Genomic DNA, 57,671 nt, shown 5'->3' with positions numbered 1-57,671 from the left:
AAACAGGCCGGTGTCGAGGATCTCATCACCGGAAACGTCGGAATGGTTGGTCTCGACGATCTTGGCGTCGGCGTTGAGCGCGCGGATGATCTGGCGCGCGGCTTTGGTACGCTCGGGGCCAGCGTCATCCACTTTGTTGAGGATCACCACATCGGCAAACTCGATCTGCTCCACCAGCAGATTCACAAGCGTGCGGTCGTCCTCTTCGCCCAGGGTCTCGCCCCGGTCAGAGAGGAAATCATGGCTGGAGTAATCCTCCAGCAGGTTCACGGCGTCGACCACGGTGACCATGGTGTCGAGGCGGGAAACGTCCGACAGGCTCTGACCGTGCTCATCGCGGAAATCGAAGGTGGCGGCGACGGGGAGCGGCTCGGAAATGCCGGTGGATTCGATCAGCAGATAATCAAAGCGTTTTTCTTCCGACAGGCGGCGCACTTCGTCGAGTAGGTCATCGCGGAGGGTGCAGCAGATGCAGCCGTTGGACATTTCGACAAGGGTCTCATCGGTGCGGCTGAGCTCGGTATCGGCGCGCACGAGATCGGCGTCAATGTTCACTTCGGACATGTCGTTGACGATCACGGCAACGCGGCGTCCGTCGCGGTTGTTCAGGACACGGTTGAGCAAAGTGGTTTTCCCGGCTCCGAGAAAACCGGAGAGGACGGTGACGGGCAGGCGGGTGTCTGGCATGGGGAACTCCGGGCGTGCTGGATGTGTTATAACATAACATCCTCATATCCGCATTCCGACACCGGGTTCAAGAGAAGAGGGGCGGCTGCGTTGCGCACCGCCCCTCTTTTGTCTTGTTACGCGGCAAGCCTTGCGTTGCGCCGCTGTGTGTTCGACCAGAGCCGGTAGGCTTCGAGCAGACCAAGCGGCAGGAAGTGCACCAGGGCCGGACCAACGCCACCCCAGTTGTGCAGCGCAGCCCAGTGCAGCAGGGTCAGCACGGCAGCGGCGTAGACAAAGCGCAGGAGGGTCTTCCACCGCGGGCCCATCTTGCGCACCCAGCCATCCGTGGAAGTCACGGCGAGCGGCACAAAGATGAAAAATGCCAGCCAGCCGGTCCAGATGTAAAGCTTGGAAATCTCACCGGCGGTGAAGGCCACCATGCCTTCGTCGATCAAGTAGAGCACCGTATGCGCGAGCGCGTAGAAAAAGGCGGCCACACCCAGATAGCGGCGACGTTTCATCAGCCAACGCGGTCCGCGCCAGCCTTTGAAGAGCATGGTCAACGGCGTGATCATCATGGAAATGATCATGAACCGGGCGGCAAATTCACCGGTGGGGTGCAAAAGCTCGTGCACAACCTTCGGATCACCGGAGGTGAGGCCGAGGGCCATGGGAATGGCGGGCAGGCTGAGAAGCAGCCAGAATGTGTAAGGATGGTCCCAAATGGATTTCAGGGTGGACATGTCAAAGGCTCCGTTTTCTGCCCTTACTACGCAGGGGCGCGGCGGTTCCGTCGCGCCCCCGGCAAAAAAGAGCAAAAAAATCCGAGCCTATTCGCCGTAGGGCACCCAGATGTTTTTGACCTGTGTCGCGTGGCGCAGGAAATGTTCGCCTTCGGCTTCTGGCGCGGTCCAGTCCCAGGCGCGGCCGTAATCGGTGAAGACGCGCTTGAGGTTGCCGGTGGAGAGGGTTTCGACGGTTTTCGAAAGCGCCTCCGAGCCAAAGGCCCAGAGCGTGTCCACCCCGTTGTGCTTGGCTAGTTCGGAGGCGAGGGAGGCCGCATCGCCGGTGACGATGTTGAGCACACCTGCGGGGAGATCGGAGGTCTCCAGCACCTGATAAAAGTCCAGCGCCGAGAGCGGATGCGGCTCGGAGGCCACGGCGATGACGCGGTTGCCTGTGGCGATGAGCGGGGCGGTGGCGGAAATCAGGCCCAGAAGCGGCGCTTCGGGTGGGCAGATCACGCCTGCAATGCCGATGGCCTCAGGTACGGCGAGGGCCAGCCCGCGCATGGGGGGCATGTGCACCGTGCCTTCGACCTTGTCGGCCCAAGCGCCGTAGCTGAACAGGCGCGCAACAGAGGCCGTGACCTCGGCGCGGGCCTTGTCTGCCTTGACCCCGGTTTGTGCGCGGATGCGCTCGGCGAATTCCTCGGCCCGGATCGAGAGGTTCTCGGCCATGTAATAGAGGATCTGCGCGCGGTTGTGCTGGGTCTTGCCGCCCCAGCTTGCGGCCCCTTTGGCGGCCTCGACGGCGTTGCGGATGTCCTTGCGGTTCGCCTCGCCCACTTCGCCCAGGATCTCGCCTTTCGCGCCAATCACGGGCCGGGCATGGCCGCCGTCGGGGCGCGCTTGCTTGCCGCCGATGTAGAATTTCGGCGTGCGGTCGACGCTTTCAAAGGCAAAGCCCTTGGATTTGGCGGGGGCGCTTTCCTTGCGCAGCGGGGCTTTGGCAAAGGCGCGGGGTTTGAGGTAGTCAAAACAGCCCTCGCGCCCGCCTTCGCGGCCAAAACCGCTTTCCTTGACGCCGCCAAACCCCACGCCGGCGTCCATCACATTGGTGCAGTTCACCCAGATGATGCCCGCCTGAACCTTTGCTGCGAGATCGAGCGCGAGATTGACGTTTTCGCTCCAGATGCTGGCGGCGAGGCCGTAGCGGGAGTGATTGGCCAGCTGGATCGCCTCATCCGGCGTGCGGAAAGTCATCGACACGGCGACCGGGCCAAAGATTTCTTCGGTGGCAGCGGCGGCGGTCATGGGGACGTTTTGCAACACGGTCGGCGGGTAGAATGTGCCGCTTTCGGGCATATCCGCTTCTGATTGGATGAGCGTGGCCCCGGCGGCGACGGCGGCGTCCACCATGCCGGCGATGCGGTCGCGCTGGCCCGCGTCGATGACGGCGCTCATGTCGATGGTCTTGTCGAGCGAGGTTCCGATGCGCAGGGTTTTCATGCGTTTGGTCAGCCGAGCGTGGAAGTCCTCGGCCACACCTTCCTGAACGATCAGACGGGAGCCCGCGCAGCAGACTTGCCCCTGATTGAACCAGATCGCATCTACGACGCCTTCGACAGCGGCATCAAGATCGGCATCTTCGCAGACGATGAAGGGGGATTTGCCGCCGAGTTCCAGCGTCAGGCTCTTGCCGCTGCCCGCCGTGGCTTCGCGGATTTTGCGCCCCACTTCAGTGGAGCCGGTGAAGGCGACCTTGTCGATGTCCTTATGGGCGGCGATGAGCGCGCCGGTCTCGCCGTCGCCGGTGACGATGTTCAAAACGCCTTCGGGCAGGCCCGCTTGCTTCGCCAATTCCGCAAAGAGCAAGGCGGTGAGCGGGGTGTTTTCGGCGGGTTTCAGGATGACAGTGTTGCCGAGCGCCAATGCGGGCGCAACTTTCCACGCCAGCATGAGGAAAGGGAAGTTCCACGGGATCACCTGACCGATGACGCCGACGGGATCCATGCCCGGGAACTGGCTTTCCTGAAGCTGCGCCCAACCGGCGTGATGATAGAAGTGCCGCGCGGCGAGGGGGATGTCGATGTCGCGGGTTTCGCGGATCGGCTTGCCATTGTCGAGCGCCTCGACCACCGCAAGCATACGCGCGTTGCGCTGGATCATGCGGGCGAGGGCGTAGAGTTTGAGTGCGCGTTCGTGGCCGGGCAGGGCGGCCCAGGCTTTTTGCGCTTTGCGCGCGGCGGCGACGGCGCTGTCCACGTCCTTTGCGGTGCCTTGGGTCACGGTGGCGAGACGCGCGCCCGTGGCGGGCTCGGCGGTGTCAAAGCCTTTGGCCGGGTCGGTGAACCCGCCGCCGATGAAATGGCCAAAACTGCCGTCATGAGAGGCCAGCCATGCGCGGGCGCTCTTGTCGTCTTCTTTGCTCGGGGCGTAGTCCATGCTGTCGAAAAAGCTCGCGACTGTCATTTGGTTATCCGATCGGGTGGCGGTGGGCGGCAGAGTAGGCGCCGGTCACGCGGTGTTCGAGTTGCCGTTCGATGTCTCCCAAAAGGGACGAGGCACCGATGCGGAAGAGGTCGGGCTGGAGCCAGGCGTGGCCCAGTTCCTCTTTCATCAGGGTGAAATAGGTCAGCACATCTTTGGCTTTGGACACGCCCCCGGCGGGTTTGTAGCCCACGCGCGTGCCGGTCATCGCCTCATAGTCGCGAATGGCGCGGACCATGGTGAGCGAGACGGGCAGGGTGGCGTTGACGCTTTCCTTGCCAGTGGAAGTCTTGATGAAATCCGCGCCCGCCATCATGCAGACCATGCTGGCCTTTGCGACATTGCGCAGGGTTTTCAGATCGCCGGTGGCGAGGATCGCCTTGACGTGGGCATCGCCGCAGGCGGCGCGGAAATCGCGCATTTCGTCATAAAGCGCCTGCCAGTTGCCGGTGAGCACATGTTCGCGGGTGATGACGATGTCGATCTCTTCCGCGCCATCTTTGACCGAAGCTTCGATCTCTTTGAGTTTGGTCGCATGGGGCGACAGGCCCGCCGGGAAGCCGGTCGAGACGGCGGCAACGGGAATACCGGTGCCTTTGAGCGCATCGACGGCCGTTGCGACAAAACGGTGATAGACACAGATCGCGCCGGTGGTGATGGTCTTGTCCGCCATGCCAAGCGCGGCGAGGATGTCCGGGCGGACGGGCTGGATCGCCTTGGCACAGAGCCGCCGCACGCGCCCTTCGGTGTCATCGCCGTTGAGGGTGGTCAGGTCGATGCAGGTGACAGCCTTGAGCAGCCATGCGCTTTGAGCGTCACCTTTGACCGCGCGGCGGCCGGGAAGCTGCGAGGCGCGGCGTTCGGAGGCGGAGGTGTTCACGCGCATCGCTTCGATCAGCGACAGGTCCAGCGGCAGACCGGCGTTGCGGGCGTGCGCCTCGGTGGCCTGTAAGGGGGCGGGTTGGGACATGGCAAAGCCTTTTCGTCACGGGAAAGCGCCCCGAGCGAGTCGGGGTTTTGGTCAGGGTACTCTGAAATGTTAGTTTTGCAACTTGTTTTGTTATTGTTGTGACATTAAGCTTGCGAGTATGAGCCAGAGTGATCCCCGCAGCCCGAAACAAGCCCGCCGTTTGTTGCAGCTTGAGCGCGCCTTGAACGCCGCGGGATCGCTGCATATTCGCGATGCGGCGGCGCTGCTGGAGGTCTCGGAAATGACTGTGCGGCGCGATCTGCGCGAAAACCCGGAGCAGTTTCAGTTTCTGGGTGGTCACATCATGTTGCCCGCCGATGCGCAGCGCCGCGCGCCGTATGAGCTTGCGCAGGCCGGGCAGATTCAGGCCGAGGCGAAACGCGCCGCATGCGCGGCCTGTTTGCCGCTTGTGAAGCCGGGGCAGACGCTGTTTGTCGATTGCGGCACCACCTTGCCGCACCTCATTGGACTGCTGCCGGAGGGAATGGACCTGACGGTGATCTGCTATGCGCTGAACACGGCGGATGCGGTGGCGCGGCGGGCGGATGTGCGGCTGGTGTTGTTGGGCGGCGAGTACCATGCGCCTACCGCGTCGTTTTACCCGGCGGAGGAAGACCGGACGCTGGACGCTTACGCCATCAACCTTGCCTTCCTGTCGGCGGCGGGGGTGGATGCGCGGCTTGGTGTGACCTGCACGACCTTTCCCGAGGCAAAGCTGAAACAGGCAGCCATGTCGCGGGCGCAGCGGCGGATCCTGGTGGCAGATCGGTCAAAAATCGGGCTTGTGCGGGCGGCGCGTTTTGCTGATTTGTCCCGGTTTGACGGGATTGCGACCGAGGATGGTTTGACCACCGAGCCCGAAAAAATGCGCCCTTAGGCTGATCTCATTCCGAGCTGAGATCCTGTGAAGTGACGTTGCGGAAGCCCGGTTCTGAACCGCAAACTTGCGCTGACCTTTGCGCAGGGTTACGTAAACCACAACACGCCTCGGGATTACGTGACTGATTTATATACATTTTAGGAAGCGTTGCGGCGCCGCAACAGGGGAGTTTGCGCGCTGAAATCCCATAGGCGGGGGCTTCGATCCAGAGTATTCATCTTTGATGACATTCAGACCGCATGACAACCATGCGCTGAACGGGGAGAGTGTGGGTGATGGCTTCAGCCTGGACGCGCGTGGCGCGGGTTTTGTGTGCTTTGGGTTTTGGCGTTGCGGCGGGCAGTGCCCAAGCGACGCCGTTCACAACAACGGTTCCCGGCACCTCCATTGTGTTGCCAGCCGAGTATCCCGAAGCGGGCGGTGTTGCGATTGTCCTCGAAGGTCTGAATGGCAACCTGTATTATCAGTTCTCCGATCCCACCGGCGCGTTTCGCGGGTTTCAGAACAGCGGGTCCCCCGCCGCGTTCCGGGGCAACCCGTTCACCATCAACAATCCGATCGGGCTTGATTGCGGCTTTTCCAGCTGTACCGACTATTTCGGCGGCGGCCTTGCGCAGGTGCATATCCGGTTCAGCGCCTATGACGGCGACACCCAGCCAGGCGGTTTCGACAACAACGACATCGACCTGATCCTGAACGGATTCAACGTGGGCAGCTGGTCCGGGCTAACGACGGAGATCACCAACACCGCCGGTACGCAGAGCTTTGGCTTTGCTACGGGTTTTGGCAACAACACCTTCAACACCGGTTGGTTCTCCTCGACCAACCCGGCGCTTTTGTCGAACATCCTGACCACCGGGCAGACGGTGACGCAGGTCTTTGATGATGATCCGAATGACAACTACTGGGATTTCCGGCGCGGGCCGTCGCTGACCAACCCCGCGATTGTCACGGTTGCACCGGGCTATACGCTGGAAAAGACCGCTGATGCATCGAGTTTCACCGCGCCCGGCGAGGTTGTGACCTTTTCTTACGAGGTTGCGAACATCGGGTCTGTGCCGATCCGGCAGCTTTCGGTGTTTGATGACCAGATCGGCGCGGTGACCTGTAATGATACGGTGATCCTCGACCAGCCGAGCGGGGCGCCTGCGCCGGATTCCACCACCTGTACCGCGACCTATACAACGACGCAGGAAGACGTGGATCGCGGGTTTGTCACCAATATCGCGATTGCCGAGGGTGTGCCGGACTTCGGCACGCTTGGCGCGTTGGAAGACGAGGTGACGCTGACCGGCCCGGTGGCGAACCCGGTGCTGTTCTTTGACAAATCCACCACCGCCAGCGATTTCGGCGTGGCGGGCGACACGATCCCTTACAGCTTCCTTGTGCGCAACGATGGCAATGTCACGCTGAGCGATGTGGAGATTGACGACCCGCTCCTGCCGGGTCTGAGCTGCACCGTGCCCGATCTTGCCCCCGGTGACGATTTTACCTGTTCGGGGGATTACACGGTCACGCAAGCCGATGTGGACGCGGTGGCGGCCAACCCGGTTTATACCATCGACAACACGGCCACCGCGACGGCTGAGGCCCCGGATGGCACGCCGCTTTCCGAGAGTGACAGCGAGAGCGTGCCGGGGCAGGTGCCGAGCCTTGATCTGACGCTGGTCAAAACCTCGATCACCGCGAATTACGATGCGGTGGGGGACGTGCTGCAATACGAATTTGTGGTCAGCAACACCGGCGATGTGACCTTGCCGGAACCCGTGATCAGCGACACGCTGACCGGCGGGGCGAGCTGCCCGGCGGGCGGCGTTGCACCCGGTGCGTCCGTGACCTGTACGGCGACCTATACGGTCGATCAGGATGACATTGATGCGGGTGAGGTGCCGAACACCGCGTCGGTCACAGCGACGGTTGGCGCGCTGAGCGCCTCGGACAGCGATGATGCCACCGTGCCTGCCCTGCGCAGCACCGGTCTGACGCTGGACAAGCGTTTGAATGCCGGGTCCGAGACGACTTTCGACGCGGTCGGAGACATTCTTATATATGACTACATTCTGACCAACACCGGGAACGTGACGCTGAACGGGCCGAGCGTGACGGATGACAAGGTCACTGTGACCTGTGCGGCGACGGAAATTGCGCCGGGCGCGTCGGTGACCTGTACTTCTGTGAACTACGTGGTCGATCAGCCGGATCTGGACGCCGGCTCTGTCACCAACATTGCCTCTGCGGCGGCAACGGGCGATGGACCGGCGGCGGAAGCGGTGAGCAGCAACAGCGATACGGTCACGGTTGAAGCGGATCAGAACCCGGCGCTGGACCTGGAGAAAACCGCGCCTGTGGTAGCTGCGGAAGACTTCACCGTGGGCGAGACGGTGACGTATACCTTTGACGTGACCAACACGGGTAACGTGACGCTGACGCAAGCGTTGACCGGGGTGACGCAGATTTCGATCACCGACGACAAGATCGGTACGTTTGCCTGTGCCGCCTTGCCGCTGGCGGTGGGCGGTTCGGTGCAATGTACGGCCAATTATGTTCTGACCTCGGATGATGTTCTGGCTGGCCGCGTGGTGAACACTGCGGAGGCGAGCGCCGGGGCGACGGTTTCTCCCGAGGACAGCGCGCAGATCGCGCCGGTCTTTACCCCTGAGATCACCCTGAGCAAAACCGCGGACACGGCCAGTGTTGCAGCGACAAGCGACAGCATCACCTATCGCTTTACCGTCGAGAACACGGGCGACACGCAGATCCTTTTGCCCGCGCAGCCGATCACCATCAATGACCCGGCGCTGACCGGGCCGGCAGATTGTTCGGCGCAGCCCGCCACGCTGAACCCCGGCGACAGCTTTGACTGTACCGGCACGCGCGTGGGCGTGACGCAAGGCGAGATTGATGCGGGGCAGGTCGACAACACGGCGACCGCCAGCTTCCCCTTCTCCGGGGGCGGGCCGACGGTGACGATCCAGTCGAACTCCAGCAGCGCCAGCGTTCCGGTCGTTGCCAGCCCGGCGATGACCTTCACCAAAAGCGGCCCGGCGCAGTTTGATACGGTGGGTCAGAGCCTGAGCTATGATTTCAGCGTGACGAACACAGGCAACGTGACGCTGCGCAATGTGACGGTGAGCGATCCGCTGATTCCGGCCATGTCCTGTGTGCTTAGCGAGATTGCACCGGGCGCGACGGCCTCTTGCCCGTCTGAGAGCTACACGGTCACCCAGGATGATGTGGATGCGGAGACCATCCCGAACACGGCCACGGCGGTGGCGGTTCCGGCGCAGGGATCGCAGCTGACCCAGACAAGCAGCAGCACGGCGACGATTGACCCGGCGGATGCGGTCAAGGCGCTGGACTTCTCGAAGGACGCAAACCGCAGCAGCTTCGACGCTGTGGGTGACATTATTATATACACGTTTTCTGTCGAAAACACGGGAACGCAGACGCTGACCGCCGTGACGGTCACGGATTCGCTGGATCCGGGCTATTCCTGCCTCATCCCAACACTGGCGCCGGGGGTGACGGACACCTCCTGTACTTACAGTCATACGGTGACACAGGCGGACATTGATGCGGGGCAGGTGGACAACACCGGATCGGTCTCTTCGACCGATCTTGGCCCGATCACCGACACCGAAACTGTCAGCGGCCCGGCGCGGGCCGCCTCCTTCACATTTGACAAACAGGCGGCTGCAACGTTTACCGCCGTGGGCGAGGTGGTCGAGTTCACCTTTGCCGTGACCAACACCGGGAACGTGACGCTGAGCAACGTGGCGGTGAACGATCCGTTTTTTGGCGCGCCTGTCAGCTGCACCATCCCGAGCCTTGCGCCGGGGGTGACGGATGACACGAGTTGCAGCGCCAGCTACACCATCACCCAGCCGGACTTTGACGCGGGCTCGATCACCAACACCGCCAATGTCACCGCAGATGCCCCGGCGGGTGTGGCCGCGCCGACGCCGCAGAGCGATACGGCCGTTGTGACCGGCCCGGCGGAAAGCGCGTCAGTTGCCGTGGACAAGGTTTCGACTGATGGGGCCTATGCGGCCTCGGGCGACACCGAGGTTTATACCTTCACCGTGACCAACACCGGCAATGTCACGTTGAGCGGGCTGACGATCACTGATCCCGACCCCGCGTTCACCTGCTCCTTGCCCGACCTGTTGCCGGGGGCGAGCACGACGCTGTGTGCCGATGGCATAACGGCGCTTTCTGTGACCAAGACGTTCGATCAGGCGGATGTGGACGCGGGCAGCTTTGCCAATACGGTGACTGTCACCGGCGCGTCTGATGTGCTTGGCACGCCGGTCAGTGCAAGCGACACCGAAACCGTCGAAGGCCCGGCGCAGGTACCGTCCATTTCGCTGGCCAAGACCAGCACCTTTGGCGCGACGCTGGAAAGCGTGGGGCAGGTGCTGACCTATGATTTTGTCGTTACCAACACCGGCAACATCACCCTGACATCGGAGATCACCGTCACCGATCCGCTGATCCCGGATGTGGATTGCCCCGTGCTGCCGCTTGGCGGCGTGGCGCCGGGGGATACCTTTACCTGTACCGGTGAATACGAGGTGACGCAGATTGATCTCGACAATGGCGCGGTGAACAACACGGCGCAGGCGGCGGTCACGCAATCGGTGATCCCGCGCAATCCCGGCGATCCGGCGACGGTTACGGTGCAGTCCAACATGGACAGCGAGACCTTCACCGTTGATCAGCAGCCCGCGCTGCGGATTGAAAAGCGCGTGAAATCCACCAGCGCCGCGAGCTTTGACGCGGTGGGCGACACCGTGACGTTTGAATACGTTGTGACCAACATCGGCAATGTGACCACCACCGCGCCGATCACCGTGGACGATGACAAGATCACCGGCACGCTGACCTGTTCCGCCGCGCCGCTGGCCCCGGGTGGTCAGGTGATCTGTGAACAGGACTGGACCGCGACGCAGGACGATATTGACGCAGGTGAAGTGACCAACATCGCCACGGCGGACACGGTGTTTGATGGCAGCCCGGTTGCCAGCGATCCCGATAGCGTGACGATCAACGCGGTGCAGGATCCGTCGCTGGCCATCGTGAAGACCTTTGACAGCACGGATAACCCCGGTTTCTTCACCGTGGGTGACATGCTGAGCTACACCATCGTTGTGACCAACGATGGCAACGTGACGGTGGATGCGCCGATCACGCTGACTGATAACCTTGTCACCCCGGTCTGTCCGGCTGTGCCTGGGGGCGAGATGGCCCCCGGCGATACGCTGACCTGTTCGGCCACGCATTCCGTCACGCAGAATGACATTGATCTGGGCGCGTCCACCAACGTTGTTTTTGCCACCGGCAGCTTTGACGGCAGCCCGGTGCAATCGCCGAGCGATGATGCGATTTACCCGGTGAACGCGCAGCCTGCGCTGACCTTGATGAAAGAGGCGCTGCCCGCGAACCTGCCCTACACGGCAGTGGGTGACGTGATTACCTATCGCTATACGGTCGAGAACACCGGCAACGTGGCGTTGTCGGCGGCGATCACCATCGAAGATGACGTGATGGGCACGCTGGCTTGCCGCGGCGATGCGGCCACGGAAGGCTCCGTGTTTGCTCCCGGTGCCACGCATATTTGTGATTTCCCCTATAGCATTTCGCAGGATGATCTGGACGCCGGTGAGCTGACCAACAACGCGACGGCGAACACGGTTTATGCGCCGTCAGGTCCGGCGACGGATGTGCGCTCGCCCGGTGTTGCCGAGACGATCACCGCCGATCAGAGCGAGCTTTTGACCGTCGACAAGTCCATGACGACAACGCTTTCGGGTGGTGTGGCGCAGGTGGGCGATGTGCTGACCTATGAGATCAGCGCAACCAATGACGGAAACCAGACGCTTTCGGGTGTGGCGCTTTCTGATCCGCTGATCCCGAGTTTGACCTGTACGGTTGGCGGCGTAAGTGCGCCCGCGAATGTGGTGCTCACCCCCGGCGAGGCGCTGCTCTGCACCGGGACATATACCGTCACACAGGCGGATATTGACGCGCAGACTCTGACCAACACGGCCAGCGGCACGGCGACCGATCCGCAGGGTGAAACGATCACGGGCACCGATATGCACGATCAGCCGCTGATCGCGCCGGTCTCGTCTATTCAGGTGGACAAGGCCATTCTGCCCGCGCCGCTTGCCGGTCAGCCCGCCTTTACCGATCCCGGTCAGCCGTTGACCTTTGTGATTACTGTCACCAACACCGGCAATGTCACGCAAGCGAGCACGTTGATCACCGACAGCCTGCCGGTCTCTCCGGTCAATTGTACCGTGGGCGAATTGGAGCCGGGCGAGAGCGACGATAGCTGTGAGTTCACCTATATCGTCACGCAAGACGACATCGACGCGGCCAGCTCTGATGGCTCCACCGTTTATGCCGGTTTTGAAAACGTGGCGACGGGTGTGGCCACACCGTTGAACCCGGCGCTCCCGACGGCGACGGATGATGGCGAAGTCTTTGTGCAGGGGCCGGATCTCGATCCGCGTTTCACGCTGGTCAAGGAATCGACGACCACCGAGATCGACACATGGAATGCGCTGGTCACCTATACCTACACGATTGCCAATATCGGCAATGTGACCCTGACCGAAGAGCCGGTGATCACGGATGACCGCATCGGAACCTTCACCTGTACCGGCATGCCTGCGGGCGGGATTGCGCCCTCTGAATTCTACAGCTGTTCGGCCACGGACCGGGTGGAGCAATCGGACCTCGATGGCGGCGCGATGACCAACACCGCCACCGCCGTGAGCAGCGAAGTGCCCGATCCGGCCAGTGATACGCTGACGATCCCGGCCACGCAGACGCCAGGGATTTCCTTGGCGAAAGAGGCCGATGTCACCGGTGATCTGACCGCCGGGCAGGTGGTGACCTATACTTATACCGCCGTGAACACCGGCAATGTGACCCTGACGGACGTGACCGTTTCGGACATGCACACCTCGGCCAGTGGCACTCAAAGCGTGACCATCGGCGGCGAGGCTTTGTCTTCTGATATCAATGAGATCGGCACGTCGAGCGATGCGGCGGCGGGTAATGGCGTCTGGAGCAGCATGGGGCCGGGCGACACGGTTACCTTTACCTCCAGCTATACCGTCACGCAGGATGATCTCGATGCGCAGGCGGATATCACCAACAGCGCGAGCGTGACCGGCACCGGGCCGGGCAGCAGCGGCGCGGCCACGGACACCGCCGATGAGGTTGTCTCGCCTATCCTTAAGGCCCCGTCGCTTGTGCTGACCAAGGTTGCCGATGATACGGCGCTGAGTGATCCGGTGGTTCTGGGGCAGGAGATTGTTTTTACGATCACGGTCGAAAACGCGGGAAACGTGACGCTGACCGCGCCGGTTCTGACCGACACGCTGACCGATGCCAATGGCGATGCGCTGACCCTGACCAGCCTGCCGAGCTACACCAGCGGCGATGATGGTGACGGGCTTTTGGGCGTGGATGAGGTCTGGAGTTATGAGGCGCGGTTTGCCGTGGATCAGCAGGCTCTGGATGCGGGTGGGGTAGAGAATTCCGTTTCCGCCACCACAAACGACCCGCAAGGCACGCCGGTTCCGGGCACGCTGCCGACGCCGGTTGAAGTGCCGATTGATCAGGCGCCGTCTCTGGCTTTGGTCAAATCTTCGGTACTCGATGATGGCGGCGATGGGCGCGCGGATGAAGGCGATGTGATCACCTATACCTATGTGATCACAAACACGGGCAACGTGTCGTTGTTTGATGCCGGGGTCTCGGAGACGACCTTTGGCGGTACGGGTACAACCCCAGTACCGGCCTATGCGTCTGGCGGCGCGGACCTCAATGGCAATGCGGTGATGGATGTGGCCGTGGGCGGGACCGTGACCTTTACGGCCACCTATGCGCTGACGCAGGACGACATTGACGCGGGCGGTGTGACCAACCAGGCCACGGCCAGCGCCGATGATCCCGAAGGGCAGCCGGTGACGGACCTGTCGGGCACGGCGAATGACAATGACACGCCCACGGAAACCACGATTGGCAATGCGCCGGGGCTGGAGATTGCCAAGAGCGCGGATGATACCGCGCTGAGTGATCCGGTGGTGCTTGGCCAGCTGATCACCTTTGAAATTACTGTAGAAAACACTGGAAACGTGACGCTGAGCGCGCCGGTTTTGACGGATGTTTTGACCGATGCGAATGGCGATGGGCTGACCCTGTCCAGCACGCCGAGCCTGACTTCGGGCGATGATGGCGACGGCGCGTTTGAGGTGGGTGAGACATGGGTGTATGCGGCCAGCTTTGCCGTGGATCAGCAGGCGCTGGACGCGGGCGGGATCGAAAACACGGTTTCTGCCACCGCCACCGATCCGCAGGATCAGGAGGTGACGGACAGCATTGATGCCCCTGTCGAGGTGCCGATTGCGCAGGACCCGAGCCTCGCGCTGCTGAAGACGGCCGTGGTCAATGACGGCGGCGATGGCCGCGTCGAGGCCGGGGACACGATCACTTACACCTATGTGATCACAAACACCGGGAACACGACACTCTTTGATGCCGGGGTTTCGGAGACCACCTTTGGCGGCACGGGCACCGCGCCGGTTCCCGCCTATGCCAGCGGCGGAGCGGACCTTGATGGCAACGCGGTGCTGGATGTGGCCGTTGGCGGCACCATCACCTTCACGGCAACCTATACGTTGACCCAAGAGGATGTGGACGCAGGGCGCGTGAGCAATCAGGCGACAGCCAGCGCCGACGATCCGCTTGGCAATCCCGTCAGCGATCTGAGCGGCACTGCCAATGACAACGATACGCCCACCGAGGCGACGTTCACTGAGCAGCCTGATTTGCAGGTGATCAAGACCGCCGTGGAAAGCCTCAGCACCCCGCCGGTGCCGGGCGATACGGTGAGCTATACGATTACGGTTGAGAACACGGGCACAGTGACGCTCAACCCGCCCGCTTTGACCGACACGCTGACCACCGCGGAAGGCGCGGCGCAAACGCTCAGCCAACTGCCGCTGTTTACAGGTGGCGATACGGACGGCGACGGCTTCCTCGATGTGGATGAGACGTGGAGCTACACGGCTCAGGCGACGGTCACGCAAGAGGCGATTGACGATGGCGGGTTGAGCAACACGGTTCTGGCACAAAGCGCCGGGCCGAATGGCACGCCTGCGTCGGATACCTCTGACGATGGCAGCAACCCGACGGGCGACACGCCCACCGACACGCCGCTGACCCGCGCGCCGGATTTGACGCTTGTCAAAGCCTCCTCGCTTGATCTTGGCGCCGATGGGATTGCTGGTGTGGGCGATGTGATCACCTACACCTACACGGTTGAAAACACAGGCAACGTGACGCTGTTTGACACAGGCGTGAGCGAAACTGGCTTTGCCGGGGCAGGGATCACGCCGGTTCCAGTGCTCTCCTCTGGCGGAGCGGATATCGACGGGGACGGCGACGGCCCGGATATTGCCGTAGGTGCAAGCGCGGTGGTCTTCACCGCGACTTACGCGCTGACGCAGGATGATATTGATGCGGGGCAGGTAGAGAACTCTGCCACCGCCACGGCCAACGGCCCGGATGGCACCCCGGCAAGCGACGTGAGTGGCGCGGATGCCAGCAGCGATGCGCCAACCGAAACGCCGATCCCCACGGCGGGCGGGCTGGAGGTTTTCAAAACCGCCATCACCACCGGCATTCAAAACCCGGCGCAGGCGGGGGATATCGTCACCTTTGTCATCACGGCGGAGAACACCGGCAATGTGACATTGGACGCTGTGACGCTCTCCGAAGACTTCCAGCGCCGCGATGGCACGCCTTTGAGCATCACCCCGGTCTTGACGTCCGGCGATGGCGGCGTGGCGGGCGCGCTTGAGGTGGGCGAGACGTGGGAATACCGCGTGAGCTATGCGCTGACGCAGGAGGATATCGACGCGGGCGGCGTGCAGAACCAAGTGACAGTTGACGCCACCGATCCGCAGGACACTCCGGTTTCGGACGTGTCCGACGACGATGGCACAGGCACCGACGATCCGACGCTTGTCACCGTGGCGGGCGCGCCGGAGGTGGCCGTGGTCAAGGCGCTGAGCAGCGGGCCGAACCCGTTCAGCGCCGTGGGCGATGTGCTGACCTACAGCTTTACCGTGACCAACACCGGCAACATCACGATCACTGAAGCCATCGCGATTGACGATCCGCTGATCGAAACTCAAAGCGCCATCACCTGCGCCGCACCGCCGCTGGCCGTGGGCGCCTCGCTGACATGTACCGGCAGCTATGCGGTCACGCAGGATGATCTGGATGCCGGGGAGGTTGTGAACGTGGCGGATGCCAGCGTGACGCAACCGGTTGTGCCGGAAAATCCCGGCGATGCCACCGAAGTCGAAGCCACCGCCACCAGCAACCCGGTCACCGTGCCGGCCTCGCAGGAGCCTGCGCTGGACATGGCCAAGGCGCTGTCTGCCTCGTCGGCTGGCACCTATGAGGCCGTGGGCGATACGATCAGCTATGACTATACCGTCACCAACAGCGGCAATGTCACGCTGGCCGGGCCGTTTACCGTGGATGATGACCGGATCGGTACGGGCCTGGCCTGTGGCACGGGCCCGCTTGCGCCGGGCGGCAGCGTCACCTGCACCCATGTTTACACCGTTGATCAGGACGATCTGAACGCGGGAGAGGTGACGAATATCGCCACCGGCAACACGGTCTATGACGGCGCGCCCGTTGCGTCGGATCCGGACAGCGTGACGGTTTCGGCGATCCAGACCCCGGACATGAGCATCGTCAAAGAGCTTGTCTCTGCCACGCCGGACATCTTCGACACCGGCACGGTGCTGGCCTACAGCTTTGCCATCACCAACACCGGCAACGTCACCATAGACGCGCCGATCACGGTGGATGACAGCCTGATTGATACGGTCACATGCGATGCCCCGGCGGGCGGTTTGTTTGAACCGGGCGCGAGCCTGAGTTGCACAGCCAGCTACACCATTGTTGCCGGTGACATCGCGCTTGGTTCTGTCATCAACATCGCCACGGCCAATGGCACGTTTGACGGCGCGCCGGTGGTCTCGCCTGCGGATGATGCGATTTACCCGGTTGATGCGCAGCCTGCACTGACGCTGGCCAAGGACAGCGATCCGAGCGACGTGACCTATGCGGCGGCGGGCGATGTGATTACCTACAGCTATACGCTGACCAACAACTCCAACGCGGCGTTTGATCAGGATGTCACGATCACCGACAACCGCTTTGACGCGCCGTTCCTGTGTCGTCCGGCCTCCGAAGGGGTGTTCAATGTGGGGGAGAGCTTCACCTGCATGGCCGATTACACGGTCACGCAGGACGATCTCGACGCCGGTTCCGTGACCAACGAGGCTTTGGCGAACACCGTCTTTGCCCCCGGCACAGCCAATGAGCGCGCCGTTGTGTCGAATCCTGCGACCAAGACGGTGCAGGCCGATCCCGCACCGGCTTTGGCGCTTGAGAAGGTCCTGAGCGATGCGCCTGCCGCAGCGGCGGTTGATGATGTGGTCGAATTCACGCTGACCGCGACGAACAGCGGCAACCAGACGATTTCCGGCGTGACGATTTCCGACCCGATGCTGCCTGTGCTGACCTGTACGGTGGACGGTGTTGCCGCTCCGGCGAATGTCTCGCTGGCACCGGGGGATGCGCTGATCTGCACCGGCACCTATGCGGTGACGCAGGCCGATCTGGATGCGCAGAGCCTGACCAACACCGGCTCCGTGCGCGGCTTTGATCCCTTGGGCGGCGATGTGACCGATGAGGACAGCGCGGAGGTGCCGCTGGCCACGCCCGCGCCCGAACTGACCGTGGTCAAGAGCGTCACCCCGACGCCCGCCACGGGCCAGCCGGTGTTTACGAACGTGGGCGATACGGTTGATTTCCTGATCGCAGTGACGAACACCGGCAATGTCACGGTCGACGACATCACCATCGCCGACGACCTGCCGGTTGTGCCGGCCTCCTGCGATGCTGGCACCCTTGCGCCGGGCGAGACGGATGCGCTTTGCGTGGTGACGTACACCGTCACGCAGGCCGATATCGACGGGCAGGCCGGGGATGGTTTTGGCTCGGTTCTGAACATCGCCACGGCGACGGGGACCAGCGCGACGCCTGATGGCGCTTCGGTGACCGGAACCGGCGAGGAGACCGCGCGCGGCCCGGATGCTGCGCCGGAAGTGGCTCTGGAAAAGACCGCCGATGTGGAAGCGGTAACTGTAGCTGGTGAGACCATCACCTATAGCTATGCGGTGACCAACGTGGGCAACGTCACGCTGACCACGTCGATCTCTGTGACCGACGACAAGATCGACGACGTGTCCTGCCCGGCGTTGCCCGCAGGTGGCCTTGCCCCGAACGGCGTTCTGACCTGTACGGCAGAGTATGTCGTCACGCAGGAAGACGTGGATTCCGGCGCATTGACCAACGTTGCGCGGGCCTTCTCGGATCAGGCGATCCTGCCGGACACCCCCGGCGGCGAGACCGCCACGCTGACGCTGCCGGTCACGGCGGCCCCGGCGCTGGTGTTGGAGAAAATCCCGTCCGAGAGCACGGATGTGACGGTTGGCACGGTGCTGACCTACACCTATCGCGCCAGCAACACCGGGAACCAGACGCTGACGGATGTCAGTGTGTCGGACAATCACACCTCGGCCTCTGGCACGGTGGCGTTGGCCGTTGGCGGCGATCGTCTGGCGACGGATGCCGCGCCCACAGGTGACAGCAGCGATGCGGCTGAGGATGCGGTTTGGGATGTGTTGCGCCCCGGCGATGTGGCGGAGTTCACGGCGACATACACCGTCACCCAAGAGGATATCGACGCGCAGGTGGTGCTGAGCAACACGGCAAGCGTGACCGCTACGGACCCGGATGGCGATACCCTGAGCGATACGGATACGGTTGAGGTGACCGTCGATCCGGCCACCCCGGCCCTGACCGCGGTCAAGGTGCTGGACGATGCCGGTCTGAGCGCGCCGCCGGTGGCGGGCGAGCTGGCCGCGTTTGACATCACGGTCGAGAACACCGGCAACCAGACGCTGGATACTGTGACCCTGATCGAGGTGCTGCGCCGCAACGATGGCACGCCGCTGGCGCTTGATGCCGCGCCGGTTTTGACCGGCGGCGACACCGGCACGCCCGGTGAGATGGCCGTGGGCGAGGTCTGGACCTACCGCGCCAGCTATACGCTGACCCAAGAGGACATCGACGCGGGCGGGATTTCGAATAACGTGATCGCACGCGGCTTGTCTCCGGATGATACGCTGGCGCAGGACACCTCTGGCAGCGGCGCGCCGGGCGGCACAGGCAGCGAGCCTGCGGTTGTTTCCATCCCTGCGATGCCCGGGATTGATGTGGCCAAACGTGTCAGCACCCCGGCGACGGAGGTGGGTGAGACTCTCGGCTTCACCATCTCGATCACCAACACCGGCAATGTCACCCTCACGGATGTGGCGGTGAGTGAAGAGACCCTGAGCCGCTTTGATGCGACTGAAATAACCCCTGCACCGATCCCGGTGTTCACGGGTGCGGATATGGGCTCTGGCCTTGGCACGCTCCTGCCCGGTGAGACGGCGACATACCTTGTGAGCCACACGCTGACGCAGGAAGACGTGGATGCGGGTGGTCTGTCGAATACGGCCGTCGCCATCGGCACCCCGCCGGTGGGCAGCCCGTTGACCGACAGCGTGGAGACCCCGGCAGAGCAGGAAATCCCGGCGGAGCCGTCAATTGCGCTGTTGAAGGATCTTGGCGCGGAGGCCCCGGCGAGCTTTGACACGGTGGCAACGGAGATCCCCTATCTCTTTACCGTGACCAACACCGGCAATGTCACGCTATACGGTGCGATCACCATCGACGACCCGCTCTTGAGCGAAGCAGGTGTCACCCCGGTCTGTGAGGCTGTGCCGGACACGGGGCTGACCCCGGGTGCTGCGCTGACTTGTACCGCCACGCTGAGCGTGACACAGGAGGACATTGACGCAGGCCAGATCACCAACACGGCGACGGCCAGCCTGGATGAACAAACATCCGAGCCGTCCGAGATCACCATCACCGCAGCGCAAATGCCGGAACTTACGCTGGATAAGATCGCGCCGGATATGCCGGCGGCAGCGTTTGTGACCGGGGCCGTGGTGGAGTACAGCTTTGTCACCACCAACACCGGCAACGTGACAGTGACCGAGCCGATCGAGATCGTGGATACGCTGATCGCGCCTGCAGACCTGATTTGCGAGACGTTCCCAGAGGCGGGCCTCGCTCCCGGCGGCACCTATACCTGCACCGGCAGCTATACGGTCACGGCGACAGACGTGGACCTCGGCAGTGTGACCAACGTGGCCTATGCCACCGACGGCACCACCACCTCGCCGCTGGATGATGCGCTTGTGCCGAACGAAGGGGTGCCCTCGCTGTCGGTTGAGAAGGTTGCGGGCGTGACCGAGTTCAGCGCCGTGGGCGATGTGATCCCCTACACCTTTATCGTGACCAACACCGGCACCCGTGCCTTTGCGCAGCCGGTTGTGGTGAATGATACCCTGACCGGGCCTGTGACCTGCTTTACCCCAAGCACGGGCAACCCGGATTTCATTCCGGGCGAGACGGCGACCTGCACGGCGCAGATCACCGTCACCCAAGACGATCTGGACCGGGGCTTTGTGGTGAACGAGGCTTATGCCGAAACCACCTTTGGCGCGGATGACACAACCGTCCTGTCGCCGCCCGATCTGGTGCGGGTTGATGGCGCTCTGACGCCTGCCTTGACGCTCGCCAAGAGCGCCGCGCCGCTGCCCGTGAGCGGGGCAGGGCATGTGCTGACCTTTACCGTCACCGCCTCGAACACCGGCAACCAGACGCTGAGCAACGTGGTTGTGCGCGATCCGCTGATCGACGGGTTTGCCTGCGCGGCGGACACGCTCGCGCCCGGCGGACAGCTGATCTGCGAAGGCGATTACACCGTCACGCAGGCCGATCTGGACAGCGGGGCGCTGGTCAACGTGGCCACAGGCCGCGCGGTTGATCCGCAAGGCGATGGCGTCAGCGATGAGGTCATCCTGCCCGTGACCCTGCCGACCCCCGCGCCGGGCCTCAGCCTGACCAAGACCGCCACACCGTCGCCCTTTGGTGCGGTAGGCAGCGCCTTGACCTATCTCTTTGCGGTGGAAAACACCGGCAATGTGACGCTGACTGGTCTGACCGTGACGGACCCGCTGGTGCCGGGCTTTGCCTGCACAATTGCGAGCCTTGCGCCGGGCGCGACAGATTTGACCTGTAGCCTGACCACCGAAGTCACGCAGGAGATGGTTGACGATGGCGCGCAGGAAAACACCGCGAGCGTGACGGGCTTTGCCCCGGATGGCTCCGGCATTTCGGACAGTGACAGCATCACCACCGCTGGCCCTGCGCAATTGTCCTCTCTGGAGGCGACCAAGGTGCTGCTGCCGGGAACTGTTTCCGTGGCGGGGGCGCCTGTGCGCTTCTCGCTTAGCGTGGCGAACACCGGCAATGTGACGCTGGACACTGTCGTGATCAGCGACGTGATGACAGATGGCTCTGGCACGCCGGTCAGCCTTGATGCGCCCTTTGCTCTGGTCTCGGGTGATGATGGCAATGGTCTGCTGGATGTGGGTGAGACATGGATTTACACCGCCGAGCGCACCCTGACGCAGGATGATCTGAACGCCGGTGGTCTGAGCAATCAGGTGACCGTCACCGCCACTGATCCGGCGGGCGCGCCTGTCTCGGATATCTCTGACGATGGTGATGATACGGACGGCAACCGCTCCGACGATCCCACGGTCTTTGCGCCCGCCACCGCGCCTGCGGTGACGGTGATCAAGAGCGTGATCCAGAGCGGCGCGATGCCGGGTGATACGGTGATCTTCGAGATCGTCGCAACCAACACCGGCAACCTTGATCTGACTGGTATCACGGTCACGGATGCGCTGACCCGCGCAGATGGCACCGAGCTGACCGCCGAGGTCACACCGGTGGCGCTGCCCATGACGCTTTCGCCCGGGGATCAGGCGATCTGGCGGGTGAGCCATGTGCTGACGCAGGATGATGTGGACGCGGGCGGCTTGCGCAACACCGCTCTGGTACGCGGCACGGCGGCGGACGACAGCCCGGTGAATGACCTCTCGGCGGATGATGATTACGCCGATGGCAACACCAGCGACGATCCGACCGAAGCGCTGATCGCGCCGAGGCCCGCCTTTGAAGTCATCAAGACGCTCACGTCTATTGGCGCGGCGGCGGGTGAGCCTGTCTCGTTCGAAATCGCCGTGACCAACACCGGCACCGTGACGCTCAGCGGCATTTCCGTCGGCGACGAGATGACCGATCTGGCGGGCAACGACCCCCGGACCCTGACGGCGGTTTATGTAGGTTCCGATGGCACGCCGCCGTCCTCCGAAGGCACGTTGCGCCCCGGTGAGACGGCCACCTATAGCGCCACCGGTATCCTGACCCAGGACGACATGGACGCGGGCGGGGTTCTGAACAGTGCGATTGCCACGGCCACGACGCCGCAGGGCGGTACGCTGGTGGATGTGTCGGACGACGATGGCATCGGTTTTGACGATGCGACGGCGGGCTCCGTTGTTCCGCTGCCCTCCTTCGATCTGACGAAAGAGGCGACGCGCCCTGAATTGCTGTTCCCGACGGTCGAGCAGGTGACGTTCACCTTCACCGCCACGAATACCGGCAACGTTACGCAGGGCGGTATTCAGATCAACGATGATCTGGACGCTTTCCTCGCCCCGGCTGTGCTGTTGTCTGATACCTATCCGATGGAGATCACGGTCGCGGGCTTTGGCGCTGACGCCGGGCCAAACGCCGGGTTTGACGGCAGCGGCGATACTGCTCTGATCGCAGGTGATGCTGTACTGTCGCCGGGTGAGACCGGGGTTGTGACCCTGACGGTTGTCTATTCCACCGCGCCGGGCCAGCCGGGTGCGCCGAACACGGCGGGCATCACCTCCGAGGACATGCCGGAGCCGACCGACGCGCAGGTGACGGTTGAGACCACGGATACCGATGGCGACGGCATTCCCGACTATCTCGAACCGGGCGACCGGGACAATGACGGCGTGCCGGACTGGAACGATTATGACCCGACGGGCTATCTCTATTGCGAGGAAGACGGGCGCATTCTGACTGGCGGGCTTGTCACCGTCAGTGGCGGCGGCGACAGCCAGACCGGGATTGGCACCACAGGCGCGATCACCGTCGTGCAGGATGGCTCGCTGGGCTACTACCAGTTCCACGTCACCGCGCCGGGCACCTATACGGTGACCTTTACCGATCCCAGCGCAGGCACGCCGTCCACCACGCGCAGCCCCGGCGGGCCGCTGGACGTGACCTCGCTGCTGCCGGAAAACCCGGCGGCGCTTGGCTCGCCCGAGCAGGGCAACACCGGCGTTCTGGCGGACTTCTCGGAGGCGGCGAACCCCTTTACCCAGACCTTCGTGATCGAGGCCGGTGATCCGTTCGTGATCAACGTCAACATCCCCTACATGGGTTGTAACGGGGTGAACGATGTGGTCGCGACCAAAACCGCCGATCGCCGCACCGCGGTGTTTGGCGAGACGGTCAACTACACGCTCACCTTCCGCAATGACACGCTGAACAACTACGTGGACGCCCGCGTGGTGGACGTTCTGCCTGCGGGTATTGTCTATACGCCGGGTAGCGCCACGGTGAACGGTGTTGCGCAAGAGCCGATTGTGCAGGGCGGGCGGCTTTACTGGACCACGGACCTGCCAGCGGGGGATACGCTGACCGTGACCTTCGCCGCGCGTGTTACCCGCACCGGCAGCTTTGGCGAGCGGGTCAACAAGACATGGCTCGAACACAACAGCGGGCGGATCCTGTCCAATGTGGCCACGGCCAGCGTTTCGGTCGAGCCGGAGCATGTCTTTGACTGCTCGGACGTGATCGGCAAGGTTTTCCATGACCGCAATGGCAATGGCTATCAGGACGGGCCGGGCAGCCTGCCCGAGCCGATTTACCGCGACGATGTTCTGCCCAGCGGCAAGGGCGGCAAGCTCGCGCCGGAGCCCATGCGCCCTGACACCACAGAGCCGGGTATGCCGCATGTGCGTCTTGTCACGCCGGATGGCACGATCATCACAACCGATGAGTTTGGCCGCTACAGCGTGCCCTGTGCCGCGCTGCCGCGCGACATCGGCTCGAACTTCCAGCTGAAGCTCGATACGCGCAGCCTCCCCACGGGCTATCGCGTCACCACTGAAAACCCGCGCAATATTCGGGTGACCGCCGGTAAGATGGCGCGCCTGAACTTTGGCGTGCAACTGGGCAAGCTGGTGCGCATCGATCTGACCCATCAGGCGTTCCAGACCGGTCAGGCCGCGCCGCTTCCGGCGCTGGATCAGGCCATTGACGGGCTGGTGAAACAGATCGCCAAGAAGCCTTCTTTCCTGCGGCTGAGTTATACGCTGGCCCCCGGCGAGAGTGCCGGACAGGCGCGGGCGCGTCTGCGGGCGCTGGAGAAACAGATCCGCCGCGCATGGCGCGGACGCGGCACCTATCGGCTTGAAATTGAACGCCATGTGGTTCGTGCGGGGCGCTGAGTGATGAGGAACGTTGGTATGAACAAGATCTATCGCACTGCCGCCACCGCATTGGCGCTGACGGTCCTTGCGGGCCACGCCCCGGCGCAGAACGTCGTGGCCACGGGCACCGGCTTTGTCATCTCGGTCGATGCGGGCGACGGACCGGCGCAGGTTTCCGAAGACTTCACCGGGGTGGCGGCCCCGGCGCCTTCCACCACTGCGCCGCAGCCGGTGGATTGGCTCTTGGCCGCTTCTGACATTGCCGTCACCTTTGACGGGCTGGATGTGAAACGGCGTTTGGATGCCATCGTTCTGACAGTGGGGCCGATCTCCGAAGGTCAGAGCATCCGGGTGCAGAGCCAGCTCAACTACCCGGCGTTTGTCCAGCGCGGCGAGTTTCGCATTCTCGACCTCGGCGCGCGCGGCGGGCCGCGTACCGTGGCCGTGGTGCCGGTTGATCCCAATGGCGTGGCCGCTTTTGCCGTGCCCGAGGGCGCCGCCGATCTGATCCTGACCCACCGGGTTTATGACGCGCGCGGGCGTTATGACGAAACCGCGCCGATTCCGCTGCGCGCCGATGAGGGCGGATTTGCCCGGTTTGGCGATCTGGCGGTGGAAGAGGGGACAACAACGCTCGCCCGTGCTCGTATTCCGGTGCATGGCGGCGCGGTCACCGTGCGCGGGGACAATGTTCCGGGTGGGGCCGAGGTGCGTACGCTCGGCGAAAGCCTGCGCCCCGACACTTCCGGCAGCTTTGTCATTCAGCGCATTCTGCCGCCGGGCGATCATCCGGTTCAGGTGCAGGTGGATGGCGTCGCGCAAGCGCTGCATCTGGAGCGGGACATTACCGTGCCCGCCAACGAATGGTTCTATACCGGCACCGTCGATCTGACCTTTGGCCGCCGGTTCGGCAATCCCAAGGACGCCAATGGCGCGGACCTGTCCGAGACCTACTCCCACGGCCGCATCGCCGCCTATGCCAAGGGCAAGGTGCGCGGGGGGTGGACGATCACCGCATCGGTGGACACGAACGAGACTGATCTTGATGAAATCTTTGACGATTTCGACAAGAAGGACCCATACAGCACGCTGCTGCGCATGAGCCGCGAGAGCGCTTATCCGACCTATGGCGACGACAGCACCATCGAGGACGATACGCTGACGGACGGCAAGTTCTATCTCAAGGCGGAGCGCGATGGCAGCCATCTGCTGTGGGGCAACTTCAAGTCCTCGATTGGCGGGACATATTACCTGCGCAATGAGCGTGAACTTTATGGGTTTCAGGGCGTTTATCGCAGCCCCGCGCAAACCGCCCACGGCGAATCCCGCGTCTCGCTGGAAGCTTTTGCCGCCACGCCCGACAGCCTGCCGGGGCGCGAGGTGTTCCGGGGCACCGGTGGCTCTGTCTATTTCCTGCAGAACGCGGACCTTGCCATCGGTTCCGAGACTGTCACAGTTCAATTGCGCGACAAAGACACAGGCCGTGTGGTTTCGACCAGCACGTTGGTCGAAGGGCGCGACTATACGATCAACTACACCCAAGGCTCTGTTGTCCTGAACGCCCCGCTCACCGGCTCTACCGGCGGCGGCACGGTGATCACCAATCCCGGCGGCGAATATGATGTGAACCTTGTGGTGCAATACGAATACACCCCCGCCGCAGGGCAGGTGGATGGCACCAACATGGGCGCGCGGGCCGAGGTTTGGGTGAATGATTTCATCCGGCTCGGGGCAACGCGCTCTGTTGAGCGCACGGGCTTTGCCGATCAAACCGCGACGGGCGTTGACATGCGCCTGCGCTATTCGGAAAACACGTTCCTTGATCTGGAAAAGGCCCGAACCGAAGGGCCCGGCTTTGGCTCGTCTTATTCGTCAAACGGCGGTTTGGTGGTTTCTACCTCGCCGGGGGCCAATGGCACGGGCGAGGCATGGATGGCGCGCGGGCGCGTGGATTTTGCCGACGTGGGCCTTGGGGTCGACGGCAATATCGCCGCTTATTACGAGCGCCGCGATGCAGGTTTTTCGACGCTGGACTATCAGATCACCGATGACGAAGAGCTTTGGGGTGTGTCGGCCGAAATCGCGCCCAGCGAAGCCGTTTCGCTGCGGCTCTATTATGACGACTACCACGACGCCACCGGCAAAGCTGTGCGCGAGGGCGGGCTGGAGCTGGACCTTGTCCTGACGCCCACCACCACGCTCAGCTTTGGTGTTGAACATGTGGACATCGAGAACCCCGCCGCGCTGCCCGAAGACACTGGTCAGCGTACCGATGTGGCGGCGCGCCTGACATTTGAGCCGCGCGAGGACCTGAGCTGGTATCTCTACGGCCAAGCCACCGTGAACCGCTCGGGCGGGTTGGAAAAGAACGACCGCGCCGGGATCGGCGTCCGCTATCGTTTCTCCAACAACTGGACGTTTGAGGGCGAAGTGTCCGGCGGCACCAAAGGCGCGGGCGGCGCGTTGCTCTTTACCCGGCAGGGGGAGGGGACGGATAATTTCTATCTCGGCTATCGGCTTGATCCGGGCCGTGATTTCAGCGGTGTGACGCTAAACGGTCAGGACAAAGGCACCTTTGTCATCGGTGGGCGGCGTCAGGTGAATGACGATCTGACCTACTTTGGCGAGAACACCTATGACCTCTTTGGCCGCCACCACGCGCTGACCAGCGCGTATGGGGTCGAATACCGCGCGACCGAACAGACCGTCCTGTTTGGCGCGCTGGAAGTGGGCCGCGTGACGGACAGTGCCAATGGCGACGATTATGACCGCAACGGCATTTCCGTCGGCATCCGCCATGACAACGGCGCGGGGCTTCAGGCCAAGGCGCGGCTGGAATACCGCGTGGATGAGGGCACGCTGTCAGGCACGGACCGCGATCTTGAATCGCTGCTCTTTGCGGCCAGTGCCAGCTACAAGATCAACGATGAGCAGCGCCTGCTGTTCAATCTCGATTACTCTGACATCGACGCCAACAACGCATCCCTGCAGTCGGGCACCTATATCGAAGCGACGCTCGGCTATGCCGTCCGTCCGATCCTGAACGATCGCTTTAACCTCTTGTTCCAATACCGTTATCTCTACGACAGCATCGGGCAGGAGATTGACGGCACGGACTTCAAAGGCCCGCGTCAGGAAAGCCATGTGGTCAGCGTTGATGCGGAATATGACCTGAACGAACAATGGTCCATCGGCGGCAAGCTCGGCGGGCGCTGGAGCCGCAGCAGCCCGTCGGACACCGTGGCCTTTGCCCGCAATGACGCGTGGCTGGCGGTTATGAATGCGCGCTGGCACGTGGTGCACAACTGGGATCTTCTGCTCGAGGCGCGGCACCTTGAGGCCAAACAGGCGGGGATTTCTGAGACCTCCGCCGTGGGTACGGTTTACCGTCATTTCGGCAACAACTTCAAAGTGGGTCTCGGCTACAACTTCGGCAGTTTCTCCGACGATCTGACGGACCTGACCTATGACGACAAGGGCGCCTTCATCAACCTGATTGCAAAGTTCTGAGGGGTGGGGGCTTTGTGATCAGCGCTGAAACCGGATCGCGGTGACCTCGGCGATGAAAAAGGGGAAATAGGCGTCGGTTCCGATGAGGTTCCCGGCCTCGACGCGGGTCGGGAGGTTGAAGCCGTCGAAGTCACGAAACTCTGACAAATCGCCGCCAAAGGGTTGAACGCGGTATTCGGTCTCCGGGTTGGCGTTGCTCCAGCGTGGCAGCACGACGCGGACCGGGCGGCCTGCATCATCGAGCGTGACATCGACTGTCTGGCGCAGCCCGTTGCGCTCCAGGATCAGCCGCGCGGTGGTCTCGTCCACCGCCTGCCAGGTCACACCTGGCCCCGGCAGAACGGCGGCGGGCGTCCAGAAAACCGCCTCTGCAACGTAGCGGCCAAAGCCGGATCGCGTATGGTCCTCGGTGCCGCCCACGCGCGCAACCGGAATGAGCCCGCCAAGCCAGAACCGCGTCCAGCTTGCGCTGTCCGAGCCGGAAATCCGCATGACGCCGGACCCGCCGGACATTTTCCAGACGAAGCCTTCGGGCGCGGCCAGAACCTGCTCCGCTGTCATCGGCATGTAGTTGGGCGCGTCTTTGTCGCCCATTCCGAATTGCCCGCGCATGGAAATCTCGGCAACGCGGTGGAGGGGCGTGCCTTCCTTGATCGCAAAGAGAAAGAAGCGTCTGGCCGGGTCCGGCAGATCCTCGACCATCGTTTTCGTGAAAACCGGTGGCTGTGCGGCGCGCAAGGCCAGAAGCCTGTCCGCCTCTGCCCGATCCGCCCGATGATCCATCCAGCGCCACAGGGAAAGCCCGGTCAGGATCAGCAGGATCAGGAGGACAAGCAGCAGAAGGGCCGTTTTCATGGCGGTTCATCCCATCACATCAGGCAGCCTATCGGTACTCCCGATCCGAGATGTGATCGTTGATCCAGATCACGCGCTTTCCGGCTAGGCCGCCCTGAGATCAAACGCTCTCTCTGTGGCCCGGTCAAATCGCACCAGCCGATTGGGCGGCACTTCTGCCCAGTGATCGCAAGCCCCGTCCAGCGGCTCGGAGGCGACCACCAGCCCGCCATCCGCAAACCCGCGCGAGACATAGAGCGTTGGGCAGCGGCCATCGCTGGCATAGCGGAAGCAAAAGAGGCTTTGGCCGTCCGAAAACACGCAGGTCTGGCGGAAAAACGGCGGTACGCCAATGGCTTCGGCCGTGTCCGTGAGCAGTGAAATCACATCCCGGCAGGCCCGCCCGGGATGCTCCGCCAGACCCGCATTCAAAAGCAGAAGAAACAGAAGTTCCGAATCCGTGCTCCCCCGCCGAAGCGCATAAAGCTCATCCGGCAAAAGCGCCTCAAGCCGCCGCCGCAGCGCCATGAATGAGCCGGTCTGCCCGTTGTGCATGAAGCTCCACGGGCCATGCGTGAAAGGATGGCAATTGGCGCGCGCGGTCTCGCCTTCGGTCGAGGCGCGCACATGGGCAAGGAAGAGCGGCGCGGAGATATGCCGGCAGAGGCTGAGCAGGTTGCTGTCCGACCAGGCTGGCAGAATGTCCTTGTACAAACCCGGCTCCGGGTGCGCGCCGTACCACGCAATGCCAAAACCGTCGCCATTGACCGACAGCTTGGCCTCCTGCGCTTCCTGGCTTTGTGCGATGAGAGAATGGCTCGGCGCGATGATGACATCAGACAGCGCGCGCGGCGGACCGAGGTAGGCGGCAAGACGGCACATCAGTTGCGCCGTGTCAGCCGGTCATGCATCTCGGAAATCATCCGGCTGCCGGTTTTCTCGAACAGGCAGGGGATAATCGCATGCACCAGCGCGGCCCCGCCTGCGAGCAACAACCGCACGGCGAACCAGCCGGCAAACCGCATGTGCTGGAAATAGGTCTCGTCCACGGACTGCGGGTGATCGACAAAGATGCGCTGGAACGTGCGGGGCATGGGGGTCTCCTGTTTGCGTTGGATGAAAAATACCCCGCTTTGGGTCAGCATACGTCCCAAAGTGCAATTGCTTTTTCTACTATTTGTGGAAATAATCCCAAGTATGAGCGTCAGTTTGGATGAAATAGACCGCAAGATCCTGAGACTCCTGCAGCAGGACGCGTCACAGAGTGTCGATGCATTGGCCGAACGGGTGCATCTGTCGCGCAATGCCTGCTGGCGTCGGGTCAAGCGGCTGGAGGCTGATGGCATCCTGCAAAAGCGCGTCGCGATCATTGATCCGGCTGCGGTGGATCTTGGTTTGCAGGTCATCGTTCTGATCCGCACCAATGATCACAGTGCAACCTGGCTCAAGGCGTTCCGCAGGGCGGTGCGCAACATGCCGGAGATCACCGCGGCGCAGCGCATGACCGGCGAGTTGGATTACGTCTTGCGTGTTCGGGTCGCTGATGTGCCTGCCTACGATCGCTTTTACCAACGCCTGATCGACAAGGTCCAAATCGCCGATGTCTCTGCGAGCTTTGTCATGGAAGACATCAAGGAGACGACGGCGCTGCCGATTTGAGGCCGTCGACTTCAAGGCCCGTCTGGCAAGCCTTCTGGCGCAACGGCTGACCCTTGCGGTGGTCCTGTTTGCGCCGAACGACGCGATAATCAGTCAAGCTGACCAGTGCCGTGAAGCGCCCTGATTGGCCTCGTGTGGCTTTCTCGATCCGTGTTCAGCGGTGGACTTGAGCCAAAGACAAGGCTCAACCCGCCGCAGAAACGCGCATCCCACCGCCCTATTGCCTTGGTTTTGGGCAAAAAACGAGAAGTTTGCAGAAATTGTTGACTCGTTCCCTCGATTCTCGCATTCTTTATAGCGATACAAGTGTTCTGATATACGAAACGCAACAGACGGAGGAAACGATGATCAACAGAACCATTCTGGCCAGTCTGGCCGTGGCAACAGGCCTCGCACTGCCATCGGCAGGATTTGCCGAAAGCCCGACCATCAAGGCGATCGAAGAACGCGGCACCATGCTGTGCTCGGGTCACAACGGCAGCTATTTCGGGTTTGTCGAAGTAAACGACAAGAACGAATGGAAAGGTCTCGACATCGACCTGTGCCGGGCCATGACCACCGCCATTCTGGGTGATCCGGACAAATCGCAGATCGTGCCGCTGAGCTGGGCGCAGCGGTTCCCGGCGCTGCAATCGGGCGATGTGGACATCATCATCAAGGCCACAGGCTGGACCATGGGCCGCGATACCGAGCTTGGCCTGCAATTCTCGATCCCCTATTTCTTTGGCGGCGCACAGTTCATGGCGCATGGCGATCTGGGCATCACCGAAGCCAAGGATCTCGAAGGCGGCACCATCTGTGTCGAAGCCGGCACCACGATCGAACGCATCGCGGCCAACTACCTCAAGAGCATCGACGTCGAGCACACCATGGTGAGCTATGAAAAGGCGTCCGAGCTTCGCGCGGCCTATCTCGCCAACCGATGTGACAGCTTTGTGGCCTGGGGGCCGTTCCTGGCTGTGCTGCGCGCGACGGAGCTGGAAAACCCCGATTCCCATGTGATCCTGAACGATCAACTGTCGAACGAGCCGATCTCCGCAGCCATGCGCCAGGGGGACGAAGATTTTGTCGACTTCACCAACTGGATGCTGGCGGCGCTGCTGATTGCAGAAGAAGAGGGCATCACCTCGCAGAACGTTGCGGACATGGCGGCCAACCCGCCCAACCCGAAAATCGCCCGTTTGCTGGGTGTTGAGCCGGGCATGGGCGAACGTCTTGGCCTGCGCGACACCTGGGCGCGGGAAATGATTGCGGAAGTGGGCAACTACGCCGAGATCTACCACCGCAACCTGGGCGAAGAGAGCCCCTACAAGCTGGAACGCGGGCTCAACAATCTCTGGAGCCATGGCGGCGTGCTCTACGCTCCGCAACTCGACTAAGTTCCCTCCTCCCCTACGGGGCTGCCATTTCGGCGGCCCCCTTTTTATTCTCGGATAGTGTAGAGCCATGGACGCAACCGAACTCAAGGCGCGCGCCAAGCGCCGCAAATTGATCACGCAAGCGATGATCCTGCTGGTGACAGCTGTCGTGATCATTGGGGCCGTGCAGAGCGCGCGGGTCAATCTGACTGCGCTGGGGATTACCTCTGGTTTCGATTTTCTGGAGCGGTCGACCGGCTGGTCCTATTCCTTCTCCCTGATCGACCGGGACATCAATGACAGCTATGCCCGCACGCTGACCATCGGTTTCATGAACACGGTCTTTGTCGGGTTCACCGCGATTATCATCGCCACGATCTGTGGTTTCCTGATCGGCACCTTCCGCGATGCCCGCAATCCGGCGTTGAAGACGGCGGCGACAATCTACACACAGATTTTCCGCAATATCCCGCTGATCCTGCAGGGCATATTTTGGTACGCCATTGTAATTCACCTGCCCGGACCGAGACAGGCAATGTCCTTGGCCGATGGGGTGTTCCTGTCCAATCGCGGGCTGATGTTGCCGGTGTTGAACGTGTCGCTGACCGTCGCGCTGGGAATGGTGCTGATCCTCATCGGTGCCGTGTTCCTACTGAAAAAGGCGCGGATCGGCTTGGCGCAATCGGTGATTGCCTGGGTCGGCTTGCTGGTCTTTTTGATCCTTGGCGTTTGGGGGTTGTTTGTGCCCACGGGCGAAGGCGTGTTTTCCTGGCCTGCGCTGAAAGGTCTGCGTTTTGTCGGCGGCGTCACGGTCTCGCCCGAGCTTTTGGTGATGATCATCGCCATCGTGCTCTACGGCTCTGCCTATATCGCCGAAGTGGTGCGGGGTGGGCTGGCCGAAGTGCCCAAAGGGCTGATTGAGGCGGGCGAGGCACTGGGCCTGAACAACCGGGCTATCTGGTCCCGGATCAAGATGCCCATGGCCCTGCGCACGATCATTCCACCGCTGGGCAACCAATGGATCTTCATCATGAAGGCCACCACCATCGGCGTTGCCATCGGGTTTTCGGACCTGTTCTACATCGTCTCCACCTCGATCACGCAATCGGGTCAGACACTGGAGCTGATCGCGATCCTGATGGGCGGGTTCCTGTTGGTGAACTTCTCGATCGCTCAATTCGTCAACTGGCTGAACGACAGCCTGAAGCTGAAGGCGCACTGATATGGCGAGCATGACTTTCGCGAACTTTGACTGGGGCCGGTTCAAACGCCGCTCCTTTGCCACGCCGCTCGACAGCGGGATCACGGTGGTGGTTTATCTGGTGCTGGTCTGGCTGCTGTGGCAGGCGCTGAGCTGGGCCTTGTTCAATGCGGTCTGGACCGCTGACGGCGTGGATCAATGCGGCAAGGACGGCGCATGCTGGTCCGTCATCCACGCGCGGCACCGGCTTATCCTGTTTGGTCTATATCCTTATGAAGAGCATTGGCGCTCGACGCTGGCCTGCCTTGCGATCATCGCCACGGTGGTGATCTCGTGTTTCCCGCAGACATGGCAGCCAAAGCGGCTCGCGGTCATCTGGATCGTCGGTTTTGCCACCTATTACCTGTTAATGGAGGGCAGCCTGCTGGGGCTGACCCAAGTCACGACGGACCAATGGGGCGGGCTCGCCCTGACCCTGTTCCTGTTTTCCAGCGTGGTTCTGATCGGCATGCCGATGGGGCTGGGGCTGGCGTTGATGCGGCGCTCGGAGATGCCTGTGGTGCGCGGCTTCGCGTCTTTGGTGATTGACCTGATCCGCTCGCTGCCGCTGTTGACGACTTTGTTTACGGCGGCGGTGGTGATCCCGATCCTGCTTCCCACATGGCTTGAGGGCGACAAGATCTGGCGGGTGATCCTGGCCTTTGGGCTGTTCTTTGCCTGTTATCAGGCCGAAGTGCTGCGCGGCGGGTTTCAGGCCATTCCCAAAGGCCAGTTTGAGGCAGGCAAGGCGCTGGGGCTGACCTATTGGCAAATCCTTGGCCGCATCGTGCTGCCGCAAGTGTTCCGCCACGCGTTGCCTTCGACGGTGAACAATGTGGTTGTGACCTTCAAGGAAACCGCGATCGTGATCATCATCGGCTTTTTCGATGTGCTGGCCTCGGCCAACGCCGCTTTTGGCACGGCGGAATGGGCCCCTTATTACATCGAAGTGCTGGCCTTTGTGTCGCTGATCTACTGGGTTTTCCTGTTCAGCCTTGGCCAATACGGCGAGTATCTGAAAAAGCGCATGAAAGTCGCGCAGCGTTAAAAAACCGCCATGACGGCAAAGAAAAGGGGGCCCCGGCGGCCCCCTTTTTGGTTTTCTGGAACAGGGCGGATCCCCCGTCAGAGCTTGTTCACCGGCAGTTTCAGCATTTGGTTGCCGTCGTCATCCTCTGGCACATCGCCTGCGCGCATATTGACCTGCAAAGACGGCAGGATCAGCTGCGGCATGGACAATTGCGCGTCGCGTTCCGTGCGGAACCGGATGAAGTCTTCGCGGCTTGTACCGCCACCCACATGGATGTTCCCGGTTTTCTGTTCTGCCACGGTGGACTCCCACGCCAGAGGTCGCCCATTGGGGCAATAGTCGTGGCAAATGAAAAGGCGGGTTTCATCGGGCAGCGACAGGACCTTCTGGATGGAATCGTAAAGCATGCCCGCATCGCCGCCGGGAAAATCCGCGCGGGCCGATCCGCCATCGGGCATGAACAGCGTATCCCCGACAAAGGCCGCATCGCCGATCACATGCACCATGCAGGCAGGCGTGTGGCCGGGCGTATGCAGCGCAAAACCCGGCAGGCCGCCCACCTGATAACAATCGCCATCTGCAAACAGCCTGTCGAACTGCGATCCGTCGCGCTGAAATTCCGTACCTTCGTTGAACACTTTGCCAAAGGTGTCCTGAACGATGCGCACATCCTCGCCAATGCCGATGCGCCCGCCGAGCCGCTCCTGCATATAGGGCGCGGCCGAAAGGTGGTCGGCATGAACATGGGTTTCGATGATCCAGTCCAGAGACAGGTCCCGGCTTCGGATGAAGGTGATGATCTGATCGGCACTGTCATAGGTCAGACGCCCCGCAGCCTGATCAAACTCCATCACCGGATCGATCACCGCGCAGGCTGTTCTGGCGGGATCGCGCACCACATAGCTGATGGTGCTTGATTGCGGATCGAAAAAGCCGGTGACTTCGGGCTTGGCGGACAGATCGACGAGGGGCGTGGACATCAAGGCCTCCGCTAGTCGAGCGTGACCGCGCCTTGCGGCGTATCAAGCTCAAAGGCAAGCGCCGCCGGGCCTTCGGAAATCTCGGCCAGATGCGCGATATTCAGCGTCTCGAACATGCCGCGCAGGCGGTCGGGATCGGGGCTGGTGATCTGCACCTTTGTCAGGGTGATACCCAGATCCTGCTGGCCGGTGGAGGGGTGCGGGCCGGGGGACCATTCGATAAAGGCCGGCAGCAGCCCGCCTTCGGGCAGATGGCCATCGGCGGGCACGGTCAGCCGCCAGGTCCGCTCGCCGCGTTGAAACAGGACCACTTCGCCCAGATCCACCGGACTTGCGGCAATCACCCCGTCAAGATCGTCCGTGTTGACCACCCAGCACAGCGCGCGCGGGCGGTCCGCGATCCGCGCCCGTGTTGCCGGATCATCCAGCGTGAACCAACGGACACGGCCCGGATCGGGCGCATCCGGGTCCACCGCGATCAGTTCCAGAAAGCTTTCATTGCCCGCTTGCATAACGCAGTTGTGCGTGCTCATCGCATCGTGTTTGGAGCCGCGCGGCACGTCGACACCAAGCGCCTCCCTGAGCGCAGCAACGCCTTGGTCGAGAGTATCGGCACCGATGGCGAAATGATCGATCTTGTTGTTCATCTTGGGTCCTTATGGGTCAAGTAGAGGAAGCGCGGCGGCAAGGTCGGCTTTCAGGGAAGCCGGATCTTCCAGCCCGATATTGAAACGCACCAGACGCCCCGGCTCGGTCCACGGCTTGGCGCTGCGCAGGGGGATCACCGGCAGGGCGAGGCTTTCATAGCCGCCCCAGCTGACGCCGATGCCAAAGTGATGAAGACTGTCGACGAAACGGCGAACCGCATCGTCGCTGGTGGTGTGGAAGATCACGCCGAACAGCCCGGCAGCACCGGAAAAATCACGCGCCCAGTGTTCGTGGCCGGGGCAGGAGGGCAGGGCGGGGTGCAGCACGCGTTTGACCTGCGGCTGATCGGCAAGCCAGTGCGCCATCTCGCGCCCGGCGCGGTCAATCGCTTCGAGCCGCAGCTTCAGCGTACGCAGCCCGCGCAGGGCAAGCAGCACTTCCTGTCCGCCGGTTTTGTCGCCGATCTGCATCACGGTTTTACGGATGCGCGTGCCAATCTCCTTGGCCGAAGCGGTGACACCCAGCATGCAATCGGAATGGCCGGAGACGTATTTACTGCCTGAATAGACCACCACATCCACGCCCAGTGTCAGCGGCTGGACAAACATCGGTGCGCCCCAGGTGTTGTCGAGCACGGTCGGGACATTTGCCGCCCGTGCCACGTTACAAATGGCGCGAATATCGGGCATCTCAAAGGTGCCGGAGCCGGGGGTTTCGAAAACGATCGCAGCGGTGGTTTCGGTGATCAGCCCCGCAATCCGGCCGCCGATCATCGGATCGAAATAATCAACCGTGACGCCCTGCCGGGTCAGCAAGCCATCACAGAAGGCGCGGGTGTTGCCATAGACATTGTCGGCCACCAGAATATGAGAGCCCGGGGCGGTCAGCGCCATCAGCGTGGTGCTGATCGCCGCCACACCAGAGGAAGTCAGCGTCACCATTTCGGTGCGCTCAAGTTTGGCGAGGAGTGCCTCAAGCTTGTAGACTGCGGCGTTGCCGTATCGGCCATAATACAAAGTACCCGGCGCATAGCGGGCATCGCGCGCCGATTCGAATTCGGCGAGCGTGTCGAACACCATGGTAGAGCTGAGTTCGAGCGGCATATTGACATGACGGCCCTCGGTGCGGTCGGGACGCCCGTCCTGAACCAGAGTATCGGCAAAGTTGATGGAGGAATCGTGCACTTTAATGTCCTTTATGGCCATCAACAGGATGACAGCCCCTTTTGCTTGTGTCAATATTCGGCAAACGTGTATCATATAACGGAACATAAAACGTGAGCACTGGCTCGACACACAAACCCACCGCAAGCCACTGGGGCGCGGGGATCGCAGAGATCGACGGCAACAACAGGCTGGTGGCGGTGCATCCGCATCCGGCTGATCCGAACCCTTCACAGATCAACGGCAACATCGCCTCAAGCCTGAATGGCCGGGCACGGGTGCTGCGCCCGGCTGTGCGCCGCGGCTGGCTTGACGGCAGCGGCGGAACTCGCGGGCGCGACACGTTTGTCGAACTGGACTGGGACGACGCGCTGGATCTTGTGGCAAACGAGCTCACGCGGGTGCGACAGACTTATGGCAACGAAGCGATTTTCGCCGGTTCCTATGGCTGGTCGAGCGCCGGGCGGTTTCACCACGCTCAAAGCCAGCTCAAGCGGTTCCTGAACACCCAGGGCGGGTTTGTGCGCTCCGAAGGCAACTACAGTTACAATGCGGCGCTTGTCCTGATGCCGCATATCGTCGGCCCGTTCCGGCAGCACGTGGCCCAGGCAACCCGGTGGACGGTGATCGCCGATCATGCCGATCTGGTGGTGATGTTTGGCGGCATGGCAATGCGCAACACGCAAGTCAGCGACGGCGGCCTTGCCCGGCACCGCATGGGAGACAACTTGAAAGCCTGCGCCGACGCGGGCGTGCGCTTTGTCAATGTCTCGCCGCTGCGCTCGGACGCGGCGGATGCGCTTGGCGCCGAATGGCTGGCGCCCCGGCCCGGCACCGATACGGCCATCATGATGGGGCTGGCCCATACCCTGTTGACGGAGGGGCTGCACGATCCCGATTTTCTGGAGCGCTATACGGTTGGTTTCGACAAGGTGGCCGCCTACCTGCGCGGCGAGACCGACGGGGTAGCGAAATCCGCAACCTGGGCGGCGGAACTCTCGGGTATTCCCGAGCAAAGGATCGTTGCGCTGGCCCGCGAGATGGCGGCAGGGCGCACGATGATTTCCTGCGCCGCCAGCCTGCAACGGGCCGATTATGGCGAGCAGCCGCTGTGGATGACGGTCACCCTCGCGGCCATGCTTGGACAGATCGGGCTCCCGGGGGGTGGCTATACCATTGGCTACGGCGTGAATGGTAACATCGGCAATGTCGAACGCCCGTTTCGCTGGGGCACCCTGCCGCAGGGGCGTAACCCGGTTGATGTCTCGATCCCGGTGGCGATGATTGCAGACCTGCTGCTGAATCCGGGCGGGCGCTATCCCTACAATGGCGAGATTCGACAGTTCCCCAACACCCGGCTTGTCTGGTGGGCTGGCGGCAATCCGTTTCACCATCATCAGGATCTGCACCGGCTGCACCAGGCTTTCCAGCGCCCGGAAACCGTGATCGTGAATGAGCTGAACTGGACCGCCACCGCGCGCCATGCGGATATTGTGCTGCCGGTGGCCGCAGCGCAGGAGCGCACCGATTTCGGGGGCGGCAAGTCCGACAATGCGCTGATCCCGATGCCGGCTTGTGTGGCGCCCGCGGGTGAGGCGCGGGCGGAATATGACATCTATCGCGATCTGGCACGGCGACTTGGCGATGAAGCGGCCTTCTCGGATGGGCTGGACAGCGACGGCTGGCTGCGACGCATCTGGCAGGAAACCCGAGAGGCTGCCAGCGCCGACGGGGCAAACCTGCCGGAGTGGGATGACTTTCTGAGCGGCGATATGATCGAGTTCCGCGACCCGTCGCCCAACCAGGTGTTTCTGGACACATTCCGGGCCGACCCGGAGGCCAATCCATTGCCGACCCCAAGCGGCAAACTGGAACTGTTTTCCGAAACCATCGCGGGCTTCGGGCTTGAGGACTGCCCCGGTCACGCCTGTTGGTTCCCGCCTCGGGATTTGTCGGAGGGCCGCTATCCCCTCCATCTGATTTCCGGTCAGCCCGGAACGCGTCTGCATTCGCAGCTCGACAATGGCGATGTCAGCCTCGCGGCCAAGGTGCACGGCCGCGAGCCGGTTCTGATCCACCCGGAGGACGCCGCCGCGCGCGGAATCGCCGATGGTCAGGTTGTGGAATTGTTCAATGACAGGGGAAGGTGCCTCGCTGGAGCGCGGGTCAGCGAGGCCATCACGAAAGGCTGCGTGTTCTTGTGGACCGGTGCTTGGTACGATCCGGATTTCTCAGCCCCGGGAGCGCGGGACCGCCACGGCAACCCCAACGCGCTGACCCATGATCTGCGCACATCAAGCCTGACACAAAGCCCGGCCTCGCATTCCGCCATGGTGGATCTGGCCCGCTTTGAAGGCCCCCCGCCAAGGGTAGAGGCGCATGATCCGCCCGGATTTGTATCCGCCTCCCGTTCTGTTATACGAAACAGGATAACAAAAGACGAGTAGACATGACCGACGCCCCCAAAGCCCCGAAGGTTGACAGCACCCTGTCCAAAGGTCTGTCCATCCTGGAAAATCTTGTGACCGCGCAAAATGGCAAGGGGGTGACGGAGCTGTCGCGGGAATTGGGCCTGACCAAATCCAACGCGTTCCGGCTTTTGCAGACGCTGACCACGCTGGGCTATGTCAAACATCTCGACAACAAGAACTATGCTGCCACGCTCAAGACATGGCAGGTGGGGCGCGCGTCGGTCGAGAACCTGAACCTGCGCGCCGTGGCTGCGCCGGAGATGGCCTATCTGAGCCAGGAAACCGGCGAGGCGGTCTATCTGGCTGTGCCAGAGGGATTGTCGGTGGTCTATATCGACAAGGTCGAAAGCCTGAAGCCGATCGGATCGTGGAACCCGGTGGGCGGCAGCGCGCCGATCCATTGTGTGGCCACGGGCAAGGCCATTCTCGCCAGCAATTACGCCGACCTGCGCGTCAAGCTGGAGGGCAACCTGACTCCGTTCACCGACAAGACCATGACCACACTAGAAGCCGTGGACGAGGACGTGAAACAGACGCTCAAGCGCGGCTATGCCTTTGACCGGGGCGAGTTTCGCGACAGGATCCTGAGCTTTGGCGGCGCCATTCGCCTGCCTGATGGCGAGGCGATCGGGGCGCTCGGGGTGTCGCTGCCGGATATCAATCTCGATGACGGCGGCGAAGAGCGTATGGGTGCGCTGGTGCAGCATGCGGCGAACAACGTGTCGCAGAAATTGCTTCGGATGTAAGTCGAAGATAGGGTTGGGGCCTGCGAGACTGCCAGCCCACCTTTGCGGACTGGCGATTTCTTGAGCCGGGGAACAGGCGATCAGCCTTTGCGTTCGACCTCTTCCACCGGCCCGCCAGCCTTGACCCAGGAACCGAAGCCTTCGCGCAGGTGCGCGGCTTCGAATCCCATGTCCTGAAGCGTGGCCACAGTCAGGGCCGAGCGCCAGCCTGAGGCGCAGTGGAACACATATGTCTTGCCTTCCTGAGCAAAGACGTCCTTGTGATATGGGCTGTCGGGATCAACCCAAAACTCGATCATTCCGCGCGGGGCGTGAACACTGCCGGGGATGGCCCCGGTACGCTGGCGTTCGCGAATGTCGCGAATATCAACGACAACGATGTTCTCGTCCGTGTGCCGGGCGATCAAATCGGCGGTTTCAATTTCTTCTATGCGCGCGCGCGATTCACTGACCATTTGGGCAGCGGATTTCTTGAGTGACATGTTTAGTGTTCCGGTATGCGTAACAGATATTTCGTATATTGACACACTGAGGTGACCAATGCAAGGTAACAGCAACAGAGTCGGCAGACTTGACTTGCAAAAGGACGCCCCGGCACATGCGATCACAAAGCCCTATATCATTATGGGATGCTTCGGCAGAGGAGCCGGACATCCAAAACCCGATGACCGGCGATGCCGAAACCGATGTGGCCATCGTTGGCGGCGGGTTCACGGGCTTGTCGACCGCGCTCTACGCGGCGGAAAAAGGGCTGGGCGCGCATGTACTGGAAGCCAAACATGTGGGTTTTGGCGGCTCGGGCCGTAATGTCGGGCTGGTCAATCCCGGTGTCTGGCATCCGCCGGCGGCTGTGCGCAAAAAGCTCGGCGACACTTACGGCCCGCGTTTCATCGACCGTTTCGGGGCGGGACCGGCGCAGGTGTTTTCTCTGATCGAAAAGCATCAGATCCGCTGTGAGGTCACACGCACCGGCACGATCCACGCAGCCCACGCGCCATCGGGCTTTGCCGACCTTCAGGCGCGCTACGAAGAATGGAACCGCCTTGGCAAGCCGGTCGAACTGCTCTCCCGCGAAGATATGGTTGCCAAGACCGGGACGCATGTTTTTCACGGTGGTCTGCTTGATCATCGCGCGGGCACGGTCAATCCGATGGGCTATTGCCGGGGGCTTGCCCGTGCCGCGAAAGGGGCGGGGGCGACCATCAGCACCGGGGTCACAGTGACCGGCCTGCGCCGCGATGGGGAGCGCTGGATCGTCGAGACCAGCGCCGGAACGGTGCGCGCCAAACATGTGGTGCTGGGCACCAATGCCTATACGGATGCACTGTGGCCTGACCTCGCTCGCGTCTTCACCATGATCCATTACTTTCAACTGGCCACCAAGCCGCTAAGCGCCGATCTGTCCCACATTTTGCCGGAGCGTCAGGGCGTTTGGGATACCGGCCAGATCATGTTCAGCCTGCGCCGCGATGCCTTTGACCGGCTGGTTATCGGCTCCATGGGCACGGTGGTGGGCAATGTCGGGCGCGGCCTGTCGCAACGCTGGGCCAGAAAGCAACTGGCCCGGATCTTTCCTGAGCTTGGGCCCGTGGAAATCGAAGAAGCCTGGCACGGCCAGATCGCCATGACGCCCGATCACCTGCCACGCATCTATCAGCTTGCGCCCAATCTTTATACGCCGATTGGCTACAATGGGCGGGGGATCACCACGGGCACGATCTTTGGCGAATGCATGGCCGATCTGATCACCGGTATGGATCCGTCCGAGCTGCCGCTGCCCATGGCCCGGCTCGAAACGGTCTCCAGCGCGCCGATCATGTCGCGGCTTTACCAGATGGCCTTTACGGCCAACCAAGTCCTCAAGAGTCTTTAAGAACATGCACGAGAATGCCATTCGCGTCGGTGTCGACATCGGCGGAACCTTTACCGACATCGCGTTGCAGCATCCCGGCGGGCTGTCGACCTGCAAGGTGCTGACCAATTACTCACAGCCGGAGCAGGCCATTCTGGACGGTGTCGCTCAGGCAGCGGACCGGGCCGGGATTGGCCTTGGTGACATTGGTCAGGTCATTCACGGCACCACGCTTGTGACGAATGCGCTGATCGAACGGCGCGGGGCCAAAACCGCCTTTATCACAACCGAAGGCTTTCGCGATGTGATCGAGATGCGCTCTGAAAACCGGTTCGAGCAATATGATCTCAACCTCAACCTGCCCGTGCCGCTGGTGCCGCGCGAACACCGCTTTACGCTGAATGAACGGATGGGGCCGAACGGCGAGGTGCTGCTTGCGCAGGATGCGGCGGAACTGGCGACAATCGTCGAGCGTGTCCGCGAAGGCGGGTTCGAGGCCGTCGCGGTGGGCTTGATGCATGCCTATGCCAATGATGCGCATGAAGTTGCAGTAGGCGAAGCCCTGCGCGCCGCATTGCCGGATCTGTCGATTTCGCTCTCGTCCGTGATCTCGCCACAGATGCGGGAACTGCCACGCTTCAACACGGTGATCGCCAACGCCTATGTTCAGCCGCAGGTGGCCGATTACCTTGGCCGTCTGGTGGCGCGGCTGCGGGACACCGGGGTCATGGCGCCGGTCTTCATGCTGCATTCCGGCGGTGGGCTGATCGCAGTAGAAACGGCGGCAGAGCAACCTGTGCGCTTGCTTGAAAGTGGTCCCGCGGGCGGCGCGATCTTCGCCGCCGATTTTGCCCGGGCGCATGGCTTGGACAAGGTGCTGAGTTTTGACATGGGCGGGACCACCGCCAAGATCTGCCTGATCGAGGATGGCGCGCCCAAGACCGCCAACACGTTCGAAGTCGCGCGCACCTATCGGTTCAAGAAAGGCTCCGGCATGACCGTGTCGACCCCGGTGGTCGAAATGGTGGAGATTGGCGCGGGCGGCGGCTCCATCGCCTCTATCGACAGCATGGGCCGGTTGCAGGTTGGGCCACGCTCGGCGGCTTCGGAACCGGGCCCGGCTTGTTACGGGCGCGGCGGCGCAGAGCCAACGGTGACCGATGCCAACCTGCTGCTAGGGCGGCTCGACCCGGACAATTTCGCCGGGGGCTCGATCAAGCTGCACCCGGAAAACGCGGCGCAGGCGGCGGACAAGTTGAACCTGACGGCGCATGACGCGGCTTTTGGCATCACCGAACTGGTGGACGAGAACATGGCCAACGCGGCGCGGGTCCATACGGTGGAAAACGGCCGCGACATTGAGCATTTCACCATGATCGCCTTTGGCGGCGGCGCGCCGCTGCATGCCTGCCGGCTGTGTGAAAAGCTGGGCATTTCGGCGCTGATCATTCCGCCGGGGGCGGGTGTTGGCTCGGCCATCGGTTTTCTCAAAGCGCCGTTCAGCTTCGAGGCGACACGGGGGCTGTTCCAGCGGCTGGACGCCTTTAACGCGGATACGGTCAATGCCGCGCTTGCTGAAATGGAAGCCGAGGCCCGCGCCTTTGTTGCCAAAGGGGCGCCAGAGGCAGAGACCCGGCTGCAATTGACCGCGCAGATGCGGTATTCGGGGCAGGGCTGGGAGATCCCTGTTTCTCTGCCGCACAAGGTTTTTGCCGCAGAGGATGTGGCGATGATCCAGAGCGCCTTTGAGGAGGCGTATCGCACGCTCTTCGGGCGGATCATCGAAGGTCTGCCGATGGAGATCACCAATTGGCAAGTCAGCGTATCGACCATTCTGCCAGAGGCCGCACGGGTTGCGCGCCACGGGTCGGGTACCGATGCGGCCGTCGCCCGCAACCGGAATTTCTTTGACGCGGCGCTGCGGCAGGACGTGGAAGCACGCGAAGTGAACCGTGCCGACATGACCCCCGGTCTGGCCGTGGACGGCCCGGCCATCATCGTCGAAACCGAGACATCGACCGTGGTCACCTCAGGCTATCGTGCCGTGGCCCAGGGCGATGGCAGCATGCTGCTTCTCGCCAAGAAGGGAGCTTTGTGATGCGCACCAGCGCGATTGATCACCAGATCATGTGGAACCGCCTGATCGCGGTGGTGGAAGAACAGGCCACCACGCTGATCCGCACCGCCTTTTCCACCTCCGTACGCGAAGCCGGGGACCTTTCGGCAGGGCTGTTTGACCGTCAGGGCCGGATGATTGCCCAGGCGGTGACCGGCACGCCGGGGCACGTCAACGCGATGGCCGAAAGCGTGACCCATTTCGCTGACCGGATCGGACCGCAGAACACCTTCGAAGGGGATGTGTTCATCACCAATGATCCCTGGCTTGGCACCGGGCATTTGCACGACATCACCGTCGTGACCCCGGTGTTCCGCAAGGGCAGCCATATCGGCTATTTCGCCTGCACCGCCCATGTGGTCGATATCGGCGGGCGCGGCTTTGGACCGGATGGCAACGAGGTGTTCGAAGAGGGCCTCCTGATCCCGATCACTAAATTTGCCGAACGGGGCACGGTGCAGCCGCTGTTGATCGAACTGATCCGCGCCAATGTGCGCACACCGGATCAGACCGTGGGTGACATGTATTCGCTGGCTGCTTGCAATGAGGCCGGAGACCGGCGCTTGCAGGCCATGATGGATGAGTTCGACATCGACGATCTTGATGCGCTGTCCGATTTTGTCATCGAGACCAGCCGCAAGGCCACGCTGGAGGCAATTGCCAAGGTGCCTTCGGGCGAATACCGCCAAACCATGCAAGTCGACGGGTACGACGCGCCCGTGCATATGGAAGTGACACTGACCATCGACGGCGATCAGCTGACCGCCGATTTCGACGGCACCTCCGGCATGAGCCGGTTCGGCGTGAACTGCCCGGAAGTCTATACCCGCGCCTATGCCTGTTACGCGCTGAAATGCGCGATTGCCCGCGAGGTGCCCAACAATACCGGATCGCTGGAACCGTTCCGGATTACCGCGCCGGACGGCTGCATCCTTGCTGCAAAACGGCCTGCGCCAGTATCCGTGCGCCACGTGATGGGCCATTTGGTTCCAGACGTGGTGTTGGGGGCGCTGCATCAGGCATTGCCGAACACGGTGCCCGCCGAAGGGGCCAGCGCGCTGTGGAATATCCAGATTGCGGCCCGCGCCTCTGACCCGGCCAGCGGCCTGCCCAACCGCGAGGTGCTGATGTTCAACTCCGGCGGCACCGGGGCGCGGCCCGCGCTCGACGGGCTGTCGGCCACCGCGTTCCCCTCCGGTGTGTCAACCATGAGCGTCGAGGCCACCGAGCACGTCGGGCCGATCACGGTCTGGCGCAAGGACCTGCGCGAAGGGTCGGGCGGGGCCGGAGCCCTGCGCGGTGGCCTGGGCCAGACCATCGAGATCGAGCCGCGCAAAGGCTATGATTTCTACTTCAACGCCATGTTCGACCGGGTGGAAAACCCGGCGCGGGGCCGCGACGGCGGTCTTCCCGGCGGGCCCGGCGCAGTGGAACTGGTGGGCGGCACCAAGCTGAAATCGAAAGGCAGGCAGTTGATCAGGAGCGGCCAGCGCCTGCGGCTTAGCCTGCCCGGCGGTGGCGGCTACGGCGATCCGCTTGCTCGTGATCGCGCGGCGGTGGCGCGCGACATCGCGGCGGGCTTCATCACGGCTGAACAGGCCAAGACAGACTACGGATTTGAGGGATAAATCATGGTGGCAATCGCACTCGTAACCGGCGCGGCCCAGGGCATTGGCCTGGCCTGCGCGGAGGCACTGGCCGAAGATGGCTACAAGGTGGTCCTGTCGGATGTGCAGGACGGCGTCATGGGAGCCGCGGAAAAGCTCGGCGGCGTGGGTATGATCTGTGACATGGGCGACATCGCTTCCGTGACTGCAATGTTCGACCGCATCGAGGCCGAGCATGGCCCGGTCGCGGCGCTGGTCAACAACGCAGGCATCGCCATGCCCGGCGATTTCCTGAGCTACGATCTGGACGCCTTTGACAAGGTGATGGCGGTCAATTTGCGCGGGCTGTTTGTCGCCACCCAACGCGCGGCCAACACCATGGTCTCACAAGGCATCGAAGGCGCGATCGTCAACATGTCGTCGATCAATGCGCAGGTGGCGATCCCGGCGATCCCGGCCTATTGCGCATCAAAAGGCGGCGTGATGCAGCTGACCAAGGTCGCGGCGCTGGCGCTGGCCAAGCACAATATCCGCGTCAACGCGATTGGCCCGGGTTCCATCGACACGGAGATGATGGCAGGCGTGAACGCCAATCCCGAGGCCTTCAAAATGGCCATGTCGCGCACACCACTGGGTCGCTCAGGCACTGCGCGTGAAATCGGCGATGTGGCGGCGTTCCTCTGTTCGAAGAAAGCCAGCTATATCACCGGCGAGACGATCTATGTCGACGGCGGGCGGCTTGGCCTGAACTACGTCGTCCAATGAGCTACGCAGAGGCATATGCACGCTGGCAATCGGACCCGGAGGCGTTCTGGGCTGAGGCTGGCAAGGGGATCGACTGGTTCACCCCGGCGGAAAAAACCTTTGACCCTGATCAGGGGGCCTATGGCCGCTGGTTTGCCGGGGCGACCTGCAACACCTGCTGGAATGCGGTGGACAGGCATGTGGAAGCCGGACACGGCGAGCGCACAGCGGTAATCTACGACAGCCCGGTCACGCACACCGAGGCCCGGTACAGCTTTGCCGATCTGCAAAGCGAAGTCGGCGCGCTGGCGCAGGTGATGCGCGACCATGGCGTGGGCAAGGGCGACCGGGTGATCATCTACATGCCGATGGTGCCGCAGGCGATTTTCGCCATGCTGGCCTCGGCCAGGTTGGGGGCGGTGCATTCGGTGGTCTTTGGCGGCTTTGCCGCGCATGAACTGGCCACAAGGATTGAAGACGCCGCGCCGAAAATGATCATTTCCGCCTCCTGCGGGATCGAACCGGGGCGGGTAGTGCACTATAAACCGCTGCTGGACGCGGCCATCGAAGAATCCTCTGCCAAGCCGGATCACTGCCTGATCCTGCAACGCGAGATCGAACCTGCCACTATCGTGGACGGCCGCGACGTGGATTATGCCGAGGCTGTCGGAGCCGCGAAGGACGCGGGCCGGATGACGGAATGCGTGCCCGTGGCCGCCACCGACCCGCTGTATATTCTCTATACTTCGGGCACGACGGGGCAGCCCAAAGGTGTGGTGCGCGACAACGGCGGACACATGGTGGCGCTGCGCTGGACCATGGAACAGCACTACGGGGTGAAACCGGGAGAGGTGTTCTGGGCGGCGTCGGATGTGGGCTGGGTCGTCGGGCATTCCTATATCTGCTATGGGCCGCTGCTGAACGGATCGGCCACAGTGGTGTACGAAGGCAAACCCGTGGGCACCCCTGATGCGGGCGCTTTCTGGCGGGTGATCCAGGACCATGAGGTCGTGGCGCTGTTCACCGCGCCGACAGCCTTCCGTGCGATCAAGAAAGAAGACCCGACTGGGGCCCTGATTGCCGATTACGACCTGTCGAATTTCCGTACGTTGTTCCTCGCGGGTGAACGATCGGACCCGGCCACCGTGCAATGGGCCGAGGAAAAGCTGGACCGCCCGGTGATCGACCATTGGTGGCAGACCGAGACCGGCTGGGCCATGTCCGGCAACCCCGTGGGCCTGGGGCAGGTGCCGGTGAAACACGGCTCGCCCGGCGTGCCAATGCCCGGGTATGACATCCGGGTGCTGGATGACGGCGGCAATGAAGTCGCGCCCGGCACTCTGGGCAATATCGTCTGCAAGCTGCCGCTTCCGCCATCGTCCTTTCCGACGTTATGGAATGCCGAAGAGCGGTTCCGCAAAAGCTATCTCGATGAGTTTCCGGAGTTCTATGCGACCTCGGATGCGGGTCTGATCGACGAGGACGGCTATGTCTTCATCATGGCGCGCACCGACGACATCATCAACGTGGCCGGACACAGGCTCTCGACCGGAGCCATGGAAGAGGTGCTGAGCGCCCATCCCGATATCGCCGAATGCGCGGTGGTCGGCGTGGCCGATGCGCTCAAAGGCCAGATGCCGCTGGGGTTCTACGTGACCAATGACGGCGTCGACCGGGCCGAGGCGGATTTGCAGGGTGAGCTGGTCGCGCAGGTGCGTCAGTCCATTGGCGCAGTGGCGGCCTTCAAAACCGCGATAGAGGTGAAACGTCTGCCCAAGACCCGATCCGGCAAGGTCCTGCGCGGCACCATGCAGAAGATCGCCGACCGGGCCGAGTTCAAGATGCCCGCGGCCATCGACGATCCGGCCATTCTGGACGAGATCTCCGACGCGTTGAAAACAAGAGGACTGTTGCCATGATCGAACGGCTGCACACCAGCGACCGCATGTCGAAAATCGTCAAGCACAACGGGGTTGTCTACCTCTGCGGGCAGGTGGGTGCGGGCGAAACCGTGGCCGATCAGACCCGCGATTGTCTTTCCCGGATCGACGCGCTTCTGGAAGAGGCCGGTAGCGATCGGAACCACATCCTGCAGGCCATCGTCTGGCTGCGGGACATGGCGGATTTCGCCGAGATGAACGCGGTCTGGGATGCCTGGGTCCCGCAGGGCCATGCCCCCGCACGCGCCTGCGGCGAGGCGCGGCTGGCCCGCGACGTTCTCAAGGTCGAAATCATCATAACTGCGGCAAGCAAGTCCTGACAGGAGAGACTCATGGCGGAAACACCGGCGGTACGCATGATCAATGTCGAGAAGTATTACGGCACGTTCCATGCGCTCAAAGACATCAATCTGACGGTCACCAAGGGCGAAAAGATTGTCGTCTGTGGCCCTTCGGGATCTGGCAAATCGACCATGATCCGCACCATCAACCAGCTTGAGGAACATCAGGGCGGACTGATCGAGATCAACGGGCGGTCCATCAGCGCCGAGGATCCCAACATCGACAAGCTGCGGCAGGACGTGGGCATGGTGTTTCAACACTTCAACCTGTTTCCGCATCTGACGATTTTGCAGAACTGCACCCTTGCGCCGGTGCTCGCGCGCAAGATTTCGCAGACCGAGGCGGAAGAAACCGCCATGCAATACCTTGAGAAGGTGCAGATCGCCAACCAGGCGCAGAAATACCCCGGACAATTGTCTGGCGGTCAGCAGCAGCGGGTTGCGATTGCCCGGGCGCTTTGCATGAAGCCGGATATCCTGCTGTTTGACGAGCCAACCTCGGCACTGGACCCCGAGATGATCGGCGAGGTGCTCGACGTGATGGTGACGCTGGCCGAGGAAGGCATGACGATGATCTGCGTGACGCACGAGATGGGTTTCGCACGCAAGGTGGCGGACCGGATCATCTTCATGGATACCGGCGAGATCATCGAAGAGGACGATCCCGAGAGCTTCTTTGACAATCCCAAGAGCGAACGCACGCGGACGTTCCTTGAACAGGTACTGACGCACTGACCCGACGTGCGGATCTTTTCACGGAAGGGATCCGCAGGCCCGGCATTGGCCCAGGTCAGAGGATGTGAGCCGCGGCGCGCTTTGCCGTGTCCTTGACCATCGAGACCCATTCTTCGCAGTCCCGGATGGGCGCCGACAGACTGTTGGCGATGGTTGAGATACCGATGGCAATCGTGCTGCACCCGGAGGGGTCACATATCGGCGCCGCGATACAAGCGACATCCAGAGATCCTTCCCGATCATCAAAGGCAATGCCACCTTTGCGCACGCGCTCGAGTTCTTGCCGGAGCGCGTCACGCCCGGCAATCGTGAACTCCGTGTGTGGGTAGAAGCTTTGAGCGTCAAGCAGCGCATCCGCTTGGCCATTTGGCGCAAACGCTGCCAGCGCTTTGCCAATTGCCGAGCAGTACACATCTTCGGTGTCGCCCGCCGATTGCGCAACGGAAATTCGCGCGGTTGATGTCAGGACAACGTCCGCCAGCACAACCCGCCCTTTTTCCAGCACACCCAGATGGGCGACCTGTCTGGTGCGTTCCGTGAGCTCTTGCAAGAGAGGATGCAATCGCTCAACGGCCTCTCTTGCGTTGGGCAAACAATGGGCCATGCTCCATATTTTCTTACCTGGCCCATAGGTCCGTTCCGGACCACCCCGGACCAGGTATCCGCTGATCTCAAGCGTTCGCAGCACCCGATGCGCACTCGCCATGTCCATATCCATAGACTGTGCCACATCCTTCAGCCGCATCGGCTTGTTGGCGTGCAGGACCGTGTCCAGAACATCGAGCCCACGCGCCAGTGTTTTGTTGGGTGGAGCGTCCGCCATGATAACACCTTACCGCAGCGCGTAGGGAAGCCACGTTGAGATATCCGGGAAGACTGCAACCAGTGCCAGGACGAGGATCTGAATGCCGATGAACGGCAGCACCCCGACATAGATGTCCCGGGTCGAGATCTCTGGCGGCGCAGACGAGCGGAAGTAGAACAGCGCAAACCCGAATGGCGGAGTCAGGAACGACGTTTGGAGGTTCAGCGAGATCAGGATGGCCAGCCAGATCGGATCAATGCCCGACAAGAGCAGGACCGGCGCGACCGTTGGCACGATCACAAAGATCACCTCGATGAAGTCGAGGATGAAACCAAGGACAAACATCACCAGCATGACCACCGCCAGGGCTGTCATTGGACCGCCGGGCACGCTTTCGATCATATGGTGAACGGTTTCTTCGCCGCCAAACCCCCGGAACACCAAGGACAGCATCGCAGCGCCGATGAGGATCATGAAGACCATCGCGCTCAATCTCGCGGTTTCAACGCAGGTGCGGTCAAGATTGCCGGAAGCAAAGAGGCTCCTGAGTGCAATGGCAAGCAGGCCGACAAAGCCGATCATTGGCAGGGCAACAAGGATCCGTTCGGCAAACAGGGACAGGCCAAGTCCGCCGGTTCCCAGCTTGAAGAACACGGCTGCACCCAACAGGAGCAGTCCGGTGTTGGCCATGCCGCGACGTTCGGTTCCGAAGCCCGCTAGAAGGATCGCACCGACAGCCCCAATGGATGCCGACTCCGTCGGGGTGGCGACGCCGCCCAAAATGGAGCCGAGAACACCGATGATCAGCGCGAGAGGCGGCACCAGGCGCATGAGCAAATCCCGCGTGGAAATATCGTCGACATTCTCATCCTGAGGCGGGGCAGGGCTCACGTTTGGATTCAGAACCGCCAGAATGATCTGATAGGAGAGAAACGCCAAAACCAGAATGAACCCCGGCACAATCGCGCCTGCAAACAGGTCCGAGATGGAAACCGTCTCGGGTGAAAACACGCCCTGTTCCAGCTGCGCTTTTTGATACGCTGCGGAGATGGTGTCCGCGAGCAGAACCAGAACAAGCGAAGGCGGGATGATCTGACCCAGTGTGCCCGCAGCGCAGATTGACCCGGACGCCAGCCGCTTCGAGTAGCCCCACTTGAGCATCACCGGCAAGGACAACAATGCCATCGTGGTAACGGTCGCACCAACAATGCCGGTTGATGCCGCCAACAGAGCACCAACCAAAGTGACCGCATAGCCCAAGCCGCCCCGCCTTTTGCCGAACAGTCGACCAATGCCATCCAGCAGCTCCGTAGCGATGCCGGAGCGTTCCAACATGGCCCCCATGAAGACAAAAAGCGGAACAGCCAGCAGGATGTCGTTGTTCATTGCAGCAAAGGTGCGTTGCGGCATGGCGATCAGAAAGGACGTGTCAAAGACACCAAAAAGCGCGCCCAGACCCGCCATGATCAATGAGACGCCGCCCAGCACAAAGGCAACCGGAAAGCCGGACATCAGGCACAGCAACAGAGCCACGACAAAAGCCGTGAGGAAAAAGTTTGCGAGATCCATGATCATTCACTCCAGCGCTGGATGCAGCGGTTCAAGATGACGAGCGATTGGGCGATCACGAGAACGAGGGCTATCAGGATCACTGTCTTCAGCAGAAAAACACCCGGAAGACCGCCCGCTTCCCGCGATCCCTCCAGCGCAGCCCAGGAACTGCTTACATACGGCCAGGACAAGAGGAGCATGTAGACGCAAAGTGGCAGCAGAAACACGACGATCCCGATCGCATCAACACGGCGTTGTGCCCGTGACGAAAGGCCATGGAAGATCATGTCGACCCGGACGTGCCGCCCGTTTTTCAAGGCATCCGCCAGCGCGAGCATGAACATGGACCCGAAGGTGAACAGGATAGATTCCTGTGCCATCACGGACCCTGTTTCAAAAAGATACCGCGCGACAACGACGCTGAATTGAAGAAGAACGAGCAAAAGGCAAAGCCAGCGCGCAAAGACGCCAACGGCCCCGACGATCTTATCGACGATTGTGTCACCGGACAAATGGTCCAAGGATTCAGCCATCTGCTTTACTCCATCCATCCGTCAACGGTCGATCGGTTCTCACCGATCCAACGTTTGGCGGCCTCGCGAGCGGTCAGACCTTCTCTGCAGATCGCCTGGTCAAGTTCCGAAACCACGGCATTCTCGAGGGACACTTTTCGCAGAAACTGGATGCCTTGAGCGGACACTTTGTGGGCCGCATCCTTGCGCAGAACCATGGTGGCATCGTCCTGACCGCCAAGCAGGCCTTTGGGGTCTTTCAACTCGCGCAGCTTTGCTTCGGTGTGCAGCCATTGCGGATGCCAAAGCGGCACAATCGCAAGATCGCCTGCGGCTGTCGCATCCAGATAAGCGCCGCAGCAATCGTCCACGGTCCCGTTCTGAAAGTGGAAACCGTGTTGCTCCAGTTGATAATCGACGATCATCTGACGAGAGAACCGGCTGATGCCGGCCCCCGGCGTGATCCCCTGAATCAGCTTGCGCAACTTGGCCGCGACATCGGGCTTGGCGAGATCTTCGACAGACTGGATGTCATCGGGCGCATCCGCAGAAATACCCCAGATGCAGTAGGGCGTATAGATCACCGCCAGCTTCTCGATCTCATCCTCGAACGGTGCGATGTAGCCTCCGTGAGATGCGGGCAGCCAGGCCGAACAGACGAGATCGACCTCGCCCCGACCCAGCATCGCGAACATCTCCTCATGGGGTGCTTCGCGAATTTCGATAGTGTGGCCGAGGTCCTCGAGGACCTCGGCGAGTACGGCCGCAGCCGCTGTATGAAAGCTCAGACCAACCTGGCCCATGATCAACGGCTCAGTCATGGCGCGTTACCCTTTTTTCAGACCAGCATTGATGTAGTCGGTCACATTGCCCCAGGCGCGTTGCTGATCGCGGAACTCTGTCCAGCTGGCGGCAACTTCCGTGGCCATCTCGCTCTTGGCGGCATGATCCGCCATCACGCGCGGCAGGATTTCCTGCATCTTCGACACGATGTCTTCCGGCCACTGGTGCAACTCGACGCCGTGCTCGTTCACGAGCTGGCTCAGCGCTGCATTGTTGCGCGCATTGAACTCAGCCAATCCAACCGAATACTCCGCGTCCGCCGCGTTCTGGATGATCGCCTGCTCGAGTTCGCTCATGTCATTCCACACATCGAGGTTGATGTAGGAGGACAGCGAGTGACCCATCTCGTGGAAGCCGGGATAGTAATAATGCTTGGCCACACGATGGAAGCCGAACGCCAGATCATTCCAGGGAGCGACCCATTCCAAACCGTCGATCGTGCCGGACTGAAGCGCCGTGAAAAGCTCGCCACCCGGAATGTTTGTCGGAATGGCGCCGAGCTCGGACAGCATCTGGCCGCCGATGCCCGGATAGCGGACTTTCTTGCCCTGAAGATCATCCGCCGAGTTGATTTCTTCTTTGAACCAACCGCCCATCTGCGCGCCGGTGTTCAGGACCGCCAGCGGTTTGACACCGTGTTGCGCGCCCAGCTTGTCCCAAAGTTCCTGACCGCCGCCAAACTTGAGCCAGGTCATGTGCTCATCCGCTGTGAGACCGAACGGCACAACGGCAAAATAGACAAAGGCCGGATCCTTGCCGAGCCAGTAGTAGGACGTATCGTGTGTGATATCGCCTGCACCGGACGCCACGGCGTCCAGCACTTCGAACGGCGAGACGATCTCACCGGCCCCAAACACTTTCACCGAGATGCTGCCGTCCGACAGCGTGTTCACACGTTGTGCGAAGCGGTCTGCGCTGGTGCCGAGGCCCGGAAAGTTCTTCGGCCAGGCCATGAGCATCCGAAGCTCTTTCTTTCCCTGAGCAATGGCCGGTGCGGCCAGCGCGCTTGCGCCCGCCAAACCCAGCCCTGCCGCAAAGCCGCGTCGAGTTACTTTTGTCATAGTAAGGTCCTCCCTAAATCGCCCTGCTTGGGGCACAACTTCTCTGTTCACAGACAACGACGTTGCTGTGGTCTTCCTTGACTGAAGGGGTGGCGGCGTTAGCCCGCTGCTTCCCTTGCGTTGCGCGGTAGTGGTTTGTTCGCCGAGTCCTTGAACTCGACGGTCGTGAAAACGAGATCCGTGTCGCCAGTGTTTTCCAGGCTATGCGTCATGCTCTCACCGGCGGCGAAAGACATGTGCGTCGTGTCCCCGGCGGCGTATTCCACGTCAGCATAGGTCCCGTCGGATTTGTAGTTGCGCGCCTTGCCCGGCCCGTGGATCGTCCAGAAGTAATCCAGCGCATGCGTGTGTCCCTTGAGGCGTTCGCCCGGCCGCGCAAGGATGTGCCAAACCCGGACCCGATCGGTCTCGGAGACAAGCGCGCTTCCGACTTCGCCGATCCCTGTTCTTTCGGCGAACTCTTGTGAAAGGTCCAAACTCATTCCGAGACCTCCGCCCAGAACACAACAAGTGTCGCGCAATCAATCGGCATCGACGGGTTGGAGAAGATCATCCGCGAATGCGCGCCTGCCTCGCCAAAAACCGTGTTGACGAGATGAGACGCCCCGTTCAGCGCGCGCGGCATGTCGAAGAAATCCTTGGTCGCGCAGCCGGTGCCTTCGAGCCGGTGGATTTTCTTGATCCTGGAAAGGTCACCGACGATGGACTTCAGCAGTGCAATCCCGTTCAGCGCCGAAAGCTGGAACGCAGCGTAGCCATCCTCAACGGATAGATTGTCCCCCATGATACCGGTGAACTGCAACTCGCCATTAATCCAGGGCAGCATGCCCGAGGTGTAGATGATGTTGCCGATCTGCGTATGTGTCACATAGTCAGCAACGGCAGATGGCACCGGCGGCAGTTCCAGGCCAAGTTCCGCCAGCCGCTCTTCGGGCGTTGCGCCGCTTACGCTCTTCAGTTCCACGTGATCCTCCCAAACTTTCAATAATAGAAAGTGACTTTTCGTTTCTTGCTCACATGCTAGGCGAAATTGTCGCAGATTTGCAAATATGCTGGGAAAAATTGGACCAGAATGACAAATGCCTGACGCAAGTCGAAAAGTATTTTCTATATTTGAAATCTATGCAGCGCGCCGGGCAATCGAAAATACGCCCGCCTGCCGAATTGCCGGCAAACGGGCGCTGCGTTATGACTGTCGAAAAGGATCGCCGCACCTGCTTTCAGGCCCGACGGATGGGTCATATTCCTGTCTACTGCGTCGCAGGACAGACCCGTTCAAAGATCCGTAATGGTCCCTTCAAAGACCTCCGCCGCAAGGCCCACGGATTCTGAAAGCGTTGGATGCGGATGAACCGTGAGCGCAATGTCTTCGGCGTCCGCGCCCATCTCGATTGCAAGCGCAATCTCAGCGATCAGATCGCCCGCGCCCTGGCCAACAATGCCCGCACCCAGGATCACCTTTGTCTTGGGATCAAAAATCAACTTTGTCAGCCCTTCGTCGCGCCCCATGGACAAAGAGCGGCCAGAGGCCATCCAGGGAAAGACCGCTTTCTTGACCTTGACCCCCTGCGCCTTGGCATCTGTCTCGGTCAGGCCGACCCAGGCGACCTCCGGATCGGAATAGGCAACGGACGGGATGACCGCCGCATCAAAGGCCGCCCTGTGTCCGGCGATCACCTCAGCCGCGACATGGCCTTCATGAACCGCCTTATGCGCCAGCATCGGCTGGCCAACCACATCACCGATTGCAAAGATGTGCGGCATGTTTGTGCGCATCTGCCGATCGACTGCAATGAAGCCGCGCTCATCCACCGCAACGCCCGCCGCATCGGCGGCAACCTTGCCGCCATTCGGGCTCCGGCCTACGGCCACGAGGATCTTGTCATAGGTTTCCTGGCGCGTGTCCGAGCCTTTCTCAAACGTGGCAACCAGCCCATCGTCGGTCGCCTGCACAGCCGTGACGCGGGTTTCCAGCATGATCTCTTTGAACCGCGACGACATCCGCTTCATCAAAGGCGCGACGATATCCTTGTCCGCGCCCGGAATGATCTGCGGCATCATCTCGACAACGGACACCTCTGCGCCAAAGCGCTGATAAACCTGGCCGAGTTCCATGCCAATGATCCCGCCGCCCAGAACGAGCATCCGCGCAGGGATGTCTTCAAGCGCCAAGGCACCGGTGCTGTCGATGACCCTGGGATCATCGGGCAGGAACGGCAGCCTGACCGGCGCGGAGCCAACCGCGATGATTGCATTGGCAAAGGAAACCGTCTGATCACCGTCCTGTGTCGCAACAACAATCTGGTTGGGGCCGGCAAAAGTGCCATAGCCGCGCAGCACCTTGACCTTGCGTCTGCGGGCAAGACCATCGAGGCCGCCGGTCAGCCGCGCGACGACACTGCTCTTCCAGTTCCGCACCTTGTCCAGATCAAATCGCGGCTTGCCGTAGTCGACCCCATGGGTCGACATGTCTTCGGCTTCGTCCATGACTTTGGCCACATGCAAAAGCGCCTTTGACGGAATACAGCCAACGTTCAGGCAGACGCCACCCAAGGTGTCACCGCTGTCGATCAGGATCACGGACTGCCCCAGATCAGCAGCCCGGAACGCGGCGCTGTAGCCACCGGGCCCGCCGCCAATCACCACGGTATCCGCGTGATGATCGCTTTCGGGAACCTCTGCCATGGGTTTCGGGGCAGGGGGGCTGGCCTCTGCGCTCTCGGCCTTGGCGCCGGGCTTCGCAGGCGCGACCGGATCCGCGCCAGCCGCCGCTTCGATCACCATGACGGCAGACCCCCGGCTGACGACATCGCCAACCGATACAAGCAGTTCGGACACCGTCCCGGCCACCGGTGCCGGAATATCCAACGTGGCCTTGTCGCTCTCCAGAAGCAGGATCGGATCATCGACCTCGACCGTATCGCCAACGGCAACGTTGACCTCGATGACCGGCACATCCGAAAAATCGCCAATGTCGGGTATCTCAACTTTGAAAGACATGTTCGGCTCCAGTCAAAGATTAATGCGCCGGAAATCCTGAAGGATCGCCTGAACGGTTTTGAGGAAGCGCGCCGCAGCGACGCCATCGACCACACGGTGATCCCAGCTGAGGCTCATCGGCTGGATCAGTCGGGGCTGGAAAGCCGCGCCGTCCCAGACGGGTTGGATCGACGATCGGACCATGCCCAGAATTGCAACCTCGGGCGCATTGATGATCGGCGTGAAGTTGTCACCGCCAATGCCTCCCAAAGACGAGATGGTGAAGGTCCCGCCCTGCATGTCCGCTGGCTTCAGCTTACCGTCACGCGCCTGCCCGGCAAGGTCCCCCATCTCGGCGGCAATTTCCTTGAGACTCTTCTGATCGGCATTCTTGACCACCGGCACAACGAGACCTTCGGGCGTGTCCGCAGCAACGCCAATGTGGTAGTATTCCTTCATCACCAGTTCATCGCCCTCCAGCGAGCTGTTGAACGTCGGATGCGCTTTCAACGCCGCGACCACCGCCTTCACGACGAAGGCAAGAATGGTCATTTTGGAGCCGTCGCGCGCCTCGGCATTCACCTGCTTTCGAAAGGTTTCGAGATCGGTG

The 57,671-nt window shown here is 62.0% G+C and carries 36 protein-coding genes (2 of these 36 cut by a window edge); 16 read left to right on the top strand and 20 right to left on the bottom strand.

Features of this window, described 5'->3' with window-relative positions:
- From E4662_RS22675 to deoC, 4 genes are all read right to left on the bottom strand, one after another.
- Positions 1 to 687 carry the 5' portion of a GTP-binding protein gene (locus tag E4662_RS22675; protein WP_136443921.1) on the bottom strand. Its footprint begins 528 nt before the window's first position, so only the first 687 of its 1,215 coding nucleotides appear in the window; its start codon is at positions 685 to 687; the stop codon falls past the left edge of the window.
- A 116-nt stretch (positions 688 to 803) separates the two neighbouring features.
- A complete protein-coding gene (locus tag E4662_RS22670; RefSeq protein ID WP_168798059.1) occupies positions 804 to 1,412 on the bottom strand; it encodes a protein-methionine-sulfoxide reductase heme-binding subunit MsrQ in 609 nt (202 codons plus the stop codon).
- Between the two features lie 87 nt (positions 1,413 to 1,499).
- Positions 1,500 to 3,863 (bottom strand): aldehyde dehydrogenase family protein, encoded by a 2,364-nt coding sequence (locus tag E4662_RS22665; protein WP_136443920.1) that lies wholly within the window; start codon positions 3,861 to 3,863, stop codon positions 1,500 to 1,502.
- A gap of 4 nt (positions 3,864 to 3,867) precedes the next feature.
- Positions 3,868 to 4,851, bottom strand: a complete 984-nt coding sequence (gene deoC / locus E4662_RS22660; RefSeq protein WP_136443919.1) for a deoxyribose-phosphate aldolase — start codon at positions 4,849 to 4,851, stop codon at positions 3,868 to 3,870.
- 118 nt (positions 4,852 to 4,969) lie between these two features.
- Between deoC and E4662_RS22655 the strand changes: the two genes are divergently transcribed.
- From E4662_RS22655 to E4662_RS22645, 3 genes are all read left to right on the top strand, one after another.
- Positions 4,970 to 5,728: a DeoR family transcriptional regulator gene (locus E4662_RS22655; RefSeq protein ID WP_136443918.1), complete on the top strand. Its 759-nt coding sequence runs from the start codon at positions 4,970 to 4,972 to the stop codon at positions 5,726 to 5,728.
- 278 nt (positions 5,729 to 6,006) lie between these two features.
- The gene (locus E4662_RS22650) at positions 6,007 to 24,354 is read left to right on the top strand and encodes a DUF7507 domain-containing protein (protein ID WP_136443917.1); all 18,348 of its coding nucleotides are present in this window, start codon (positions 6,007 to 6,009) and stop codon (positions 24,352 to 24,354) included.
- A gap of 18 nt (positions 24,355 to 24,372) precedes the next feature.
- The gene (locus tag E4662_RS22645) at positions 24,373 to 27,846 is read left to right on the top strand and encodes a hypothetical protein (protein ID WP_136443916.1); all 3,474 of its coding nucleotides are present in this window, start codon (positions 24,373 to 24,375) and stop codon (positions 27,844 to 27,846) included.
- 18 nt (positions 27,847 to 27,864) lie between these two features.
- On the opposite strand, the gene E4662_RS22640 is transcribed toward E4662_RS22645, so the two are convergent.
- From E4662_RS22640 to E4662_RS22630, 3 genes are all read right to left on the bottom strand, one after another.
- Complete coding sequence (locus E4662_RS22640; protein WP_136443915.1) at positions 27,865 to 28,701, bottom strand: DUF6544 family protein; 837 nt, start codon at positions 28,699 to 28,701, stop codon at positions 27,865 to 27,867.
- Between the two features lie 84 nt (positions 28,702 to 28,785).
- The gene (locus E4662_RS22635) at positions 28,786 to 29,562 is read right to left on the bottom strand and encodes a class II glutamine amidotransferase (protein WP_136443914.1); all 777 of its coding nucleotides are present in this window, start codon (positions 29,560 to 29,562) and stop codon (positions 28,786 to 28,788) included.
- Positions 29,562 to 29,774, bottom strand: coding sequence for a DUF6356 family protein (locus E4662_RS22630; protein ID WP_136443913.1), 213 nt, complete (start codon positions 29,772 to 29,774; stop codon positions 29,562 to 29,564). The genes E4662_RS22635 and E4662_RS22630 overlap by 1 nt, the downstream gene beginning before the upstream one ends.
- 103 nt (positions 29,775 to 29,877) lie before the next feature.
- Between E4662_RS22630 and E4662_RS22625 the strand changes: the two genes are divergently transcribed.
- From E4662_RS22625 to E4662_RS22610, 4 genes are all read left to right on the top strand, one after another.
- Entirely contained in the window at positions 29,878 to 30,339 is a 462-nt protein-coding gene (locus E4662_RS22625; RefSeq protein ID WP_136443912.1) for an Lrp/AsnC family transcriptional regulator, read from the top strand.
- Between the two features lie 344 nt (positions 30,340 to 30,683).
- Positions 30,684 to 31,718, top strand: a complete 1,035-nt coding sequence (locus E4662_RS22620; protein WP_136443911.1) for an amino acid ABC transporter substrate-binding protein — start codon at positions 30,684 to 30,686, stop codon at positions 31,716 to 31,718.
- 67 nt (positions 31,719 to 31,785) lie between these two features.
- Positions 31,786 to 32,919 carry an ABC transporter permease subunit gene (locus tag E4662_RS22615; RefSeq protein WP_136443910.1) on the top strand — a complete coding sequence of 378 codons (1,134 nt, stop codon included), beginning with the start codon at positions 31,786 to 31,788 and terminating at the stop codon, positions 32,917 to 32,919.
- A 1-nt stretch (position 32,920) separates the two neighbouring features.
- The gene (locus E4662_RS22610) at positions 32,921 to 33,985 is read left to right on the top strand and encodes an amino acid ABC transporter permease (protein ID WP_136443909.1); all 1,065 of its coding nucleotides are present in this window, start codon (positions 32,921 to 32,923) and stop codon (positions 33,983 to 33,985) included.
- A 77-nt stretch (positions 33,986 to 34,062) separates the two neighbouring features.
- On the opposite strand, the gene E4662_RS22605 is transcribed toward E4662_RS22610, so the two are convergent.
- Genes E4662_RS22605 through metC form a run of 3 tightly spaced genes read right to left on the bottom strand, consistent with a single transcriptional unit; the run spans position 34,063 to position 36,779 of the window.
- Positions 34,063 to 34,947, bottom strand: coding sequence for an MBL fold metallo-hydrolase (locus E4662_RS22605; protein WP_136443908.1), 885 nt, complete (start codon positions 34,945 to 34,947; stop codon positions 34,063 to 34,065).
- An 11-nt stretch (positions 34,948 to 34,958) separates the two neighbouring features.
- Positions 34,959 to 35,594 (bottom strand): VOC family protein, encoded by a 636-nt coding sequence (locus E4662_RS22600; protein WP_136443907.1) that lies wholly within the window; start codon positions 35,592 to 35,594, stop codon positions 34,959 to 34,961.
- Positions 35,595 to 35,603: 9 nt separating this feature from the next.
- Positions 35,604 to 36,779, bottom strand: a complete 1,176-nt coding sequence (gene metC, locus E4662_RS22595; protein WP_168798058.1) for a cystathionine beta-lyase — start codon at positions 36,777 to 36,779, stop codon at positions 35,604 to 35,606.
- Between the two features lie 92 nt (positions 36,780 to 36,871).
- Here metC and E4662_RS22590 point away from each other — a divergent pair, with 92 nt between their 5' ends.
- Both E4662_RS22590 and E4662_RS22585 read left to right on the top strand, forming a co-directional pair.
- Positions 36,872 to 39,205 carry a molybdopterin-dependent oxidoreductase gene (locus E4662_RS22590; RefSeq protein ID WP_136443905.1) on the top strand — a complete coding sequence of 778 codons (2,334 nt, stop codon included), beginning with the start codon at positions 36,872 to 36,874 and terminating at the stop codon, positions 39,203 to 39,205.
- Positions 39,206 to 39,207: 2 nt separating this feature from the next.
- Positions 39,208 to 39,975 (top strand): IclR family transcriptional regulator, encoded by a 768-nt coding sequence (locus E4662_RS22585; protein WP_136443904.1) that lies wholly within the window; start codon positions 39,208 to 39,210, stop codon positions 39,973 to 39,975.
- Between the two features lie 80 nt (positions 39,976 to 40,055).
- Here the strand turns inward: E4662_RS22585 and E4662_RS22580 are convergent, their stop codons facing one another.
- Entirely contained in the window at positions 40,056 to 40,457 is a 402-nt protein-coding gene (locus tag E4662_RS22580; RefSeq protein ID WP_136443903.1) for a rhodanese-like domain-containing protein, read from the bottom strand.
- A gap of 182 nt (positions 40,458 to 40,639) precedes the next feature.
- Between E4662_RS22580 and E4662_RS22575 the strand changes: the two genes are divergently transcribed.
- From E4662_RS22575 to E4662_RS22545, 7 genes are read left to right on the top strand one after another with little or no spacing between them, the layout of a single operon-like run.
- Positions 40,640 to 41,848, top strand: a complete 1,209-nt coding sequence (locus tag E4662_RS22575; protein WP_240705300.1) for an NAD(P)/FAD-dependent oxidoreductase — start codon at positions 40,640 to 40,642, stop codon at positions 41,846 to 41,848.
- A gap of 4 nt (positions 41,849 to 41,852) precedes the next feature.
- Positions 41,853 to 43,925 carry a hydantoinase/oxoprolinase family protein gene (locus E4662_RS22570; RefSeq protein ID WP_136443901.1) on the top strand — a complete coding sequence of 691 codons (2,073 nt, stop codon included), beginning with the start codon at positions 41,853 to 41,855 and terminating at the stop codon, positions 43,923 to 43,925.
- A complete protein-coding gene (locus E4662_RS22565) occupies positions 43,925 to 45,571 on the top strand; it encodes a hydantoinase B/oxoprolinase family protein (protein WP_136443900.1) in 1,647 nt (548 codons plus the stop codon). Before E4662_RS22570 ends, E4662_RS22565 begins: the two co-directional genes overlap by 1 nt.
- 3 nt (positions 45,572 to 45,574) lie before the next feature.
- The gene (locus E4662_RS22560; protein ID WP_136443899.1) at positions 45,575 to 46,315 is read left to right on the top strand and encodes an SDR family NAD(P)-dependent oxidoreductase; all 741 of its coding nucleotides are present in this window, start codon (positions 45,575 to 45,577) and stop codon (positions 46,313 to 46,315) included.
- The gene (locus E4662_RS22555) at positions 46,312 to 48,213 is read left to right on the top strand and encodes a propionyl-CoA synthetase (protein ID WP_136443898.1); all 1,902 of its coding nucleotides are present in this window, start codon (positions 46,312 to 46,314) and stop codon (positions 48,211 to 48,213) included. The genes E4662_RS22560 and E4662_RS22555 overlap by 4 nt, the downstream gene beginning before the upstream one ends.
- Positions 48,210 to 48,554: a RidA family protein gene (locus tag E4662_RS22550; RefSeq protein ID WP_136443897.1), complete on the top strand. Its 345-nt coding sequence runs from the start codon at positions 48,210 to 48,212 to the stop codon at positions 48,552 to 48,554. Before E4662_RS22555 ends, E4662_RS22550 begins: the two co-directional genes overlap by 4 nt.
- A gap of 12 nt (positions 48,555 to 48,566) precedes the next feature.
- Entirely contained in the window at positions 48,567 to 49,310 is a 744-nt protein-coding gene (locus E4662_RS22545) for an amino acid ABC transporter ATP-binding protein (RefSeq protein WP_136443896.1), read from the top strand.
- A 55-nt stretch (positions 49,311 to 49,365) separates the two neighbouring features.
- On the opposite strand, the gene E4662_RS22540 is transcribed toward E4662_RS22545, so the two are convergent.
- The 9 genes from E4662_RS22540 to E4662_RS22500 form a co-directional block, all read right to left on the bottom strand.
- Positions 49,366 to 50,133: an IclR family transcriptional regulator gene (locus E4662_RS22540; protein WP_136443895.1), complete on the bottom strand. Its 768-nt coding sequence runs from the start codon at positions 50,131 to 50,133 to the stop codon at positions 49,366 to 49,368.
- 9 nt (positions 50,134 to 50,142) lie between these two features.
- The gene (locus E4662_RS22535) at positions 50,143 to 51,684 is read right to left on the bottom strand and encodes a TRAP transporter large permease (RefSeq protein ID WP_136443894.1); all 1,542 of its coding nucleotides are present in this window, start codon (positions 51,682 to 51,684) and stop codon (positions 50,143 to 50,145) included.
- A gap of 2 nt (positions 51,685 to 51,686) precedes the next feature.
- The gene (locus E4662_RS22530; RefSeq protein WP_168798057.1) at positions 51,687 to 52,199 is read right to left on the bottom strand and encodes a TRAP transporter small permease subunit; all 513 of its coding nucleotides are present in this window, start codon (positions 52,197 to 52,199) and stop codon (positions 51,687 to 51,689) included.
- Between the two features lie 5 nt (positions 52,200 to 52,204).
- Complete coding sequence (locus E4662_RS22525) at positions 52,205 to 52,999, bottom strand: glycine betaine ABC transporter substrate-binding protein (RefSeq protein WP_136443892.1); 795 nt, start codon at positions 52,997 to 52,999, stop codon at positions 52,205 to 52,207.
- A 6-nt stretch (positions 53,000 to 53,005) separates the two neighbouring features.
- A complete protein-coding gene (locus tag E4662_RS22520; protein WP_136443891.1) occupies positions 53,006 to 54,082 on the bottom strand; it encodes a TRAP transporter substrate-binding protein in 1,077 nt (358 codons plus the stop codon).
- Positions 54,083 to 54,180: 98 nt separating this feature from the next.
- Entirely contained in the window at positions 54,181 to 54,564 is a 384-nt protein-coding gene (locus tag E4662_RS22515) for a cupin domain-containing protein (protein WP_136443890.1), read from the bottom strand.
- Complete coding sequence (locus tag E4662_RS22510) at positions 54,561 to 55,046, bottom strand: RidA family protein (RefSeq protein WP_240705299.1); 486 nt, start codon at positions 55,044 to 55,046, stop codon at positions 54,561 to 54,563. The genes E4662_RS22515 and E4662_RS22510 overlap by 4 nt, the downstream gene beginning before the upstream one ends.
- A gap of 311 nt (positions 55,047 to 55,357) precedes the next feature.
- Positions 55,358 to 57,082, bottom strand: coding sequence for a dihydrolipoyl dehydrogenase (gene lpdA / locus E4662_RS22505; RefSeq protein WP_136443888.1), 1,725 nt, complete (start codon positions 57,080 to 57,082; stop codon positions 55,358 to 55,360).
- 12 nt (positions 57,083 to 57,094) lie between these two features.
- Positions 57,095 to 57,671: the 3' portion of a 2-oxo acid dehydrogenase subunit E2 gene (locus E4662_RS22500; RefSeq protein WP_136443887.1), read on the bottom strand. The gene runs 731 nt beyond the window's last position; 577 of the gene's 1,308 nt are visible here — the last part of the coding sequence; its start codon lies beyond the right edge, outside the window; the stop codon is at positions 57,095 to 57,097.

Source organism: Pacificoceanicola onchidii (genome assembly GCF_004804335.1).
Classification (GTDB): domain Bacteria; phylum Pseudomonadota; class Alphaproteobacteria; order Rhodobacterales; family Rhodobacteraceae; genus Pacificoceanicola; species Pacificoceanicola onchidii.
This window is presented reverse-complemented; position numbering and strand designations above follow the sequence as displayed.

Coding starts and splice junctions, on each gene's coding strand:
- E4662_RS22670 (WP_168798059.1), bottom strand. CDS start 1,412: ATGTCCACCCTGAAATCCATTTGGGACCATCCTTACACATTCTGGCTG.
- E4662_RS22665 (WP_136443920.1), bottom strand. CDS start 3,863: ATGACAGTCGCGAGCTTTTTCGACAGCATGGACTACGCCCCGAGCAAA.
- deoC (WP_136443919.1), bottom strand. CDS start 4,851: ATGTCCCAACCCGCCCCCTTACAGGCCACCGAGGCGCACGCCCGCAAC.
- E4662_RS22655 (WP_136443918.1), top strand. CDS start 4,970: ATGAGCCAGAGTGATCCCCGCAGCCCGAAACAAGCCCGCCGTTTGTTG.
- E4662_RS22650 (WP_136443917.1), top strand. CDS start 6,007: ATGGCTTCAGCCTGGACGCGCGTGGCGCGGGTTTTGTGTGCTTTGGGT.
- E4662_RS22645 (WP_136443916.1), top strand. CDS start 24,373: ATGAACAAGATCTATCGCACTGCCGCCACCGCATTGGCGCTGACGGTC.
- E4662_RS22640 (WP_136443915.1), bottom strand. CDS start 28,701: ATGAAAACGGCCCTTCTGCTGCTTGTCCTCCTGATCCTGCTGATCCTG.
- E4662_RS22635 (WP_136443914.1), bottom strand. CDS start 29,562: ATGTGCCGTCTTGCCGCCTACCTCGGTCCGCCGCGCGCGCTGTCTGAT.
- E4662_RS22630 (WP_136443913.1), bottom strand. CDS start 29,774: ATGCCCCGCACGTTCCAGCGCATCTTTGTCGATCACCCGCAGTCCGTG.
- E4662_RS22625 (WP_136443912.1), top strand. CDS start 29,878: ATGAGCGTCAGTTTGGATGAAATAGACCGCAAGATCCTGAGACTCCTG.
- E4662_RS22620 (WP_136443911.1), top strand. CDS start 30,684: ATGATCAACAGAACCATTCTGGCCAGTCTGGCCGTGGCAACAGGCCTC.
- E4662_RS22615 (WP_136443910.1), top strand. CDS start 31,786: ATGGACGCAACCGAACTCAAGGCGCGCGCCAAGCGCCGCAAATTGATC.
- E4662_RS22610 (WP_136443909.1), top strand. CDS start 32,921: ATGGCGAGCATGACTTTCGCGAACTTTGACTGGGGCCGGTTCAAACGC.
- E4662_RS22605 (WP_136443908.1), bottom strand. CDS start 34,947: ATGTCCACGCCCCTCGTCGATCTGTCCGCCAAGCCCGAAGTCACCGGC.
- E4662_RS22600 (WP_136443907.1), bottom strand. CDS start 35,594: ATGAACAACAAGATCGATCATTTCGCCATCGGTGCCGATACTCTCGAC.
- E4662_RS22585 (WP_136443904.1), top strand. CDS start 39,208: ATGACCGACGCCCCCAAAGCCCCGAAGGTTGACAGCACCCTGTCCAAA.
- E4662_RS22580 (WP_136443903.1), bottom strand. CDS start 40,457: ATGTCACTCAAGAAATCCGCTGCCCAAATGGTCAGTGAATCGCGCGCG.
- E4662_RS22575 (WP_240705300.1), top strand. CDS start 40,640: ATGACCGGCGATGCCGAAACCGATGTGGCCATCGTTGGCGGCGGGTTC.
- E4662_RS22570 (WP_136443901.1), top strand. CDS start 41,853: ATGCACGAGAATGCCATTCGCGTCGGTGTCGACATCGGCGGAACCTTT.
- E4662_RS22565 (WP_136443900.1), top strand. CDS start 43,925: ATGCGCACCAGCGCGATTGATCACCAGATCATGTGGAACCGCCTGATC.
- E4662_RS22560 (WP_136443899.1), top strand. CDS start 45,575: ATGGTGGCAATCGCACTCGTAACCGGCGCGGCCCAGGGCATTGGCCTG.
- E4662_RS22555 (WP_136443898.1), top strand. CDS start 46,312: ATGAGCTACGCAGAGGCATATGCACGCTGGCAATCGGACCCGGAGGCG.
- E4662_RS22550 (WP_136443897.1), top strand. CDS start 48,210: ATGATCGAACGGCTGCACACCAGCGACCGCATGTCGAAAATCGTCAAG.
- E4662_RS22545 (WP_136443896.1), top strand. CDS start 48,567: ATGGCGGAAACACCGGCGGTACGCATGATCAATGTCGAGAAGTATTAC.
- E4662_RS22540 (WP_136443895.1), bottom strand. CDS start 50,133: ATGGCGGACGCTCCACCCAACAAAACACTGGCGCGTGGGCTCGATGTT.
- E4662_RS22535 (WP_136443894.1), bottom strand. CDS start 51,684: ATGGATCTCGCAAACTTTTTCCTCACGGCTTTTGTCGTGGCTCTGTTG.
- E4662_RS22530 (WP_168798057.1), bottom strand. CDS start 52,199: ATGGCTGAATCCTTGGACCATTTGTCCGGTGACACAATCGTCGATAAG.
- E4662_RS22525 (WP_136443892.1), bottom strand. CDS start 52,999: ATGACTGAGCCGTTGATCATGGGCCAGGTTGGTCTGAGCTTTCATACA.
- E4662_RS22520 (WP_136443891.1), bottom strand. CDS start 54,082: ATGACAAAAGTAACTCGACGCGGCTTTGCGGCAGGGCTGGGTTTGGCG.
- E4662_RS22515 (WP_136443890.1), bottom strand. CDS start 54,564: ATGAGTTTGGACCTTTCACAAGAGTTCGCCGAAAGAACAGGGATCGGC.
- lpdA (WP_136443888.1), bottom strand. CDS start 57,082: ATGTCTTTCAAAGTTGAGATACCCGACATTGGCGATTTTTCGGATGTG.